Genomic DNA, 56360 nt, shown 5'->3' on the forward strand with positions numbered 1-56360 from the left:
GCCCCGCCGAGCCCTCCCCCGCCCCCGTACCCGATGCCCCCGCCGCCCCGGAGGCGTAGCGCCCAGGCCGATCCAGAGACGGACCTCCGTCCCGCCCAGGACGGAGTGGCCGATCCGGACGTCGCCGCCCGTCGATTCGGCGACCCGGCGGACGATGTCGAGGCCGAGCCCGGTGGAGCCGGGACGCCCCCCGCTGTTGCCCCGGGCCAGCGCCGCCCGAGGATCGGCGATCCCCGGCCCCGCGTCGGAGACGAGCACGATCACCGCGTCCTCCCCGTTGTGGACGTCCACCGAGAACGCCGTGCCTTCCGGCGTGTGCCGGAACACGTTGCCGAGGAGCGCGTCGAGCACTGCCACGAGATCGGGCCGGGCGACCGGGATGCGCACGGGCCGGTCCACCCCGGCGAGCCGCACCTCGCGCCCCTCGTCCTCGGCGAGCGCCGACCAGAATTCCATCCGGTCGAGGATGACCTCGCAGGCGTCGCACCCCGCGCCCGGCCCGGCGGGCTGGGTCTTCGGCTTGGCCTCGCGCGCGGTGCGGATGATCGTGTCGACCTCCCGCTCCAGCTGCTCGACCGCGGCCCGGGTCTGATCGGCCGCGGGCCCGTCCCCGAGGGAGGCCGCGTTCAGGCGGAGTACGGTGAGCGGCGTACGCAGCCGGTGCGAGAGGTCGGCCGCCAACTCCCGCTCGTTGGCGAGGAGTTGGACCACCTGGTCGGCCATCGAGTTGAAGGCGACGGCGGCGGAGCGCAGTTCGGTGGGGCCCTCCTCGGGGACCCGCGCCCCGAGCTTGCCCTCGCCCAGGTCCTGCGCCGCGCCCGCGAGCCGCTGGGCCGGGCGGACCATGCGTACGCCAAGGCGGTCGGCGACGGCCACGGAGCCGATGATCAGGCCGATGCCGACACCCGCGAGGACGAGCCAGGCCGTCGTCACGCCGTTGGTGACCTCGGCCTCCGGCACGAAGACCTCGACGATCGCGATCTGGCCGGAGCTGAGCGCGGTCGGCTGGAGCAGCGTGGAGCCGCCCGAGACGTCCGCGATGGAAGCCTTGATGACCTTCCTCGTTGCCTGGAGGTCCTTGTCCGCCGCCCGCTGCCTGCCGATCTCCACCGGCGCGCTGCCCGCGACGGCCGGGTCCGCCGGGACGTGCACGGCCATCCGGTCCTCGGCGCCGGACTGAGTGGAGGCGACGGCGCGCTCCAGCGCGTCGCGGTCGGTGGTGATGGACAGGGTCGGCCCGATCGCCGAGGCCTGCCGCTCGGCGTTGGAGAACGCCCGGTCGCGGGCCATCTCCTTGATGACCATGCCGAGCGGCACCGCGAAGGCGACCACGACCATCACGGTGACGGCGAGGCAGACCTTGACCAGGGCCCACCTCACTGCGGTGGCTCCAGCTTCACGCCCACGCCCCGCAGCGTGTGCAGATAGCGCGGCCGCGCGGCCGTCTCCCCCAACTTCCTTCGCAACCAGGACAGATGCACATCAATGGTCTGGTCGTCGCCGTACGACTGCTGCCACACCTCGGCGAGCAGCTCCTTGCGGGGCACGACCACGCCGGGCCGCCCGGCGAGGAAGGCGAGCAGGTCGAACTCGCGCCGGGTCAGGTCGAGCTGTACGCCGTCGAGCTCGGCCTGCCGGCGCAGCGGGTCGATGCAGAGCCCGCCGACCTGGAGCACGCGTGACGGCGGTTCGGCCCCGGCCGTGGCGCGCGCCCGGCGCAGCACGGCGGCCATCCGCGCGGAGAGGTGCTCCACGGAGAACGGCTTGGTGAGGTAGTCGTCGGCGCCGTCGTTGAGCAGCCGGACGATCTCCGTCTCGTCGTCCCGCGCGGTGGCGATGATCACCGGTACGTCGGTGATGCCGCGCAGCATCTTCAGCGCCTCGGACCCGTCCAGATCGGGCAGTCCGAGGTCCAGGATGACCACGTCGAACCGGAAATGGGCCACTTCGCGCAGCGCCTCAAGTGCCGTGCCGACGCTCCGTACCGTGTGGGAGGCCTCGGTGAGGTGGCGGATGAGGGCGGAGCGGACAAACTGGTCGTCCTCGACCACGAGCACACTTGCCATGGCCCGCACCGTACGCCATGCGGAGGACCGGAGTCCCCCGTGGGAGTGGAGTCGACGGCGGCGGGACACGGGTGGGGCTCGTGGTGCAGTATGGCCCGGATGCACAGAGGACTCGTACACGGTTTGGCGTGGTCGCTCGCCACTGGAGCGGCGGTCACGCTCTCCTGGTGGGGCGTCCACACGGTGCTCGCCGGCACGGTGTACGACCCGCCCCGCGCCCTGCCGATCAGCGGCGACGCGCACACCGCCCAAGGATCGAAGCCGGACGCCTCGTCCACCCAGCGGCCCAGGGAGACCCCGCCCTCCGCGTCGTCCTCCCCCTCCCAGAAGCCGTCGAAGGACGCCGCGAGCGGCAAGCCGCCGGGCAGCCACGCGCCGACCGGCGCCAAGTCGCCGTCGCCGTCCGGCAGTTCGGGCAACCCGGCCAATTCCGGCGCGGTACAGGGCTACAACGTCTCGGGCGGCCGGGTCGTCTTCGACCTCGGCGACACCTCGGCCCAACTGGTCTCGGCGACACCAGCGTCGGGCTGGCAGATGGAGCGCTGGATCCAGTCGGAGTGGATACGGGTCACCTTCACCCGGGGCAGCGAGACCGTCTCGGTGTTCTGCACCTGGAACGGCCACCCGCCCTCGGTGGAGATCAACAACACCTGAGAGCCCGCGTCTGACCGCTCAGCGGAACGCCCCCGCCGGCGGCGCCGGCGAGGGCTTCGCGCTCGCGTCGCTCACCGCGAGGGCCCCGCCCGTGAAGTCGGCGAGCTCGCGTCCGTGCAGGACGCGGCCGGGGTGCGGGTCGCCCGCGATGCGCCGGGTCAGCTCGGCGACGGGCAGCGGCACGGCCGAGCCGGCGAGCACCACGTTCCCGAACCGCTTGCCGCGCAGCACCGTCGGATCGGCGGCGAGCGCGAGCTCGGGGAAGACTCCGGCGGCCGTCGCGATCTGGCCCCGCAGATGCGCGAGCGGCGGCCCGTCGGCGAGATTCGCGGCGTACGTGCCACCCGGCTTCAGCACCCTGCGTACGTCGGCGAGGAACTCGGTGCTGGTCAGATGGGCGGGGGTGCGGGCCCCGCTGAACACGTCCGCGATGACGAGGTCGGCCCAGCCGTCGGGGAGCTTGCCGAGCCCGGCGCGCGCGTCGCCGCCCCGCACCCGGATCCTGGCCCCCGGGTCGAGCGGCAGCTCACGGCGTACGAGCTGGACGAGCGCGGCGTCGAGCTCGACTATCTGCTGGGTGGAGCGGGGCCGGGTGGCCGCGATGTAGCGGGCCAGGGTGAAGGCGCCGCCGCCGAGGTGCAGGACGTTCAGGGCCTGGCCGGGCGGGGCCGCGAGGTCGATGACGTGGCCGAGGCGGCGCTGGTACTCGAAGGTCAGCCGGTCCGGAGCGGCCAGGTCCACGTGCGACTGGGGCGCCCCGTCGAGCAGCAGCGTCCACCCGCCGGTCCGGTCCCGGTCGGGTATGAGCTCGGCGAGGCCGCCGTCCACCGTCTCGACGACGGGCTCGGGCCCGCGCCGCCTGCTGCTTTTCGCCATCCGGCCATTATCGACCGGCCGAGCGGGTGCCGCCTGCCCGCGCGGTGGCGGCGCTCAGAGCCTGTGCCCGATCCGGCCGGAGTCCAGACAGCAGGCCCTCAACGGCCGTCGGCCTCGCTGATCCCGTCTGCGGCCTCGATCATCCGGGCCGCCTCGCCGAGGGCGGCGCGCAGCAGGCCCGGATCGGTGACCTCGGTGGTGTTCGGGGGGAGCAGCCAGCCCGAGCCGGTGACGGGCGGCTCGACGGGCAGGCCCTCGATGCGAAGGCCGCGCCCGTTGGTCTCCGTACAGGCGCTGCCCGGCACGTCCCAGGCGGCGGCGGTGCCGGACGGCACGAGGAAGCCGAGGGTGTCGCAGGTCCCGTCGTGCAGGACGGGGCCGACGGCGGCCGGGGCGGAGCCGCGCCGGATGATGTCGACGGCCTCCAGACCCTGGCGGGCGGGCACGGTGACCAGGTCGCAGGGTTCCTCGACGGCGCACGCGAGGACCGGCGGGGCGCTCGGCTGCGGTGCATGCGGATGCCGGACGGCCGTCGTCTGCGTACCGGAGCCTGTGAAGTCGATGTCGGTGTCGGTGTTCACGCAGTCCTCCAACAAGGCAAGCCCTCCGCGTCTCTGCGGTGTCTGGCGCTCTCCACATGGTTCAACGCCCTTGCGCGTCAAGGGGAACGGCACCACGCCGCCGCAAAGGATGGCAGTTCATGGCGGATCGTGGGTGAGATATCCGGTTTGTAGCCAAACACTGCGTGAACGACTCGTCACAGCAGGTACGTTCTTGCTCCGCACCACCCCGCCAGAGAGAGCTGTCGAGCCATGGCGCCGTCACCAGATCCCCAGGAAGACCCCCGGGTGAACGAGCGGACTCCGCAGACGCGTCGGCAGACGCGGGAACCCAACGTGGCCTTCCGGCAGTTGAGGGGCGCCCGTTCACCGGGCGAGTTCGCGGCCGCGGTCCGCCGGGCCGCCCGCGAGATCGGCGAACAGGTCGCCTGCGACGCCCGCTACATCGGACGCGTGGAGAACGGCGAGATCCGCTGCCCCAACTACGCGTACGAAAGGGTCTTCCGGCACATGTTCCCGGGTTTGACCCTGGCCGACTTGGGGTTCTCGGCGAGAGAGACGGTACGGGGCCGAGGGGCGCGCCCGCTTTCCGCCGCGCCCCTGCTCCACATCACGCCCCGCCCCGCCCATCCACGCGACGGTTCGTCCGACCAAGGTCCCGGCCAAGGCGCCGGCCAAAGCCCCGGCCAACCGTCGGACCACATCCACATCCATCACAACCAGATCCAGAACCGCAATCACCAGAACCACGAGGAGAGCGACGTGCTGCGTCGCGCATTCATGACGGGCTCCACCGCCACGGTGGCGGCCGTCTCGCTGGGCCTCGGCCCGGCATCCGCACATCCCGTCCAGCACATCGGCGAGGCCGAGGTGACCGCCGTCGAGGAGGCGGTGCGCCGGATCAGACTGCTCGACGACCGGCACGGCGCTGACGGGCTCTACCAGCGGGCCGCCCAGCCGCTGCGCACCGCGTACGCCCTGCTCGACGCGAGCGCGGCGCGGCGCTCGACGCAGGAGCGGCTGCACGCGGGCGCGGGTGAACTGGCCATCTCCGTCGGCTGGTTGGCGCACGACTCGGGCCGCTTCGGCGAGGCCCGCTCGCACTACGCGGAGGCCCTCGCGACGGCCCGGCTCGCGGGCGACGCCGGTCTTGAGGCGCACGCGTTCTGCAACATGTCGTTCCTGGCCAGGGACATGGGCCGGCCGCGCGAGGCGATGCGGGCGGCGCAGGCGGGCGAGCGCGCTGCGCTCACGCTCGGCTCGCCCCGGCTGCTGTCCCTGCTCGCGCTGCGCGAGGCCGGCGGCTGGGCGGGGCTCGGCGACCGCTCGGCGTGCGAGGAGTCCCTGACGCGGGCCCACTCCCACTTCGCGCGGGGCGCCTCGCCGGCCGACCCGGAGTGGATGACCTTCTTCGTCGAGGCCGAGCTGGAGATGCTCCAGGCGCAGTGCTGGTCGGCGCTGGGCGACTGGTCGCGGGCGGCCCGCCACGCGCACCGCGCGGCGACCGTGCAGGACCCCCACTTCGCCCGGAACCTGGCCCTGTACCGGGCCGAGCTCGCGGACGACCTCGCTCGGGCGGGGGCGCCGGCGGAATCCGCGGCGGCGGGTCAGCAGGTCCTGGACCTTCTGAACCAGGTCCAGTCCACCCGGATCCAGGCGATGCTGGCGGACACGTCCCGAATCCTGGCCCCGCATCGGGCTTCGCCGGAGGTGGCAGCGTTCCTGGAGCGCCGGGCAGCGGTGGCCGTGTAGCCGGTTGTCCCCCACCCCGCCCCTTCCCGAGACCCTCCGGGGGTGAAAATGGGCTGAGGCCCGTTTCCCCGGGGCGCCGCCCCCGCCTCCCCCGCTCCTCAAACGCCGGAGGGGCTGATGGTGCGGAGGCCGGCGCGGAGGGCTGTCATCTGCGCACCGTGCGTGGCTGGTCGCGCAGTTCCCCGCGCCCCTAGCGCCATGCGGTACGCGCACCCCGAGCCATCCAGCAGATGACGGACACCGCCCCACCCCTGGGACCGGGCAGGCACAGACACCAGCCCACTCCTGGCCGGGGAGGCATACGCGGACGCCAGCCCGCCCCGGGGCCGGGCGGGCACAAACGCCAGCCCACTCCTGGCCGGGGAGGCATACACGGATGTCATTCCGCTCCTGGCCGGGCGCGCATACACGGACGTCAGCCCACTTCCAGCCCGTCCGGCGCTTGAGGACGAGCGCCTTTCAGGCGCGAACGGAGGTCCGGGGGCGAAGCCCCCGAGAGGGGTTGGGGGGGACGAGGTCCCCGCGGGGGGGGGGCTGGGGCGCAGCCCCTCCGCGAAAGCAGGGCCGGAGACAAAGTCCCCGCGGGGTCGAGGGGCGCAGGCCCCGAAAGGGGTGCAGGGGACGAAGTCCCCGCAGGGGGTCTGGGGCGCAGCCCCAGGGCTCAGCCTTCTCAACCCCCGTCACGGGCAGGCGGGTGGGAAGCCCGCCGGGGTCTGGGGCGCAGCCCCAGGTGCCGGGCCGACCGACCCCGGGGGGCCGAACCCGCCGGGGTCCGGGGCGGAGCCCCAGGGGCCGAGCTCTCCAACCCCTTGCACGGGTGGGTGGGCGGGCAAATCCGCCGGGGTCCGGGGCGCAGCCCCAGGAGCCGGGCCGACCGACCCCCCGGGGTCCGGGGCGCAGCCCCGGGCAACCTCGTCCGCGCCGTACCGGATCAGCTCACCGCTCAAGGTGCCCCGTGTCGTTCCACCGCTCCAGCGCCGGCGCCCCGTACGCCCACCCCAGGACCGACAGCGACGTCGGGTCGAGGCGGATGCGGGCCGCGAAGGAGATGTCCTCGCCCAGCCACCTCGCCGCGATGGACCGCAGAATGTGCCCGTGGGCGAAGACCAGCACGTCCCGCCCGGCAGAGCGCGCCCACGCCACGACCTCGTCCGCCCGCGCGGAGACCTGCGCCAGGGTCTCCCCGTCCGGCACCCCGTCCCGCCAGATGAACCAGCCGGGCCGCAGCGCCTGGATCTCGGGCGGCGCCATGCCCTCGTACGCCCCGTAGTCGTACTCCATGAGCGCGTCCCACGGCTCGGCCCGGTCCCCGAACCCGGCCAGCTCGCACGTCTCGGCCGCCCGCACGAGCGGGCTGGTGCGGACCTCGACGCCGGGCAGCCCGCCCCACGGCTCCCGGTGCAGCCGCTCGCCGAGGAGCTTCGCGCCGCGCCGGCCCTCCTCCAGGAGGGGGATGTCGGTCCGGCCGGTGTGCTTGCCCGCGAGCGACCACTCGGTCTGCCCGTGCCGGGCCAGCAGGATGCGCGGTGCGGCGGCTGCCATGGGTGTTCTCTCCCGATCACGTACGAAATGTTCCGGTAATTCCGGTAACCATCATCGCGCACCCGCCGAAGCAACCCCGAGTCGGATCTTGGCGTCTGACCGGAACGCCGGGGTGCTGCGTGAGAGCGATCACTTACACCGTACGGTTGAACGCACGCCAAAAACCCGGAGGCCCCCGCGGGCAACCCGAGGACCAGTTGGAGGAACCCGCCGGATGCAGCCGCCGCAGCAAGCCACGCGACCGCGCTGGTGGACCGAACTCCCGCTGATCGCGATCGTGTACGCGGCCTACTCCCTGGGACGACTGATCGTACGCGGCGACGAGGCGCGGGCCGTCGAGCACGGCCTGTCCATCCTGCGCATCGAGAAGGCCCTCAGCCTCAACGCCGAACACCCGCTGAACAGGCTGTTCACGCACACCCCGGCGGTCGGCATACCCGCCGACTTCATCTACGCCTCGCTGCACTACCTGGTCACGCCGGCTGTCCTGATCTGGCTGTTCCGCCGCCGCCCCACCCAGTACCGGGCGGCCCGCGGCTGGCTGATGACCTCCACCCTGCTCGGCCTGATCGGCTTCACGTTCCTGCCGACCTGCCCGCCCCGGTTGCTCCCGGCGGTGCAGGGCTTCACCGACACGATGGCCCAGTACGGCTCGTACGGCTGGTGGGGCGGCGAGGCGAGCGCGCCCCGGGGGCTCGGCGGCATGACCAACCAGTTCGCCGCGATGCCGAGCCTGCACGTCGGGTGGGCCCTGTGGTGCGGGGTGATGCTGTGGAAGTTCGGCGGCAGCCGAATAACGAAGATCGCCGCCCTCGCGTATCCGCTGACCATTACGTTCGTGGTGATGGGCACGGCCAACCACTACCTGCTCGACGCGGTCGCGGGCGTCGCCGTGATGGGCCTCGGCCTGTGGCTCTCCAGGCCCGTGCTGCGGCTCGCGGAGCGCGTGCGCGCCCGCTTCGCGCCCGCCTCTTCCGCCACGGACGCCTCGATTGTCGGTGCCGGATGCGAGACTTCCGTGGGTGAGCGAATCCCTGGGCAGCGGAAGTCCTCCGACACCCCCGCAGAGGCCGGCGACAGCACTCCGTCGAAGGCTCGCTGAGCTGCGCGGCCCGGCCCTCCCGGCCCGGCCGCTGGACGCACGGGCGCTCGCGGCCCTCGCCGCGAACCCGGGCTGCCGCAGACGCGCCCTCCTGGACGGCGCCGGGGTGGACAAGGGCGCGCTCGCAGAGGCGATCGGCTCGCCGTCGGCGGCGTTCGGCCAGTCCCAGTTCGCGTTCATGCGGGGCAACGCCTTCGAGGCGAAGGTGAAGGGCGACGGCGGCACCGAACTGCTCCGCCTGCTGCACGAGCGGATGGGCGAGGGCGCCGAGCCGCCCGGCGACGCCATCGCCCCCGATCTCGCGGCGGCCGGTCCCGAGGGCCGCGCGGCCCGCACCGCGCTCGCCCTGCGCGAGGCCACCGCGGCCGGAAGCTGGACGCTGCTCGACCATCCGATGCTGGCCCTGGAAGTGGCGGGCTCCCCCGCCTACCTGGAGCCGGACGCGGTGGTGGTGCACCCCGACGGGCGCTGGACGGTCGTCGAGATCAAGTCCTTCCCCATGATCGACGCGGCCGCCGACCCGTCGAAGGTGGGCGCCGCCGCCCGCCAGTCCGCGGTGTACGTCCTGGCCCTTGAGCGGGTCGCGGCGCGCACCGACGGCGCCTCGGTGGACCACTCGGTCCTGCTGGTCTGCCCCAAGGACTTCTCGAACCTGCCGACCGCGTCCGTCATCGACGTGCGCAAGCAACTCTCCGTCACCCGGCGGCAGTTGACGCGCCTGGCCCGTATCGAGGACATCGCGGACGCCCTGGCGCCGGGCATCACCTTCGACCTCGACGGCCAGTCCGGCGAGTCCCTGGCCGCGGCCGTCGAGGCGGTTCCCGCGGTGTACGCGCCGGAGTGCCTGGCCGCCTGCGAGCTGGCCTTCCACTGCCGGGGCCGGGCCCGCGAGGAGGGCGCGGTGACCGCGCTCGGCCGCTCCCTGCGGGGCGAGCTCGGCGGCCTGACCACGATCGGCGAGGTCCTCGCGGCCGCGCGCGGCGAGTCGGGCGACCCCGCCGATCCGACGGTGGCCGCGGTACGCCGCGCGGCCGCCCTGCGCGCGGAGGCGGGCGCCCCGTGTCGCTGATCTCCACCCTGGCCCGCCTTGAGGCCGTCGAGTCCGGCCGGGCACAGCCGCTGACCACCGTCCGCCACCGCCATCTGTCCGAGCGGCCCCTCGTCTTCGTGCCGCTCACCACGGCGGGCGAGGCGGGCGCTCCGCTCGGCGCGCTGGTCGGCACCGACCGCGCGGCCCCAACTCTGCTCGTCGTCCCCCAGCCCCGCGACCGCGACCTGCGCTTCGGCTTCCTGGCCGACCTCGCCGAGGCCGTACTGCCGCACCTGGACGCGTACGCCGACGACGTCGAGCCGGTCGAGCGCTCCGAGACGGACCCGGAGACCGGCAAGAAGACCAAGGTCGAGGTCGAACTGTGCGCGGACGCGCCGCAGTTGATCGTCCCGGGCCGGGCCGGCCTCGACTTCGTGCGCCTGCTCGGCCGCTCGATGCGGTTCCGCCGCACCGCCGAGCAGGACCCGGACACGCCCCATCCGGCGCCGCCCCGGGTCCCGCTGCTCGGCCGCTGGTTCACGCACTACGCCGAGCGTGCCCGCACCCCCGGGGCCGCGCTGCTGCTCGCCGCGACCGACCTCCTGAACCGGCACTGGGCGACCGGCCAGTCCAGCCTGGAGGACCAGCACCTGGGCGCGCTGCTCGCCTGGATCGACCCGCCCGAGGGCGAGTCGGGGGCTCAGGCGGCGCTGCGGGCCGAGCTGGCGCGGGGCGCGGACGGCCAGCTCCTTTGCCCGCCGGCCGGCCCGGCCACCGACCCGGCGTTCGACAACCGCCTGCTCGCCCCCGCCGTGGAGCGCTACGACCGGGCCCGCAAGGCGTTGCAGGCGGCCGAGGACGGGCTCGTAGCGGACGAGCGGCTCGGTCAACTGACCGTCGCGGAACGGGAGATACGGCGTCTGCTCGCGGCGCAGCTCATGCCCACCTGGGCGGCGGTGTGGCGCGCCCTGGACCTGTTGCGGGAGCTCCCCGAGGGCGAGCGGGCGGCCGCGCGCTGGACGAGCGACCGCTGGTCCTTCACCGGCCACCGGGACCGCATCACCGCGGGTGAGCCGCCGCAGCCGCGCCGCGACGACGCGGTGACCGCCGCCACCAAGCTGCTGCGGCGCGAGCGCGCGCAGGCCGAGCTTGAGGCGGGCGAGGCGCTGGACGACCCGCTCGTGATGGCGGGCCGTCGGCTCGCGGGCGAGGCGTTCACGGGCGAGGCCGTCGAGGTGACCTCGGCATGGACGGAGTCCAAGCGCCCCAGCCCGCGCCCCCTGGTCACCCTGCGCACGGACGACGCCCCGCATCTCGCCGAGGGCGCGAAGGTCTACCGCACCCTGGACGGCAAACCGCAGAAGGCCGAGTTCGTGACGTACGAACCGGAAGGCGCCCTCGTCCTGCGGATCCTGGACAAGATGGGGCGCGCCAAGGACCCGGCGCCCGGCTCCGTCCCCGAGAAGGGCGACCGGATCTGCTGGACGCTGTTCGAGCACGAGCAGCGCGGCGCCCCCAAGCTGCCCGACCCGGAAGCCACCCCGTGGACCCACGGCGGCCCGCCGGGCAGCGGCGCCGAACAGCCCGACCCGCTGACCCCCGAGGACATCCTGTGACCGCCTTCGATCCGGGCGCGGCCGCGGCCTCGGCCACCGACGCGATCCTCGCCGACACCCTGCACGGCGTCTCCCGCGGCGTCGTCGTGGACTCGCCGCCGGGCGCCGGCAAGTCCACGCTGGTGGTGCGCGCGGCCCTCGAACTGGCCGCTGCCGGGCGCCCGTTGATGGTGGTCGCGCAGACCAACTCGCAGGTCGACGACCTGGTGGTACGCCTCGCGGAAAAGGCCCCGGACCTGCCGGTCGGCCGCCTGCACAGCAGCGACAGCGACCCGTACGACAAGGCCCTGGACGAGCTGGAGAACGTACGGAAGTCGTCGAAGGCGGGCGATCTCGCGGGCCTGGACGTGGTGATCTCGACGGCCGCGAAGTGGGCGCACGTCAAGTCCACCGACACGGGAGGGCCCTGGCGGCACGCGATCGTGGACGAGGCGTACCAGATGCGCTCCGACGCGCTGCTCGCGGTCGCCGGGCTCTTCGAGCGGGCGCTGTTCGTGGGCGATCCGGGGCAGCTCGACCCGTTCGCGATCGCCGACGCCGAGCAGTGGGCGGGGCTTTCCTACGACCCGTCGGCGAGCGCGGTCTCGACGCTGCTCGCGCACAACCCGGAGCTGCCGCAGCACCGGCTGCCCGTCTCGTGGCGGCTGCCGGCGTCGGCGGCGCCGCTGGTATCGGACGCGTTCTATCCGTTCACGCCGTTCCGCAGCGGCACCGATCACGGCGACCGGCGGCTCGCCTTCGGCGTCGCCTCGGACGGCTCGGCGCCGGACCGGGCGCTCGACGAGGCGGCCGAGTCGGGCTGGGCCCTGCTCGAACTGCCCGCCCGGCACACCCCGCGCACCGACCCGGAGGCGGTCCGCGCCGTCGCCCAGGTCGTACGCCGCCTCCTGGACCGGGGCGGGGCCGCGACCAGCGAGCGCTCGCCGGAGCCGGTCCCGCTCACGGCGGCCCGGATCGCGGTCGGCACCGCGCACCGCGACCAGGCCGCCGCGGTCCGGGCGGCGCTCGCGGAGCTTGGCGTGAGCGGGGTGGCGGTCGACACCGCGAACCGGCTGCAGGGCAGGGAGTTCGACGTGACGGTCGTCCTGCACCCGCTCTCGGGCCGCCCGGACGCGACGGCCTTCCACCTGGAGACGGGCCGCCTGTGCGTGCTGGCCTCGCGCCACCGGCACGCCTGCGTCGTGGTGTGCCGCGCGGGCGTGACGGACCTCCTGGACGACCACCCGTCGACGGAGCCGGTGCAGCTGGGCGTGACGGTGAAGTTTCCTGACGGGTGGGAGGCGAACCACGCGGTCCTGTCCCACCTGGCGGAACACCGGATCAGCTGGCAGCCGTGAGCCAGGGACGGCCCCACCGCCGGACGGAGTCCGGCACGCCTCCGGAGGCGGCCAATGGACGCAGTGTCTGGCAGCCCTGAGCCGCACCGGCTCACGGCCCCGCGAAGGCCCCCTTGCGTACGCGCGGGAGAATGGACGGTGGCCCGGGGCGCCCGGACCGTGACCGTCGAACTTGCCCCTGGGAGGACAGACATGCCGGAGCACGAGCGGAAAGAGGAGCGGCAGCGGCTCAGGCCCGCGCCGCTGCTCTTCGAGCCTTCCGAGGCCACCGCCGACCCGGAGCACTTCTTCGACCTGGAGTCCATAGAGGACCCCCGGGCGCTCCTTTCGCGCGCGACCGAGCTGGCCCTCGCCTTCCGGGCGGCGGCGGACCGGGCGGTCGAGTTCCAGGCGATCGCGGCGGCCCAGCTCGCCGACCCCCGCCGCTTCGACCGGCTCACCCCTGCCGACGTGGCGGAACGGGCCCAGTGGACCGAGGACTACGCGAAGAAGATGATCGAGTTCGGCCGCGATCTGATGCGCGCGGGAGAACTCCCCTAGAGCATCACGACCGCCCGCACCACCCGCACCACCCCGGCCACGCGCCCCGGGCATATGCCGGGGCGCAAGATACCCCCTCCCAACCCGCCCTGTCCCGGTTTCCGCCAAGTCGCCGAACCGGAACCTGGCCAGCCGGTAGACGTAGAGCATGAGCAGCGACAACGGCAGGGGCAGCGGGGTCCGGGAGACCAGGACGGGCAGCGGCCCGCTCACAGCGGTCGGCGGGCGGGGCGGACCGGCCGGGAGCGAGGACGCGTACGACATCTTCCGGGCACTGCGCGACGAGGACGACCAGCAGGTCGGCGAGGTGACCGCCGCGGGCGCCGCCTGGCTGTCGTCCGCGGCCACCCACGCGCGCAGCACCCTCTCCCTCTGGGAGGCCCGGCCGACCGCCCCCGGCGTGCTGCCCTGCGGCACGGTCTTCGACGTCGTGAACGTGCCGTCGATCTTCGGGCGCCGGATGCTCGACCGGCTGTGGGCCGAGGGGCCGGGCTCCGGGCCGGTCGCGATCCACCGCGGGCGCATGCTGCTGTTCGCCGCGCCCGGCACCGCGCAGCGGCTGCCCTCGCTCCTGGCGTGGGAGGAGTGGCACGGCGCCGAGGTCCCGGTCCCGCCGCTGCTCTGTCACGGCGCGGGCGACGCCGTCACCGTCCCGGCCCTGGTCCGCCCGCAGCGGGAGAACACGGGGGCGGCCCGCTGGCTGGTGGCCCCCGACACCCGCCGCCCCTGGCTGCCGGGGCCCGACGTACTGCTGTGGGCCTGTGTCCGGGCGGCCAAGAACAAGCCCACGGACCTTCCCCGGATATCGATTTTTCCTCGCGCCGATCAGGATGCTAATGTCTACGACGTCAGCAGGCGCCGCTAGCTCAGTTGGTTAGAGCAGCTGACTCTTAATCAGCGGGTCCGGGGTTCGAGTCCCTGGCGGCGCACAGACGGAAGAAGCCCCTCGCGGAAGCGGGGGGCTTCTTCGTGTCCGCGGCGAGGACCGGCCGTGCCCACTGCCGGAACCGCTCAGTGCGAGATCTTGACCGTCCAGGCACCCGATTTCGTCCGGCCCTCGGCCTCGATCTTGATGCCCTCGCCGGGCACCGTGAACGTCTCGCCGAGCGCCACCGGCGCGTCCGCGAGCGCCGGGTACACCGACCTCTCCCAGCACGCGTCCGTGCCCGGATGGGCGTCGAGCACCTCGACCGGGCCGCCGCCGGACGCGGACCCGCTGCGGACCCGGTAGACGAGCAGTCCCTGTTTGCAGCTCGCCCGGTCCAGGCCGCCCGAGTCCCGCACCTCGATGACGATCGCACTGTCCTCGCCGGTACGCGCCACCGCGAGGCGCTTGCCGGCCGCGCCCGCCTTCGCGGGGGACGCGGACAGCGGCTCCAGGGTGAGCCTGCTCGTGCCGTCGCCGGTCACGCAGGCGACCTCCTGCCGGTCCAGCCAGCCGAGCTTCCACTTGTGCCAGCCGAACAGGTCGGGCGCCGTGCCGAACTGACTGCCCATCACATCCCAGTCGCCGACATAGGTGTCCCAGTCGCCACTCTTCCCGTCCTGGGGGCGGTGATAGAGATCCGGCAGGTCGAAGACGTGCCCGGTCTCGTGGGCCAGCACGTTGCGGTCCGGCGGGTGGTGCTCGAAGACGGTCACGACGCGGTTGACGTCCCGCCCGTCCGCGCGCACGGGCCGGTCGAAGTTGACGACTTTCGTGGCGTCAGCGTCGACACCGGGCGCGTCCGGGTCGGCGACCAGATAGACGATGTCGTACTTCGAGAAGTCGGTGGTCGGATCGGCCGCGCGGATCGCGTCCTGCAGATAGCGGGTGCGCTGGTCCGGGTCCCAGTCGCGCGCTATGCGGTACGAGGTCGACGCGGCCGGCATGCGCACCCAGCGCTGCTGCGGCTCGGCGTTCAGCCGGAACTTGCCGTACGAGGCCTGCTCGAAGAAGCGGCTGGTGGCGGGGAAGTAGTCGGCGGCCAGGTCCTTGGGGGTGGTGGCCGGCTTCGAGTCCGGGAAGGACAGGAAGATCATCACCGCGTTCAGGGCGCGGACCGGGCGCGGGTAGGCGGCGTTCCAGGTGTCGAGGCCGAGCGAGTGGTGGGCCTTGGTCCGGGGCAGGGCGCAGGGCACCGCGGCGTTCGCCGCGACGGCGGGACCCGACGCCAGCGAGATGGCGGCGAGCGCCGAGAGGGAGGTGAGCGCCGCCGCCGCACTGCGCAGCCGGACACGCTCCACTCCCCCGGGTGTCTGCTGACGCTGCACGTCGACCTCCGGAAGCGGGATGCGGGACATCCCACCCACTTTGTGCAGGTTTATTAAGATATGCCCTGTTCTGCTGCCCCAGAAAGGTGAGGGGGGCGACACCCCGATGACTTACGGAAAGTCACGACCGATCACCGAGGGCCCGAGCCCGGCCACACCCGCGCAGAAACGATCGGTCAACGATCGACCCGGAACTCCTGGTGCTCTTGATCACGACGACGAAGCTGGATCGCGCCGCGCGCCAGCCTCTATGATCGGCACACTTTCCTGCGTGGAACCGGCTCACAAGGCTGTCGTCCACCCCGGCCGAAGAACCAGAGCAACTCCGTACTACCTCTGCACAACTCGATTGCACTGCGGGAGCCAGCGGTGAGCGGAACCTCCGAAGGACCGGGTCCAGCACCCGCGACCACCCGGTCGCCGATCACAGAGCGTCATATCGACCGGCTCGGAGGCGCCCTGGCCGAGCGCCCTCCGGAACCTGCCGGAAACCCCCCGCCCAAGCATCCGCCGGAACGGACCGGCCCCGCGCCGGACTCCCCTGCGGAGCAGCCGGCGGGCCCGCTCGCCGACCGGGCCGCCGAGCTCCTGGCCGCCCTGCGGGCCGAGCGCGCCGAGCAGGCCACCCAAGCCACCGAGTACGCGATGGGGCGCAGCGCCTCCGAACTGCGCGACTACCGGGCCGCGTTCAACGCCGCCCACCTCGCGATGGCGGTCGTCGACCGCGAGGGCACCGTCGTCGCCGCCAACGACGCGCTCGCCGAACTCCTGGGCACCGACCCGGCCGCGCTGCACGAGCAGGACGCCGCCGACCTCGTCGATCTGGCCGCCGACAACCGCACCTGGCACGCCTACCGCGAGGTGCTGCGCGGCGCCCGCAACCGGTTCCGCTGCACCCGCCGCCTCAAGCACCCCGACGGGCATTCGCTCTGGGCCGAGGTCACCGTCGCGCCCGTGCCCGACAGCTCCAGCGTGCTGCTCTCGATCGCGGACATCAGCGACCGGCGCGAGCTCCAGGCGCGCCTGCGCCACCTCCAGATGCACGACCCGGTGACCCGGCTGCCCAACCGCACCCTCTTCTTCGAGCGCCTCAACTCCGCGCTCGAAGCGTCCACTTACGACGGCGGCACCGGCCGCATCGGGATCTGCTACCTCGACCTCGACGGGTTCAAGGCGGTCAACGACACGCTCGGCCACCGGGTCGGCGACCGGCTGCTCAGCGCGGTCGCGGCCCGCCTCACCGAGTGCGCCGACCAGGCCGGGTACGCGCGCAGCGGCGGGCACCTGGTGGCGCGGCTCGGCGGCGACGAGTTCGCCGTCCTGGTCGAGGACTCCACGGGCACGGAGCAGCTGGCCGAGCTCGCCCGGTCCGTACTGGAAGCCCTCCAGCAGCCGTTCGACCTGGCGGGCCAGCGCCTGTCGGTGTCGGCGTCGATCGGGGTGGTGGAGCGGGCCGGCGCCGGCACCACCGCGACCGGTCTGATGCAGGCCGCCGACACCACGCTGTACTGGGCGAAGGCCGACGGCAAGGCCCGCTGGACGCTGTTCGACCCCGAGCGCAACGCCCACCGCATGACCCGGCAGGCGCTGTCCTCCACGCTCCGGCCGGCCGTCGAGCGCGGGGAGTTCACGCTGGAGTACCAGCCGCTGGTGGGCATGGCCGACGGGGTGGTGCACGGGGTCGAGGCGCTGGTGCGCTGGAACCATCCGCAGTTCGGGATGCTCCCGCCGAATCGGTTCATCGGAATTGCTGAAGAAGACGGCTCGGTCGTCCAGCTCGGCCGCTGGGTGCTGCGCACCGCGTGCCGGCAGGCGCGGCGCTGGCAGATCGAGCACCCGGACGTGCCGCCGGTCTTCGTCAGCGTCAACGTCGCGGTGCGCCAGGTCTGGGACTCCGACCTGGTGGCGGACGTCGCGGAGATCCTCGCGGAGACCGGGCTCCCGCCCGACCTGCTCCAGTTGGAGCTCACCGAGTCCGCGGTGATGGGCTCGGCGGGCCGCCCGCTCCAGGCCCTTCAGGCCCTGTCCGACATGGGCGTGCACATCGCGATCGACGACTTCGGCACCGGCTACTCCAACCTCGCCTACCTGAGCCGACTGCCCGTGTCCGTCCTCAAGCTGGACGGCTCGTTCGTGCGCGGTTTCCAGTACGACGAGGGCGGCGCCCACCCCAACCCGGCCGACGAGACCATCGTCGAGGCGATGGTCCAGCTCGCCCACCGGCTCGGGCTCACCGTTACCGCCGAGTGCGTGGAGACCGTCGAACAGGCCTCCCGGCTCGCCCGGATCGGCTGCGACACCGGCCAGGGCTGGCTCTACTCGCGGGCGGTCGCGCCGGACCGGATCGCCGAGATGGTCGCGCTGAGCCCGCAGAAGGTCTGAGCACCGGTACGCGGACGGCCGCCCCGCTCCGCCGCAGGGCGAGGAGTGGGGCGGCCGCGTGTGCGGGGGCGCTCAGGTCAGCAGGCGCCGAGGTCCTGCCAGACGCCCCACTCGCCGGTGGTGCCGGGCTGCTCGCCCTGCGTCCACCACTTGGCCTTCCAGGTGTGACCGCCGTACGAGACCTGCGTACCGCCGCCGTAGGCCGCCGCCTTGTCCCACGCGGTGGCGGTGCAGCCGCCGGGGGTCGGGGACGGGCTGTTGGTCGCGGTCGGGGTCGGCGACGGGGAGCTAGTGGCCGTCGGTGTCGGGTCCGGGGAGGAGGAGGGGGATGAGCCGACCGCGTCCACGATCTCGCCCAGCAGCGTGGTGTTGTCGTCGAGGCCGAGCAGGCTGTACATCATGGCGCCGGCGAGGCCGCGCTGGTGGGCGTAGTCGGCGCGGGCCTGGATGGACTGCTTGTCGAGGCCCGTGAAGAACTCGCCGTCCTTGTAGAAGTACGAGGCCTTCGCGTCCGCGTCCCAGAAGGTGGTCGCCGGGTTGTCGACGATGCCGCCGAGCTCCTTGTAGAGCGCGGTGCCCGCGACCTGGCTGGTGGGCCGGGCATTGGACGGGCCGGTCGCGGTCTGGGCGAGGCCGTTGTTGGTCGCCGGGACGCCCTTCCAGCCGCGGTAGTAGAACTCGTACCCGAGCGTGATCTTGTTGGCCGGGAAGCCACCCGCGATGCCGTAGGCCGCGTTGCCGTCGATCCAGGAGTCGATCGCATTGGAGATCGAGTACTTCTGGGTGCCGGGCTTGATCACGTCCGTCGGGTCGTTCGCGGGCGAGACCAGCGGGGACTGGTGGTAGGTGGGCCCGGTCGCGTTCCAGGCGCCGTGCATGTCGTACGTCATGATGTTGGCGTAGTCGAGAGACGCGCCGATCTTGTCCGTCTCGATGTTCTTGATCTTGTCCTGGCCGGCCGGGAGGGCCGCCGTCAGGAGGTAGTGCTTGCCGCCGTGCGCGGCTCCGTACGCATCCAGCTGCGAGCGGAACTCGGCCAGCAGGGCGGTGTAGTTGGCCTTGTCCTCGGCGCCGTAGTGGTTGCCGAGGTGGCCGTCGGGCGAGCCCGGGTACTCCCAGTCGATGTCAATGCCGTCGAAGATCCCGGCCGCCGTTCCGGCACCGCCGTACCCGCCGTCGACCGGCAGGTTTCCGGCGATGTACTGGTTGATGCAGGAGGAGACGAACTTCTTGCGGCTGGCGTCGGTGAGGGCCGCGTCGTGGAAGTACTTGGAGTACGTCCAGCCGCCGAGAGAGATGTTGATCTTCAGCTTGGGGTACTTGGCCTTGAGCTGCTTGAACTGGTTGAAGACGCCGACGATCGGCTGGTTCCAGGTGTCGGCGACACCACTGACGCTGTCGGCGGCCGAGAACGACTTCTGGTAGTCGGCGAACGAATCGCCCGCGCCGTCACCGGCGTTGGGGTTGTTGTCGTCGCCCGCCGCCTTGTTCGCCTCGAAACAGGTGAGGTTGGTGGGGTCGATGTTGCCGAACGAGTAGTTGAGGACGTCCAGTTTGCCCGCGATGCCGCGAGTGTCGAGGTGCTTGGGGTAGAAGGCGTTCCCGTACACGCTCCACTGGTCGTAGTACGCGATCTTCACGCCGCCCGTCGAAGGCGCGGCGCTCTGGGCGGCGGCCGCGGCGGATGCGGTGCCCAGACCCGCGAAGGCGGCCAGGGCGCCGGCGGCGAGCACGGCGGTGCTCAGGGCGGCAACAAGAGGTCTGCGGCGGTGCAAGACGGCCTCCGGGGGATGCGGCACAGGGGGTGCGGGTGACGGCGGTTGAGGAAGTGATAGCGATCGAATCCCGGCCGCGTCAATGGTCTGAACCAAATTGAGGACTAGACCAATCGGGAGGTGAATGCGCCTGTCAGGGGCGGAGTTGAGGCGCCTCGGGCCGCCCGCACCCGGCGATGACTGGCCAGGCGCGGCCGCGGGGGCGCCGGGGGACGGGCTGGACCAGTCCTCTCCGGTAACCCAGGTTTTACCGACGTAGCATCGGCGGCATGACCGGCATCCCGACCCTCGTCCTCATCAGCGGCAGCCTGCGCGCCGCCTCCACCAACTCGGCCGTGGTCCGCACGCTCGCGGAACTGGCGGCCGGGCGCGCGAGGGCCGTCACCTACGAAGGCATGGGCGCGCTCCCCCACTTCAACCCGGACGACGACACCGAGCCGCTGCCCGCGGAAGTGGTGCGGCTGCGTGCCCTGATCGCGGACGCGGACGCGATCCTGATCTGCACCCCGGAGTACGCGGGCGACCTGCCGGGCTCCTTCAAGAACCTGCTCGACTGGACGGTGGGCGGCGTCGAGATCACGGACAAGCGGGTGGGCTGGATCAACGCGTCGGTCGCCCCGACTGGTGCGGCGGGGGCGCATGCGGCGCTGCGTACGGTGCTGGGTTACACGGGGGCGTTCGTCGTGGACGCGGCGGCCGCCCATGTCCCGGTCCCGCGGGACGCGATCGACCCCGGCTCGGGCCTGGTCGCCGACGCGGCGGTGCGGAACGCTCTGGCGGGGGTGGTCAGCACCCTGCTGGATGCGGAACCGGCTTGATTTGAGGGCTAGTTGGGTCCACAACCCCCCTTGCCTTTAGGAGCACGGAGGAGGAACCCGCCGCGTTCCAGAGCGAGTTGGTCCCCATGCCGCCAAGGGGCGCGGGGCTGTGACATTGTGCGGCTCCGCCGCGTGGGTGCGACCAGCCACCGGCGGGCCGCACCCGAACGACAACCTGCGGGAGCGCGGGGAACCCGGCCCAGCCCAGGGCCGGCCGGGAACAGCCGCTTCCGCACGCATTCGGTCGACCGCAGGCCGTCGTGGGCTGGTCGCGCAGTTCCCCGCGCTCCTAGGGGGTCACAGCCGAGGCAACCCGTACTCGTCAGCGATCAGCTCGTAGGAGCGCACCCTCACCTCGGGCCCATGCGCGTTGGCCGTGATCATCAGCTCATCCGCACCGGTGCGCTTCTGGAGCTCGTCCAGCCTCACCCGCACCTCCTGCGCCGTCCCGGAGACGACGTTCGCCAGCCAGCTGTCCACGAACTCCCGCTCCAGCGCACTGAACTGGTAGGACTCGGCTTCCTCCGGGGTCGGCACGAGGCCCGGTCGGCCGGTGCGCAGGCGGACCATCGAGAGCGCATTGGTCAGGGTCTGGCGCCGAGCCTCCTTCTCGTCGTCCGCCGCCAGCGCCGAGACTCCGATCAGGGCGTACGGCGCGTCAAGGACCTGCGACGGCCGGAAGGAATCCCGGTACAGGTCCAGCGCCGGGACGGTGTTCGCCGCCGAGAAGTGGTGCGCGAAGGCGAAGGGAAGGCCGAGCGTGCCGGCCAGGCGGGCGCTGAAACCGGACGAGCCGAGCAGCCAGATCGGCGGCCGGGCCGAGGGGCCCTGCACGGGACCCGGCACCGCGTGGATGCGGGCGTACGGGTGCCCGTCGGGGAAGTCGTCGTCGAGGAAGCGGGTCAGCTCGGCGAGCTGCTGCGGGAAGTCCTCGGCGGTCTCGTTGAGCCGGTCGGTGCGGCGCAGCGCGGCGGCCGTCGCGCCGTCCGTGCCGGGCGCCCGCCCGAGCCCGAGGTCGATGCGGCCCGGGGCCATCGCCTCCAGCGTGCCGAACTGCTCGGCGATCACCAACGGGGCGTGGTTGGGCAGCATGACACCGCCCGAACCGAGCCGGATGCGTGAGGTGTGCGCGGCGAGGTGGGCGAGGATCACGGCTGGCGCGGACGAGGCGACGCCCGGCATGGAGTGGTGCTCGGCGACCCAGTGCCGGTGGAAGCCGCGCCGCTCGGCGAGCTGCGAGATCTCCACGCTGGTGCGCAGGGCACGGTTCGCGGTGTAACCGTTGCCGACGGTCACCAGGTCGAGTACGGACAGGGGTACGGGGGCGGTTCCGGCCGCCGTCCCACGAATCGCATCCACGTCCACCGGTCCGCGCCTCCAGCTCGTCAGGTCGTACGCGTTCTGCGTACGCGAAGCCAAACAGGAGGGTGACTCCGTTTTATTCCCGCGCCGCGAATGGCGTGGCCGGGTCACCTTGCGCTCCCGCCGGCCGCCGGTCGCGCGCGGACCGTGCGTGGCTGAGCGCGTAGTTCCCCGCGCTCCTAGCAGAGCTGGGGGCTGGCCCCGCTCGGGGAAGCCGATCCTGCCCAGCCACGTGGCCCGGCACAAACATGGGTACGACACCATTCATGACCGAGCCGAGCGAACTCTTCGACCTGACGGCACGTCAACTCCTGGCCGGCTACCGGGCAGGCACCTTCTCTCCCCTCGATGCGACCCGCTCCGTGCTGGCCCGGATCGAGGCGATCCAGCCCCGCCTCAACGCGTTCGTGCGCATCGACACCGAACCCGCCCTGGCCCAGGCCCGCGCATCCACCGGGCGGTGGCATGCCGGGGAGCCCAAGGGGCTTCTCGACGGGGTGCCGGTGTCCGTGAAGGATCTGCTCCTGCAAGCCGGCGGGCCCACGCTCAGAGGGTCCAACACGACGTCGGAACGAGGGAGTTGGAGCGAGGACGCCCCTGCCGTGGCCCGGCTGCGGGAGCACGGGGCGGTGCTGGTCGGCAAGACGACGACCCCCGAGTTCGGCTGGAAGGGCGTCACCGATTCCCCCCGCACCGGCGTCACCCGCAATCCGCACGACCCGGCGCGCACGGCGGGCGGCTCCAGCGGGGGCAGCGCGGCGGCCGTCGCGGCCGGGGCGGCGCCGCTCTCGCTCGGCACGGACGGCGGGGGCTCGATCCGCATCCCGGCCTCGTTCTGTGGGGTGTTCGGCCTCAAGCCGACGTACGGCCGGGTCCCGCTGTACCCCGCGAGCGCGTTCGGCGCCCTGTCCCACGTGGGCCCCATCGCCCGGGACGCGGCGGACGCGGCGCTGCTCCTCGATGTGATCAGCGGCGCGGACTGGCGCGACCCGACCGCCCTGGAGCCCCCGGCCCACTCGTATGCGGCGGCCCTCGCAGAAGATGCGGCGACCGGCATCAAGGGGCTGCGCATCGCCTACTCGCCCTCCTTCGGCGGGCAGGTGGCGGTGCGGCCCGCGGTAGCGGCAGCCGTGCGGGCCGCGGTGACCCGGCTCGCCGGCCTGGGTGCGCACGTGGAGGAGGCCGACCCCGACTTCGCGGACCCGGTCGACGTCTTCCACACCCTGTGGAGCGCCGGAACGGCTCACCTGGTCGACCAACTGGGCGCACGGCAAAGGGACTTGCTCGATCCGGGGCTGCGGCAGATGGCGGTGCGCGGTGCGCGGCTCTCCGCGTTGGAGCTGCTCGCCGCGCAGACGGCCCGCCTGGAGCTCGGCCGCCGGATGGCCCGCTTCCACCAGCGGTTCGACGTCCTGGTGACGCCGACGCTGCCGATCACCGCCTTCGAAGCGGGTCGGGAGGCGCCGACGGGCTCCGCCCTGCAGCGCTGGACCGGATGGACCCCGTTCACATACCCGTTCAATCTGACCCAGCAGCCGGCGGCAACGGTCCCGGTCGGCATGGACGCGGACGGCCTTCCGATCGGCCTCCAGCTGATCGCGGCGCGCTACCGGGACGGGGTCGTGCTGCGGGCCGCCGCGGCCTTCCCGGAGCGCCCGACGGGGTGAGCCCGACGGGCGGGCCCGGGCGGCGCCCCGAAAAATAGGGGGCATGGGCCGAGTAAAGGGGGGTAGCCGCGCCGCCATGGCCCGAGCTACCTCACGCCCCAGACCCGCCATACCCAGGCGAACCCTGCTCACCGGCACCGCCGCCGTCGCCCTCACCGGCGCCGCCGCCTGCTCCCGCGTCCCCCAGGGCGGCGCGCTGGCCCGCCTCAAGTCGCAGGACGCGGTACGCCTCGGCATCGCCGGTGAAGTCCCGTACGGGTATGTGAACGACCAGGGCGAGTTCACCGGCGAGGCCCCCGAACTCGCCAAGGTGATCTTCAAGCGGCTCGGCATCGGCCACGTACAGCCCGTGGCGACCGACTTCTCCTCGCTGATACCCGGGCTCAACTCCCAGCAGTTCGACGTCGTTTCCGCCGGGATGTACATCAACAAGGACCGCTGCGCGCAGGTCCTGTTCGCGGACCCCGAGTACCAGATGCTGGACGCGTTCATCGTCCGCAAGGGCAACCCCAAGAACCTGCACAGCTACGAGGACGTGGTCCGCGGCAAGGCGCGGTTCGCGACCGGCACCGGCTACGCCGAGATCGGCCACGCCACCGCCGCCGGTTACCCCGAGAGCGACATCGTCATCCTCCAGGACCAGGTCGCGGGCCTGAACGCGGTCGAGTCGGGCCGCGTCGACGTCTTCGCCGGGACCTCGCTCACGGTGCGCGAGGTGGTGAAGAAGAGCTCGAAGGCCGAGGCCACCCAGCCGTTCGCGGCGGTCGTCGACGGCAAGAAGAAGATCGACGGCGGCGGCTTCGCCTTCCGGCCCACCGACGGCCCGCTGCGCGACGCCTTCAACACCGAGATCCACCGCATGAAGCAGAGTGGCGAGCTGTTCCGGATCCTGCGGCCGTTCGGCTTCACGCAGGCCGAGATGACCACCCTGACCGCCAAGGAGCTGTGCCGATGACGGCGGGACTGTGGCAGCACTGGGTGCTGCCGGGAATCTGGATCACGGTCCAACTGACCGTGTACAGCGCCGCGTTGGCGGCAGCTGTCGCGTTCGGCGTCGGCGTCGCCCGCACCCACCGCTCGCGCCTGGTGCGCTTCCTTGCGGCCGCGTACACGGAGATCTTCCGCGGGACCTCGGCCCTCGTCCTGATGTTCTGGCTGTTCTTCGTGCTGCCGCCGCTCGCGGGCTGGCAGCTCGTCCCGATGTGGGCGGCGGTGCTCGCGCTCGGCCTCTCCTACGGTGCGTACGGGGCGGAGATCGTGCGCGGCGCGCTGAATTCGGTGGCGCCCGCCCAGCGAGAGGCCGGCATCGCGCTGAGCTTCACACCCTGGCAGCGGATGCGGCTCGTGCTGCTGCCGCAGGCGGTGCCGGAGATGATCCCGCCGTTCTGCAACCTGCTCGTCGAACTGCTCAAGGGGACCGCCCTGGTCTCGCTGCTCGGGGTGGGCGACGTGTCGTTCGCGGCGTACCTGGTGCGGCTCGCCACGCAGGACAGCGCGCAGATCTACTCCATCACCCTGGTCATCTACTTCGCCCTGGCCTTCGGAATCACCCGTGGAATGAAGGCACTTGAGCGCCGCACCAAGGCGAACCTGGGGGTGGCCAAGTGAATTGGGACTGGTCCGCGGTCTGGGACTTCATGCCGCGCTTCGGGGACGGCGTGCTCACCACGCTGCAGATCCTCGCGCTCGGCTCCCTCATCTCCTTCAGCCTGGGCCTGGTGTGGGCGCTGGCCTTCCGGTCGCCGACCCGCTTCGTGCGCTGGCCGGTCAACCTGATCACGGAGTTCATCCGCACCACCCCGCTACTGGTGCAGCTGTTCTTCCTGTTCTTCGTGCTGCCGGAGTGGGGCGTGAAGTTCTCCGCGCTGACCACCGGCGTCCTCGCCATCGGCCTGCACTACTCGACGTACACCGCGCAGGTCTACCGGGCCGGCATCGACGCCGTGCCCAAGGGCCAGTGGGAGGCGGCGACCGCGCTGAGCCTGCCCGCGCACCGCACCTGGTTCGCGGTGATCCTGCCGCAGGCGGTCCGCCGCATCGCGCCCGCGCTCGGCAACTACGTCATCTCCATGCTGAAGGACACCCCGCTGCTCGCCGGGATCGGCGTCCTGGAGATGCTCCAGCAGTCCCGCCTGGCGGGGGCGAGCACCTTCCAGTACACCGAGCCGCTGACCGTCGTCGGCGTCGCCTTCATCCTCATCGCCTATCCGGCTTCGCTGTTCGTACGAGCCCTGGAGCGCCGCCTTGTCCGCTGACACCCAGATCGACCTGCCCGTGAAGAAGCAGAGCAGCACCGAGCTGATCCGCTTCGAGAACGTCACCAAACGCTTCGGCGACAACACCGTCCTCGACGACCTCTGCTTCACCGCCCGCAAGGGCAAGCACGTCACCCTGATCGGCCCGTCGGGCTCCGGCAAGACCACGATCCTGCGGCTGCTCATGACCCTGGAAACGCCCGACTCGGGCATCATCCAGGTCAACGGGACGCGGCTGCACCCGGCCGGCGAGAAGGAGCGCCGGGAGGCCCGCAAGAAGATCGGGATGGTCTTCCAGCAGTTCAACCTGTTCCCCAACATGAGCGTGCTGCGCAACATCACCGAGGCTCCGGTCCGGGTGCTCGGCCTCTCCCCGGACGAGGCCGAGGCGCGGGCGCGCGAGCTGCTCGACCTGGTGGGCCTGGGCGAGAAGCGCGACGCGAAGCCCGCCCAGCTGTCCGGCGGGCAGCAGCAGCGCGTCGCGATCGCGCGGGCACTGGCCATGCGCCCGCAGGTGCTGCTCCTTGACGAGGTGACCTCCGCGCTCGACCCGGAACTGGTCGCCGGCGTCCTCGACCTGCTGCGCGACATCGCCCGTACGACCGACATCACGATGCTCTGCGTCACGCACGAGATGAGCTTCGCGCGGGACATCTCGGACGAGGTGATGATGTTCGACGCGGGCAAGGTCATCGAGTCGGGTCCGCCCGAGAAGATCTTCGGCGATCCGGAACACGAGCGTACGCGGGAGTTCCTCGGCGCAATCGCCTGAGCACGCGCCGTGCACGACCCTGACCTCACGTTCCGGCCATCCGAGCGCCCCCCGATCGTGACTCTGGCATATGCCACAGTGGTGCGCCCCAGCGTATGGCCCTGGAACGCGCCATCAATCTTGTCAACACCCCCACCGGAAACGGGTCTTGGCGGCTATCGTGGAACAGCAGACCTGCCACCTTCGCAGTTCGACCTGCTAGGGGGAAACCGTGGCGCTGAAGCCAGAGCCGACCGCGCCGTTCCATTCGGTGCAGTACGTCCTCCGAGTCCTGGAGGCGATCTCCAGGCACGGCGGCGGTGTGACCGATGTCCAGATCGCGCGCGAGACGGGCCTCCCCACCGCCCATTTGACCTCGATGCTGCTCATGCTGCGGCGCGAGGGATACGTCGAGCAGGTGGCCGACGGTGCCTATGTGATCGGCGATTCGATGGTGCTGCTCGGCTCGGGCGCCGCCCGCCAGCAGGCCCTGGAGACCAAACTCCAGGACACCCTCATGGCCCTGCGCGACTCGGTGGGCGCGGCCGTCTACATCAGCCGCTACATCGACGGCGAGGTCAAGATCACCCAGTACGCGGACGGGCCGACCGCACCGAAGGTGAACGAGTGGGTCGACTTCAAATCGGCGGCGCACGCGAGCGCGGTCGGCAAGTGCCTGCTGACCCAGCTCGACCAGAACGGCCGCCGCGACCACCTCTCGCGCCACAAGATCGCCCGGCTCACCTCGCGGACGATCACCAACGAGAAGGTGCTCTTCTCCAAGCTCGACAGCCAGCCGGCCACCGTGCCGGTGCTCGACCTCCAGGAGTACGCGGTGGGCACGGTCTGCGCGGCCGTCCCGCTGACCGCGGGTTCGGCCGTGGGCTGCCTGGCTCTTTCGATGCCGATCGAGCACGCCCACCGGCTGCGCGCCGCGGCCGACACCCTCAACCGCAGGGCCGCCCCGGTGGTGCTATCGCTGGCCATCTGACCGTCCCGGCGCAGCCCGGTCCCGAGGTGGTCAGAAGCACCCCGAGGGACCAGGTAGTATTTTCTCTGTCAGCAGGCGCCGCTAGCTCAGTTGGTTAGAGCAGCTGACTCTTAATCAGCGGGTCCGGGGTTCGAGTCCCTGGCGGCGCACAGACGGAGAAAGCCCCTCGCGGAAGCGGGGGGCTTTCTCGTACGTGCGGGCGGGTGCCGTGTGAGGCTGGGAGGCGTTGGATACCGCCGTTTTCCCGGAGGGACCCCGCATGACCCAGACCCCGTACGCGTGGATGGGCGGTCAGGCCGCCCTGGACCGGCTGACCGAGGTGTTCTACCGGCAGGTGCACAAGGATCCCGTCCTGGCCGAGGTCTTCGCGAACGCGGGGCCCGACCACCCCCACCACGTGGCGATCTGGCTCGCCGAAGTGTTCGGCGGCCCCGCCGAGTACAGCGCGCACCACGGCGGGCACGCCCACATGGCGAAGATGCACCTGGGCCGGGGCATCACCGAGGAGCAGCGGCGCCGCTGGATCGCCCTCCTGATGGACGCCGCCGACGAGGCGGAGCTGCCGAAGGATCCCGAGTTCCGCGCGGTCTTCGCCTACTACATCGAGTGGGGCACGCGGATGGCGCTGCTCTACTCGGGCCCGAACCCGCCCACCCCCTCCCCCGACGCCCCCGTACCGAAGTGGGGGTGGAACCAGACCCCGCCGTGGGAGCCGGGGAGCTGACCCACGACAGCCGACCCACGACAGCGCGTCTCGCCGAGCGATCCAGAATTTTATACGGACGTCTTAAACGCTAGTACTAGACGGGCGTTTAAGACGCTCGTACAGTGCTGTCATGACGAACTCGACGAGCACCACAGCGAGCACCACCGGCCTCCGCGCCGGGCGCAGGGAATGGACCGCCTTCGTGGTCCTCCTGCTGCCCCTCCTCCTCGTCTCGATGGACGTCTCCGTCCTCTACTTCGCACTCCCCTCCATCAGCCGCGAGCTCGACCCCTCCGCCACCCAGCAGCTGTGGATCATCGATGTGTACGCCTTCGCGCTCGCCGGGCTGCTGATCACGATGGGCTCGCTCGGCGACCGGATCGGCCGGCGCAAGCTGCTCCTCTTCGGTGCCGCCGCCTTCGGCGTCGCCTCGGTGACCGCCGCGTACGCCACCAGCGCCGAGATGCTCATCGCCGCACGGGCGCTGCTCGGGATCGGCGGGGCCACCCTGATGCCCTCGACGATGGGCCTGGTCCGCAACATGTTCCGCGACGACAAGCAGCGTGGTCAGGCGATCGGCATCTGGTCCGGCGCCATGGCGGGCGGTGTCGCGCTCGGCTCGGTGATGAGCGGGATCATGCTGGAGCACCTGTGGTGGGGCTCGGTCTTCCTGATCAACGTGCCCGCGATGGTGCTGCTCCTGATCCTGGCGCCGCTGCTCGTCCCGGAGTTCAAGGACCCGGCACCCGGCAGGTTCGACCTGCTGAGCGTGCCGCTGTCGATGGGCGCGGTGCTGCCGGTGGTGTACGGCCTCAAGGAGTTCGCGGCCGACGGCTTCTCCGCACTCAGCGCGATCTGCGTCGCGGTGGGCCTCGTCCTCGGGACCGTCTTCGTACGCCGTCAGCTCACCCGGCGCGACGCGATGATCAGCCGTGAACTGTTCCGCCCGGGACGGGGGTTCGGCGCCGCGATCTCGCTCAACACCATCGCCGCGTTCGCCATGATGGGCTCGGCCTACTTCACCACCCAGTACCTCCAGTCCGTGCTCGACATGAGCACCCTGCGGGCCGCGCTGTGGAGCGTCGCCCCTTCGCTCGCCATCGGCGCCGCCGCTCCCACCGCAACTGCCGTGGCGCAGAAGGTGAACCGGGCGTACGTCATCGCGGCGGGCTTCGTGATCGGCGCCGCGGGCTACGCACTCCTGACGCTCACCGGGACCGACTCCCTCTGGACCGTTCTCGCCGGTGCGGCGGTCATCGGCATGGGCATCGTGACGGTGATGGCCCTCGTCTCCGACATGGCGCTGGCCTCGGCCCCCGCCGAGAAGGCGGGCTCGGCGGCCTCGCTGCTCGAAACGGGGCAGGAGTTCGGCGGGGCGCTCGGCATGGCGGTGCTCGGCTCGATCGGCACCGCGGTCTACCGCTCCGAGCTGCCGGCCTCGGCCCCGGCCGCCGCCCGCGAAACCCTGGGCGCGGCGGTCGCCGGCACCGACCGGGCCCTGGCGGGCCTCGCCCAGCAGGCCTTCGTGCACGGCATGCAGTACGCGGCGGCCGGCGGCACGCTGATCCTGGTGATCGCGGCGGTGCTTGCGGCGGGGATGCTGCGGGGTCCGGCCGCGGCGGCGAAGGCTGCGGCTCGGGTGCAGGGCGCGGACGGCGACGGCGGCGAGGTGGCCCCGGCCAGGATCGCGGAACCGGCGATGTGATCCCGGTACGTACGCGTACGCCCCCGTGTCACCGAAGGGCCGGCCATCCATCTCCCGATGGCCGGCCCTTCGGGGCCCTAGCCGAAGACGACGGGGGTCAACTACCCAACTCCGCAAGGACAGTTGCGGCCTGATGGTCGGCGCCGAGGCGGTTGGGGTGGAACGGGACGGCGGGCCCCGGCGGGTTGCTGGACACCGGCGTGAAGCCCTCGACCCAGCGTGTATCGGCGGCCTTGCAGATGTCGTGCCCGAGGCTTCCCCGGTACGTGTCGACGAACCGGGCCCCGCCCTCCGCCGCGGCGGAGGCGAGCATGGCGTTCAGCTCCTTGAGCCGGGCGCCGAACCAGGTCAGGTCCTCGTCGAGGATCGGCACCCGTGGATAGCAGCCGCGGTCGGTGGCGACCCCCGCCAGATAGTCGACGACCAGCACCGTGGCGTGGGGCGAGCGCTCGTGAATGCCCTCCAGTACACCGGTGATCCGCGACTTGGTGGCGGCGATCTGCTGCGACATCAGGTCCCTGTCGCCGGGCCTGGCGAACCTGGTCCGGCACGGGCCGGCGAGCGGGGCGGGCAGCGGGTTGATACAGCCGAGCACCACGCCCTCCAGCCCGGCGTCATTGCCGCCGATGCCGACGGTGACCAGGTCGGTGGTGGGGGTCAGCCGGTCGAACTGGGCCGGGTTCACGCCCTGCGACAGCAGCAGCGCCTGGCCGACGTTCTGCGGCGCGGTCATCTCGGCGGTGGTGGCGCCACCGCAGGTCGCGTCCCGGAACGCCGCCACACCGAGCCGGGCGGCGACCTGCTTGGGGTAGTTCCAGCTGCTCTGGGCACAGCCGACGGGGGCGTAGGTGTGATCGATGCCGAGGAAGGTGACATCGGCGGACCAGGAGTCGCCGAGGGCGACGTACTCGTGGAACCGGGGGGCTTTGTGGGCTGCCCGACCGACAGGCGCGGTACGGGACGCGGCCGTCACGGGGGCCGGGGCAGCGGGGGCGGCCGCGCCGGCGAGCAGGGTGGTGGTGAGGGCGAGGGCGGTGAGGAGGAGGCGGGGGTTCACGCGCCTATCCACCCATTGCGGGGCGGGGTGTCGGGGGACCCTGGCCGATGATTCACCCGGGCGCGGGATCAGGTGCGGCTGGGCCGGTCGGCTCTGCCCGCCCCGACGGGGGGCCGCCCTGGGGCTCCGCCCCAGGACCCCGGATCTGCGGCTCCGCCGCGCGGACTCCGGAGGCGGGGAAGAGGGAAGCCGGCTCCCTGGGGCTCCGCCCCAGACCCCGGTGGCCCCACCCCGCCCCTTCCCGAAACCCGCCGGGGGTGAAAAGGCTTCTGGGGCTCCGCCCCAGACCCCGTTCGCGCCCTAAAGGCGCTCGTCCTCAAACGCCGGACGGGCTGAAGATGCCGATCCGGGCCAGCACCATCCTGCTAGGGGCGCGGGGAACTGCGCGCCCAGCCACGCACGGCCCGCAGCCGAACGACCCGCACGTCCAACCCCTCCGGCGGCTGAGGAGCGGGGGCGAAACCCGAGAGGAGTGCAGGGGACGAGGTCCCCGCAAGGGGTCTGGGGCGCAGCCCCAGGGCTCGGCCCTCTCCACCCCCGTCACGGGCGGGCAGGTGGGCGCAGGACGAAGCCCCCGAAGGGGTGCAGGGGACGAAGTCCCCGCAGGGGGTCTGGGGCGCAGCCCCAGGGCTCAGCCCTCTCCACCCCCGTCACGGGCGGGCAGGTGGGCAAATTCCCCGGGGTCTGGGGCGGAGCCCCAGGGGGCGGGGTTCCCAGCGCTGCGGCACGGGTGGGCGAACCCCCCGGGGCCCGGGGCGACTGCCCGGTGGCGTCCTCCTTCGACAGCCTCCGGTAGGACGCCGCCCCCGGCGGCCGCCACCACACCTCCCCCGCCCCCTCCCAGAACCCCTCCCGCCGCAGCACAGCCCGGTGCACCTTGTTCGTGGCCGTCACCGGAAGCCCCGGCAGCACCCTCACGAACCGCGGCGCCATCTTCGTACCCAAGTCCGGTTGGGTGGAGAGGAATTCGAGGAAGGCCGCCGGGTCGAAGCCCGGGTCGAGCCCGCCCCGCAGGGACAGTGCTGCCATCACCTGGTCGCCCGTGACCGGGTCGGGGACCGCGTACACCGCCACCCCCGTCACCCGCTCCCACCGCGCCAGGATGTTCTCGATCATCGCCGCGGCCAGGTTCTCGCTGTCCACCCGGAGGCGGTCGTCCGCCCGGGCCGCGAAGTACAGGAAGCCTTCCGTGTCGCGGTAGAAGAGGTCGCCCGTCCAGTACCACCCGCCCCGGCGGCGTTCCGCGTCCGCGGAGGCGTTGCGCCAGTAGCCCTCGAAGGGGCTGGGCCCCCTGTTCACCAACTCCCCTATCGCGGCAGCCCCGTTGAGGAGGCGGCCCGAGTCGTCGAAGCGGGCCCGTTCGCACTCACGGCCCGACGCGTCGACCACCGCCAGGTCGCCGCCCGGCGCGGGCCTGCCTATCGCCCCCGGCGGCGTCCCCGGCGTGCGCTGGATCGCGGCCCCGCCCTCGGAGGACCCGTACCCCTCGACGAGCCGCACCCCGAACCGCTGCGCGAACCGGTCCGCGTCCACCGCCCCCGCCTCGGTCCCGAACCCGATCCGCAACGAGTGGTCCCGGTCCTCCGCCCGCTCCGGAGTCGCGAGCAAGTACTGGATCGCCCGTCCCACGTAAGTGAAGTACGTCGCCCCGTACGCCCGCACGTCGGCCACGAACCCCGACGCCGAGAAGCGGTCCCTCAGCGCCACCGTCGCGCCCGCCGTCAGCGCCGGCGCCCAGTTCGCGATCACCGCGTTGCCGTGGAACATCGGCATGCAGATGTAGTGGACGTCGTCCCGGCCCGTCCCGAAGTGGCTCACCAGCGACTCGCCCGCCGCGGCAAGCCGGCCCTGGCTGCAGATCGCGGCCTTGGGGGCGCCGGTCGAGCCCGAGGTGAAGTACAGGAGGAACCGGGTGGCGGGGCCGGCCGGGCCACCCACCGTCGACTCGCCCGGCTTCGCTCCCTCGTACGGCGCGAGGAGCTGCTCGTACGCCTCCGTGTCCGTCACCAGGACGCGTACGCCCGGCAGTTCGAGACCGTCGAGCAGGGGAAGGTGTACGCGCCCGGTGACCAGGACCCGGCATTCGGTGTGCAGGATGTCCCGGGCCAGCTCGGGGCCGCGCCGGGTGGGGTTGATGCCCGCCACGGCGGCTCCGGCCAGGGCCGCCGCGCTGAGCCAGAGCGGGAATTCGGGGGTGTTGTCGAGCAGGACCCCGAGGTGCGGCTCGACACCTCGGGGCAGCAGCTCGGTCAGGAGCGCGGCGCGGGCGGCGGCGCCCGCGGCGATCTGGTGGTGGGTGAGTTCCAGATCGCCGTACCGCAGTCCGGTCCGCCCATCGCCCCACTGGCGCCGCACGTACTCCGACACGGTCGATGCGGTCGACGCACTCTTCTTGATGGCGGTCATGGCGCCGCACCGTAGTTGACGAACCGTCAGAACTGAACGTCCGAGCACGCGTAGAAGGCGTTTCCGGTGTCCGCGATCGTCCACACGGCCAGGATGACGTGATGGCCGGTCCGGCCGGTCGGGATCGTGCCGTCGTGCGAGAGCGTGGCCGGGGGCTGCTTCCCGCCGTACGGAACGATGAGGAACGGCTGGGTGTCGAGCGCGGCCCGGGTGAGTTTCTGGGTCGGGTCCCAGCCCTGCTTGGTGAGGTAGTAGCGGAAGTCGGTCGTGGCGTGGCGGGCGGTGAACTGCCAGCGGAACGTGTAGGTCTGACCGCCCGTCAGTTTGGTGGTGGGCCAGCCCGTGCCGCCGCGCGGATCGTCGAGCTGGGCGAACCTACTGTTGCCGCCCGCGCAGATCGTCTGGTCGGCGGGGCCCGCCGCCGGGAAGCCCTTGGGGCCCTCGACGGACTGCGGCTCCCACTGGATGTCACCGCAGTTGGTGACCGTGCCGTTGGCGCAGAGCTTCTGCCGGCTGATCGGCTGGTCGGTGTAACCGTGGCTGCTCGCGCTGCCGGTCGCGAGCAGGGACGCGCCGACGACGGCGAGCCCCACCACAGCGGCACCGAGCCGCTGCTTCTTTCGCATGCTGACCACTCCTGGAGAACGTGGGGGAGTTCCTTGGATGGAGCTGCACGCGTGCGGTATGTCATGTTCCGGTCTAGACCAACTCCCAGACTATTGACGGGAGTTGAGCGTGTCCAGGCCAAGCGCCGCATGAGATTGCGGCGCTCCCTCTGCGTCCCTGCGTCCCTGTGTCCCTGTGTCCCTGCGTCCCTGCGTCCTCAGCCGCCCTCTCCCGTCCCCCGTCCCGTGTAGAACGCCACCGTCAGGTCCTTCACCAGGGCCTTGCGCTCGTAGTCGTCGAGCTCCACCAGACCCCGCGAGGTCAGCCGGTGCACGGTGTCCTCGACCGCGTCCACCACCGAGGTCAGCACCAGGTCGCGGTGGCGGGCGTCGATCGCCGCGACCCGCTGCCGGCGCATCGCCGCCGCCACCTCGGGCGCGTACTCGATCCGGGTCGGCTGCGCCGAGTACAGCTCGATGCCGACCGCCTCCCCTTCCGACTTCAGCAGGCGGGTCAGCGCGTCGCCGACGGCCTCCGCGTTGCGCAGGGTGGGCGCGTCCTCGTGGAAGGCGTCGGCCGGGAGCTGCGAGAGGACCCGGACCATCGCCGCCTCCACCTGCTCGCGCAGATACCTCTCGTGGTCGGCGACGGCGAGCGCGGCCCGCGCGGTATCCCGGATCCGCCACACCACCAGGACCACCACCCGCAGCGCGGTCCCGTTCGCGTCGACCGCGCCCATCGGCTCGCTGCGCCAGTGCCGCAGCCGCAGGTCGACGCGGCGGCGCAGCAACAGCGGGCTCATCCACACCAGGCCGGTGCGCCGCACGGTCCCCCGGTAGTCGCCGAACAGCGAGAGCACCCAGGCGTACCCGACGCGCCCGCGCCCGAGCCCGCCGAACGCGAGCACCACCACGGTCACCCCGAGCGCGAGCAGCCCCCACTGTTCGAGGCCGATCCCGTGGTACGGGTACGAGGGCAGCCGCAGCAGCACGGTCACCAGTCGGGGCAGGGCCCCGATCCGCCAGATCAGCGCCGCGCAGCCCGCGAGCGCGAGCAGCCCGGCGGCTACGGCCGCACCGCCGGGCAGCACCGGGCCCGGCCGCTCCGCGATGCGCAGGTCGACCGGGGGCGCGGGCCTGGCCGGGGCCTCGACGACCGTGCGCGCGCCCGCCTGTCTTGGGGGCCTCGCGATCGGCCGGGGGACGGCCTGATCCGCTGCGGGGACGACCCGGTTTGGCCCGGTGGCGTCGCGGAACAGCAGGTGGACCGGGATCGCGGCGGTGCTCTCGCTGCTGATCACGGTCACCCGACGCCCGGAGCCCGGCGCCGCGATGGCAGGGATCCGGGGCGGCTCGGCGCCGTCGGGCGGGGTCGGGGTGGGGGTCTGCATGCTCGTCGTTCCTTCCGTGATGCCGTCATGCCGTGATGTCGTGGTGCGGTTGTTCCGTGGTGCGGTCATTCCGTCGTGCCGTCACGGGCGTCATTCCGTGAGGCCGTCATTCCGTCGTGGCGTCCCGCCGTCACGCGAAGAGCCGCCGCCAGGTCTCTGGGCCGGGGTAGCCGTCGGCCTCCGCGCCGGACCAGCCCTGGGCCCGCTGGAACGCCTCGACGTTGCGCCGGTCCTCCTCGCTCCAACGCGGTCCGGGCCCCGCGGTGTAGTACCTGCCGAACCCCTTCTTCACGAGCTGCAGACCGAGCCGGGTGACGTACGGACTGCCCTGGCCGGGCCGGAAGTAGCTGAGTCCCGGGTACGCGGGCCGCACGGCCTGCGAGCCGCCCGGAGCCGAGGCCGGAGTCGGAGCCGTACTCGGAGCCGGAGCCGTAGTCGGAGCCGAGGCCGTGGTCGGAGCCAAGGCTGTAGTCGGTGCCGGGGCCTGGGGCTGGGCCGGGGCCGCGACTTGGGACTGCGCCGGAGCAGGGACCTGCGGCTTGGCCGGGGCTGTAGCTTGGGACTGCGCCGGAGCAGGAGCCTCAGGCTTGGCCGGGGCCGGGGCCGGGACTTGGGACTGCGCCGGAGCAGGGACCTGCGGCTTGGCCGGGGCCGTAGCTTGGGACTGCGCCGGAGCAGGAGCCTCAGGCTTGGCCCGTAGCTTGGGACTGCGCCGGAGCAGGAGCCTCAGGCTTGGCCGGGGCCGGGACTTGGGACTGCGCCGGAGCAGGGACCTGCGGCTTGGCCGGGGCCGGGACCTGCGGCTTGGCCGGCGCCGGGCTCGTCCCGTCGGAGGCGATGTCCTTGCCTCCGCCCTGCACGAGCAGCGCCCAGGTCTGCGGCCCCGGGATCCCGTCGGCGCCGTCGCCGGTCCAGCCCTGCGCCTCCTGGAAGGCGCGGGTCGCGTTCAGGTCGGCCGAGGTCCAGCGCGGCCCCGGCCCCTCGCTGTAGAAGCGGCTTCCGCCGCGCAGCACCAGCATCTGGCCTAGCCGGGTGACATAGCTGTTGTCGGCACCGGGCCCGAACTGCGCGGCGCCCGGGAACGCCAGGCTCTGGACCTCCGTGGGGGTCTCAGTGACGGTCTCCGCGCCGCCACTGCCGGAGGCGAGCGCCTTGTACCGGTAGGGCAAGTACTTGGCCGAGTTCTTCCAGTACGCGTACGGAGTGGCCTGCTTGCGGGTGCCGGGCGGGGTCTGTTCGTAGGCCGTGTAGTAGTTGTGCGTGTGGTCCGTCCAACCGCCGAAGATCACCACGTGCGAGCCCTTGTTGGGGTTGCTCGGGTTGTGGAAGAGCAGGATGTCGCCGGGCTGCAGCTCGTTGCGCGTCGTCCGCACGGCGAACTCGTCCAGGCTCCCCGTCCACTCGTTGGTGCCGAGGTTCCACGCCATCGACACATAGCCGGAACAGTCCTGCCGGTACCCGTCCGCCCAGTACGCCTCCATGTCGTACGGGACCGACGCGGCCACCCAGGTCTTCGCCCGGTTGATGATCTCGGCCCGGGTGATCGGGCGCGGCTTGACGTGCGCGTGCGCGGGCTGGCCGGGTGCGCCGTGCAGCCCGCTGGGGCCGCCCTGCTCGGTGGGCGGCCCGGGGTCGGCGGGGATATTGGCGCCGGTTCCGCCGGGCAGCGGGACGGGGACGGCGGCAGCCGGCCCCGAGCCGCCGAGCACCACCGAGGCCGCGGTGGCCGCCACCAGCGCGCGCCGGGCGCCGCCGCTCGCCGCGGGGTGGCCGCCGTCGCGCGCCGGGAGCAGTCGCAGCCGCCGGCGGTCCGCGCAGCCGGAGCATCCGCACTCCCTCGCGGGCTCGTAGTCCTCGAACACCGGCCCCGGTGCGCTGGCCTTCATCCGCTCCCCCTCCCGTTCGTTCCGTTCGTTCCGCTCTAGGAGACTTCGAAGATCTTTTCCGCACTTCCGCGCGGACAGCCGTGTCGCGATTGTCATAATGAGTGGCAGTTTGACGGAACGAAAGGGATAAAACGAACATCTGACAGCGTGGCGCTGGTCAAAACCACCCTCTGGAGTCCGGTAAAGTTTTCCGGGTCAGCAGGCGCCGCTAGCTCAGTTGGTTAGAGCAGCTGACTCTTAATCAGCGGGTCCGGGGTTCGAGTCCCTGGCGGCGCACGCACCACCGAGGCCCCCTCGCCCAGCGCGAGGGGGCCTCGGTCGTTCCCGGAGTCCGGTACGACCGTCCGCGCCCGTCGCGCCCGTCGCCCCGACGAATCGCTCAGCGAGAATTGCCCGCCAGAGCCAGGGCGTATTCCGGCCACCACGCGCCTGCCTGAGGGCCACCCCGGCACGGGCCGTCCGACTCCCCCGGGCGCTTCACCCAGACGTAGGCGTCGACCGGGCCGCCTCCCGCGTCCGTCGTCGGGCGTTCGCCGAGGGCCCGGCCCGGCGGGTTGCACCAGTTCTCGGCGGGGTCGCCCTGCGTATAGGGACCGTTGCCGTTGCGGCTCGTGTCGATCACGAAGTGCTTGCCGCCGACCTTCGCCGACAGGCGCTCCCCGAACTCCCGGCTCGCCCGCGTGGTCTGGAAGTTGGAGACGTTCACCGCGAATCCGTCGGCGCTCTCGATGCCCGCCCGCCGCAGCGCTCCGTCCAAGCTGCCCGGGGAGCGCCATCCCGCGTTGCCCGCGTCCACGTACACCTTCGTCGTCGGCTGCCGCTTGAGCCGCTCGACGGCGCTCTTCAGGAGCGCGTAGCGCGCCGCGTGAAACGCCTGGGGGGTGCAGCCGTCGACGAGGTGCAGGACGGCGTCCGGTTCGAGGACGACCGTGGTGGGGCGGTCACCGATGCCCCGGGCCACCTGGTCGACCCAGCCGCGATAGGCCTCGTCGTCGGGGGCGCCCCCCTTGGAGAACTGGCCGCAGTCGCGGTGCGGGATGTTGTAGAGGACGAGCAGCGCCGTGCGACCGGCCTTGGCGGCGGCCTCGGTGTAGCCGCGCACGACCGCCTCCGGGTCGCTCCCGGCGATCCACTCGCCCACCGGCTGCTCGGCGATCTTCCTGATGAGCGCGGCCTTCGCACCGTCACCGGCCTTCGTGTACGCGGCCAGCTGACGCGCCGCGCTGGTGTCCGGGTCCACCCAGAACCGGCCCGTGGCGGGCGGAAGCCGGGACGGTTCGGATGGTGTCGGGCTCGGGGCCGGACCCTTGCCGGCGCCGCCGCAGCCCGAAGCGAGGAGCGCCGTCGCGGCGGCCACCGCACAGGACCGCACGCCCGGCCTGGCCCAACTACCCTGAATCCAGGCCGAGTTGTCCTGTTGGGTCACGGCCCGGTCACCCCTGTCGGCTCTCAACTCAGCGTGTCGGCAAAGGGACTTGGCGTTAACTGGACCTAGGCCGGGGGCTCCGATCGGTTCTAGAGTGGGGGCGCCGCCTTTAGCCCCGGTCGCCCCACAAGCCCCCGACCGCCCTGCCGGCCTGTGTTCGGACACGGGCCCCGAACCTCCCGCGGCGGTGCCGGGCTTCTCCCGCAGCCCGTGCGCCGGCGGTCGAGGACCAGCCCGGTCGGCGGCTCCGGGGGGAGCGGGCCGTCGGCCGGGCCAGGTGCCAGGTGGCCGTCCGGGGTCCGGGCCCGGCCTCCCTCGCGGGGCGCTCAGGGCTTCGGCGGCTTCGCAGGGGCCGCGTCCCTCGCGTCGGTCAGATAGGCCGAGACCACCACGTTCGCGGTGTAGGCCTTCGTCCGGTGGTCGTACGTTCCGCCGCAGGTGATCAGGCGCAGCTCGGCGCGCCCGCGCCGCCGGGGGCCGTACACCTTCGCCGCGTCGAAGTGGCTGCGCGGGAAGACCTGGACGTCGTCGATGGTGAACTCGGCGACCGAGCCGTCGGTGCGGGTCACCTTGACGTGCTGGCCGGTGCGGACGGCGCTCAGGCCGTAGAACACGGCCGGCTTGCTCCGGGTGTCCACGTGCCCGACCAGGAGGGCGGCGCCCGCCTCGCCGGGACGGGTCCCGCTGCGGAACCAGCCGACCGTGCCGGGCCGGTCGTACGGCGGCGGGTCGACGGCGCCGTCGGCGTCCAGGCCGCGCGGCACGACCGGCGCGGCGACGCCTACGGAGGGGATCTCCACGCGCTGCGGCGGCGCGCCCTTCAGCGGGTCGTGCGCGGGCGGCAGCGGCACACCGAGCGGGCGGCCCACCGCCGCGATGTCGCCCGCGGTGGGCGCCGACGTAGCGCCGGAGCCACTGGAGGCGTCCCGGCCCCACAGCCACAGGCCGAGCAGCAGCACGGCCCAGGCGAGGCCCGTGATCGGCCGCCCGCTACCCCGCGCCGAGGACATCTCAGTCGCCGCCGCGCCGCCGCCGCACGCTGCGGGACGCCACGGCGACCGCCGCGACGGCCGCGAGCACGAGGCCGATCACCGCGTGCCGGGTGCCGGGGCCCTGCTCCTTGGCCTCGCCCGCGGCAACCGTCGCCGCGCCGCCGCCGCCCGCGTGCACGGGCCTGTACGGGGTGGCGTGGGAGTGCTCGCGGTCGCTGTCGTTGTCACGGCGGCCGTTGCCGTGGACGACGGTGAGGCGGCCGCTCGCCTTGCCGGAGCTGTCCTTGCAGTTGACCCAGATGTCGTAGTCGCGGTCCTGTGCGTCGGAGCGGATCCGCGCCCGGGCGAACAGGGCGCCGCCGGCGGCGGGCGAGAAGCGGGCATCCGACACGAAGGCGTCGGAGGTGCCGATCGCCTCGCGGCCGCTGCACACGCTGACGCGCAGATCCACCTCCCCACCGGGGGCCGTGGCGCTCGGGGCCACCCGCACCGATCCGTGTTGCTCGGACTCGGCCACCGCCGGGGACGCGGGCAGCACGGTCAGGGCGGCGACCGCCGCTGCCGCACAGAGTGTGATGGGACGGATGCGCATGGTGAACCTCCTGCATCCGAGATTCCCGCGCGGGCCCGCATTCCGCACCCCGAGGGCGTGGCGGCTGAGCCGGACGGAGGCGCCATCCGCCCGGACGGGTCAGATCAGTTTCACCAGGTCCGCGATCGAGTCGACGATCTTGGACGGGCGGAACGGGTACGACTCCACGTCCTCCGGCCGGGTCAGCCCGGTCAGGACCAGGAACGTCTGCATGCCCGCCTCAAGACCGGCCAGCACGTCCGTGTCCATCCGGTCGCCGATCATGGCGCTGGTCTCGGAGTGCGCGCCGATCGCGTTGAGGCCGGTGCGCATCATCAGCGGATTGGGCTTGCCCGCGAAGTACGGCTTCCTGCCGGTGGCCTTGGTGATCAGGGCCGCGACGGCGCCGGTGGCGGGCAGCGGGCCCTCCTGGCTCGGGCCGGTCTCGTCCGGGTTGGTGCAGATGAACCGGGCTCCGGCGTTGATCAGCCGGATCGCCTTGGTGAGCGCCTCGAAGCTGTACGTACGGGTCTCGCCCAGGACCACGTAGTCCGGCTCGTGGTCGGTCAGGACGTACCCGATGTCGTGCAGCGCGGTGGTCAGGCCCGCCTCGCCGATGACGTACGCGGTGCCGCCGGGCCGCTGGTCGTCCAGGAACTTCGCGGTGGCGAGGGCCGAGGTCCAGATGTTCTCGACCGGCACGTCCAGGCCCATGCGCAGCAGCCGGGCGTGCAGGTCGCGCGGGGTGTAGATCGAGTTGTTGGTGAGGACGAGGAAGGGGCGGCCCGACTCCTTGAGCGTCTTGAGGAAGGCGTCCGCACCGGGGATGGGGGTGCCCTCGTGGATGAGGACACCGTCCATGTCGGTGAGCCAGGATTCGATCGGCTTGCGCTCTGCCATGGGTGCGGACTCCTGCGTTCTGCGCGGTCTTCGCGCGCTGCTGAGCGATGAGCTGGGGACGCCGGCGCACCGCGCTGTGCGTTGCCGACGCCCCCAGCCTAGTCAGGATCCGCCGATCCCGACCTGGTCGATCACCGTCCGGACCGTTCAGCTTCCGGTGGCGGACTTCCAAGCGTCCACGTACGCCGGCAGGTTCTTGGAGATGTCCAGCCAGTCGGGCTGGAAGACGTCGACGCCCTGCATCAGCTTGCCGAGCGCGACCGCGTTGGCGTCGGTGGCCTTGATGTCGGTGCGGGCCGCGAAGCCGCCGCCGATCTCGCTGACCTCCTTCTGGGCCTCCTCGCTGAGCAGGTAGTCGAGGAGCTTCTTGCCGTTGGCGCTGTGCGGGGCCTTGCTGACCAGGCCGGCCGCGTACGGCAGGCCGAAGGAGGACGGCTTGGTGCCGCTCTTGGTGCCGGGGAACCAGATGCCGAGGTTCGGCATGGTCTTGGCCTGGGCGTAGTTCATCTGCACGTCGCCGTTGGCGGCGAGCAGCTCGCCCTTGTCGACCTTGGGCGCGAGCTTGCCGGTGGAGGCGGACGGGCCGACGTTGTTGGCCTGGAGCTTGCGCAGGTACTCCATCGCGGCTTCCTTGCCGCCGAAGTCGTGCATGGCCTTGATGACGAGGGCGGTGCCGTCGCCGGCGACGCCCGGCGTGGAGTACTGGATCTTGTTCTTGTACTTGACGTCGAGGAGGTCCTCCCAGTTCTTGGGGGCCTCCGTCAGCTCCTTCTTGTTGTAGACGAACCCGAAGTAGTTGTTGACGACCGAAGTCCACATGCCGTCGGGCGACTTGGCGCCGCCGTCCACCTTGTCCGCGCCGGCCGGTACGTACTTCTGCAGCAGCCCCTTGTCCTGGGCCTGCTGGATGAACGGCGGCAGGGTGATGAGCAGGTCGGCCTGGGTGTTGGACTTCTCGCGGACGGCGCGCTGCACCATCTCGCCGGAGCCGCCCTCGACGTACTTGACCTTGATGCCGGTCTTCGCCTCGAAGTCCTTGAAGACCTTGTCGTACCAGCCGTCGCCCTTCTCGCCCTTGAGGCCGTCGGCGCTGTAGACGGTGACGGTCTTCGCGTTCGAGTCGGCCGAGGAGTCGCCGCCGCAGGCGGACAGGGTGGCGGCGAGGACGAGGCTGCCGGTGACGGCGGCGATCGGCTTGACTGCGGTGAAGGTGTTTCTGTGCATGACGTTCGGGACTCCTGAGATTCTCGGGTCAGCGGAAGGAGGCTTTGGTACGGATGCGGGAAACAGCGAGCAGGACGAGCAGCGTCGTCCCCATGAGCACCACGGCGACGGCCGCGCCGGTGAAGAGGGAGCCGCGGTCGGTGGCCGCGAAGATCTGCACCGGCAGCGGGGTCCAGTCCGGCGGGTAGAGCATCATGGTGGCGCTCAACTCGCCCATGGACAGGGCGAAGCAGAGGCCTGCGGCCGCGGTCAGGGACGGCAGGAGCAGCGGCAGCTTCACCCGCCACAGCACCAGCTGCGGCCGGGCGCCCAGACTGGCGGCGGCCTGTTCGTACATCGGGTCGAGGCGCAGGATGGCAGCCGAAACCGACTGGTAGGCAAACGCCATGACAAGAACGGTGTGCGCGAGGATCACGATCCAGCGCGTCCCGTTGAGCAGTACCGGTGGCTTGGAGAACGCGACGAGGATCGCGAGGCCGACGACCACCGACGGCACGGCGACCGGCAGCACGAACAGGGCGTCCATGAAGCGCCGTCCGCCCTTCTTCAGGGCCGCCGCGGCCAGCGCCGCCCACGAACCCACGGTCAGCGCGAGGACGCTCGCCGCGAGGGCGGTGACCAGGCTGGTGGTGAGCGCCTGGAGGGAATCTCCGGTGGTCGCCGCGCCGTAGTTGGCGGTGGTGAACCCGGACGGGAAGGCGCTCGACCAGCTGGTGGCGAACGACGCGGCCACGATGACGAGCAGCGGCAGCGCGAAGACCGGCAGGAACAGGACGAAGAAGACGGTCCAGGTGGCCCAGCGGCCGCCCCGGCTATGCACCAACACGACGGCTCACCACCCGGTAGAGGCCGTAGAGGCCCACGGAAATCGCGATGTTGACGACGGCGACGACACAGGCGGCCGGATAGTCCGACTCCAGGATCGCCTTGCTGTAGACGAGCATGGGGAGCGTGGTGACCCCTTTGGCGCCGGTGAACAGCACGATGCCGAATTCGTTCAGACACATCACCAGGACCAGTGAGCCGCCCGCCGCGAGCGCGGGCAGCGCCTCGGGCAGGATCACCCGCCGTACGATCCTGGCCGGCCGCGCGCCCAGCGAGGACGCCACTTCCAGCTGGGCGGTGTCCAGTTGGGAGAACGCGGCGAGCAGCGGGCGCATCACGAAGGGCGTGAAGTACGTGATCTCCGCGAGCAGCACTCCCCAGGGCGTGGTCAGGAACTGGAAGGGCCCGCTGTGCGCGCCGGTGGCATCCGTCCACAGCCCGTTGGCCATGCCGACGGTGCCGTAGATGAACAGCAGCGCGAGCGTGATCAGGAAGGACGGGAAGGAGAGGAACACGTCGATGAACTTCGCGACGGCCTTCCCACCGGGAAACGGCACGAACGCGATGACGAGCGCGAGCACGAACCCGAGCACGAGGCACCCGACGGTCGCGCCGACCGCGAGCCAGACGGTGGTGCCGAGCGCGTCCCGGAAGGCGGCGGAGGCGAACACGTCGGCGTAGGGCTGGAGGGAGGTGCCGCCGGAGTCGGGGGATGTGGACTGCCGCACCACCAGCGTGAGCGGGTAGAGGAAGACGGCGGCCAGTACGGCGACCGGGGGCAACGTCCATAGCAGGCTTGGCAGTTGACGCCGCCCCGAGCGCCCTGCCGGCGAGCCCAGCTGTCCGGTTCCCCGGCGCCGGGGGCTTTGCCCACCCTCCCCCAAGGTCTCGGCTCCGCTCGACCAGGGGGGACCCCCATCGCCCTGCGGGACGTCTGCCCGAAGCCGGGGAGAGGGGCTAGCCACCCGACACCCCCGCACCCAGCAGCACCGCATCCTGGGGCGCGAAGTGCAGGGTCACCTCGTCACCCAGCGCCGGCGTGACCCGCAGCTCGCGGACGTCCGCCTTGATGCGCTCACCGGCTACGTCGACGTACAACCGATGGGTGGAACCCCGCCACTGCACCTCGGCGATCCTGCCGCGCAAGGCATTGGGCCCGGGCCCGAGCCCGACCAGGTGCGGCCGCACGCACAGCGTGGCCGTCGCTCCCCAGGCGGCGTCCTCGGTCGCGACGGACAGCTCGGTGTCCCCGAACAGCACCGACCCGGCCCCCACCCGCACCGGAAGCAGGTTCGCGTTGCCCACGAACGACGCCGTGAATTCCGTACGCGGCCGCCGGTACAGGTCCTGCGGGCTCCCGCAGTCCTGGAGGCGGGCCTTGTCCATGACGGCGATGCGGTCGGCCAGGGTGAGCGCCTCGACCTGGTCGTGGGTGACGTACAGGATGGAGACGTCCGGCAACTCCCGGTGCAGCCGGGCGAGTTCGGTCAGCATGCCGGAGCGCAGCTGCGCGTCCAGCGCGGAGAGCGGCTCGTCCAGGAGCAGGACGTCGGGCCGGATGGCGAGCGCGCGGGCGATGGCGACGCGCTGCTGCTGCCCGCCGGAGAGCTCGCGCGGGTAGCGCTTGGCGTAGGCGTCCATGCCGGTCATGGCGAGGGATTCGGCGACCCGCCCGGGGATCTGCCCCTTGGGCACCTTCTGGGCCTTCAGGCCGAACGCCACGTTGCCCTCGACCCGCATGTGGGGGAAGAGCGCGTACTGCTGGACGACCATGCCGATGCCGCGCTGGTGGGGCGGCAGGTGGGTCACGTCGCGTTCGCCGATGAACACCCGGCCCCGCACGGGCTGGACGAACCCGGCGACGGCGCGCAGCGCGGTGGTCTTGCCGGAGCCCGAGGGTCCGAGCAGGGCCATGACCTCGCCGGGTTCGATCGTGAGGTCGAGCGAGTCGAGGACGACGTTTCCGTGGTAGGCGACGGTGACGCCGTCGAAGCGGATGCCGCTGCGCACGGCACCCGGCCGGGCGGCGCCGCTCACCTTCCGGCCTCCAACTCGCTTATCAGGTCGGGGAGTTCAGCGACAGATCCGAGAACATGGGAGGCACCCGCCCCGGCGAGGGCCTCCTTGCCGTGGGCGCCGGTCAGTACGCCCGCGACGATGCCCGCCCCGGACCGTACGCCGCTGAGCATGTCGTACGAGGTGTCGCCGGCCACCGCGATGTCACGCACCGAGTCGACCGCGCCGGTGCGCAGGAAGGCGCTGAGCACCATGTCGGGGTAGGGGCGGCCGCGGCCCCCCGCGTCGGCCGGGCACAGGGTGAGCGGGACGAGGTCCTGCCAGCCGAGGGCTTTGAGGATCGCGTCCTGGGTGACACGGGCGAAGCCGGTGGAGAGGACCACGGTCCGGCCCTGGGCCGTGAGCTGCTCGATGGCCTCCCGGGCGCCCGGGACCGGCGCGATGAGCCCGCCGTCGACGAGCGTTCCGTACGCCTCCTCGAAGGCGGTGTTCGCGGTCCGCGCCTTGGCCTCGTCGCCGAAGAGGTGACGGAAGACCGAGATCTTGGACTCGCCCATGGTGGCGCGGACGTAGTCGAGCATGGTGGCGTGCTCGGCCGAGCCGGCCTCGACGCCGAGCGCCCCGGCGGCGCTCGCGAAGGCCCGCTCGACGAGGCCGCCGTCGGCGACGGTGGTGCCCGCCATGTCGAGCACGACCAGGTCGTACGCGTTCGTTGTGGTCAACTTCACGGTGGTCAACTCCCTTACCAGCCCAGCTCGTTCGCGGTCTTCTCGGCGATGGCCGGGGAGCACGTCATGCCGCGTCCGCCGGGCCCGGTCACCAGCCACACCCCGTCCCGCACCTGCTGGCGGTGCACGACGCGCGAGGTGTCGGTGCACTGGGCGTAGACCCCGGCCCAGCGACGCTGGATCTTGGGCAGCGGCCGGCCGAGGAAGGACTCGACGACCCGGACGAGGTGCTCGTACGGCTCCTCCTGGACGTCGAAGGCGAAGGGGTGCTCGTACTCGTGGGTGTCGCCGATGGTCAGCCCGCCGTCGCTGCGCTGCACCATGAGGAGCTGCATCTTGTGCGCGGCGGCGGTCGGGTCCTGCGCCTGCCCGGCGTTGAGCGCGTCGAGGGCCTCGCTCGCGTAGGCCGGGTAGTAGCGGAAGCTGTCGGCGTCGGCGACGGAGGTGGTGAGCGGCTCGCCGAGCGGCGCGGTCTGCATCATCTGGAGCCGCACGCGCCGCACGGGCAGCTCGGGCACGAGCTCCCGCACGAGCCCGCCGAGCCAGGCCCCCGTGCAGAGGACGACGAAGTCGCCGCGGTGCACATCGCCGTGATCGTCCCGGACGGCGTTACCGCCGAGGACCTCACGGACTTCCCGGCCACCGAGGTAGGTGTACCTGCCGGACGTCAACAACTCGTCTTTCAGGGCGAGTTGAGCGGTGCGGGGCTCGACGGCGGCATCCCGCTCGCACCACAGGGCGGCGGCGAATTGGCCGCGCAGGGCGGGGTTGAGGGCGCGGGCCTCGTCGGCGGTGAGGAGCTTGTAGCCGCGGGCGGCGGCGTCCTCTCGGCTCAACGCGGCCTCGGCGACGGCGAGTTCGAGGTCGGTGCGCAGCGGGGTCAGCGAGCCGTTGGGGCGGAAGCCCAGCCCGGGGACGCGTTCGCCGATCCCCTCCCACAGTTCGCGGGCGCGGAGCGCGGTGTCCAGCTCCTCACCGCCCGCGCGGCCGCTGACCCATATCTGGCCGAAATTGCGGAGCGAGGCCCCGCGCGCCTCGCTCTCGCGCTCGATGTGTACGACCTCGTGGCCGCGTTCCACTGCGTGCCAGGCGTGCATGGTTCCCACCACGCCGGCTCCAACGACGATGACTCTCACGGCGGCAACGCTCCTCGGGGCGGGTGTCCCGCACCGGTCCGTACGGCAACGGGACGGTGAACGCCCTCCCAAGCTTGGCCTAGACCCGTTATGTTTCCGTTACCGAATGTTCTGCGGCACCGAACCTCCTGGGGCTCCGCCCCAGACCCCGTTCGCGCCTCAGGGGCGCTCGTCCTCAAACGCCGGACGGGCTGAAGATGCTCGGTGCTGCCCAGAACCGACCCTGCTAGGGGCGCGGGGAACTGCGCAAAAGCCCCTGACGGCCCGCAGTCGAAACCCCCGCACCCCCAGCGGAGCGCTACCGCCCCAGGTGCGTGGTGAAGGAAAACCGGTCCCCCCGGTACAGCGTGCGAACCCTCTCCAGGGGGCCGCCACCCGCATCCCGCGAAACCCGATGGATGAGCAGCATCGGCAGCGCGGGCGGGGTGCCGATGAGCAAGGCCTCCCGGGGCGTGGCGAGCACCGTCTCGATGCGTTCGTCGACGTCCCCGAGCGTGACCCCGAGCCGGTCGCGCAGGTAGGCGTAGAAGGAGGAGTCCGGCGTGAACTCCTTGTCCAGGTCGGGCATCCGCGCCACCGCCGCGTACGTGCTCTCCAGGCCCATGCGCTCGTCGTCGGCGAGCAGAACGCGCTCCATGTGCCAGACGGGCTCGCCCCGCTCAAGCCCGGTCTCGGCGGCGAGCGCGGGCGGGCAGGGGAAACGTTCGAGGGTGATGAGGTGGCGTCCGGGCGTACGGCCCTGGCGGCGCACGCCCTCGGTGTAGCTGGCCAGCGAGAGGGGCTGTTCCAGTTTGGCGCCGGCCACCACCGTGCCCCGGCCCTGGCGGCGCAGCCTCCCTTCAAGGAGCAGCTCGCGCAGCGCCTGGCGGACGGTCTCCCGGGCGACCTCGTAGCGCAGCGCCAGGTCACGCTCGGTCGGCAGCAGGTCGCCCTCCCCCAACTCGTCGATGAGCAGGGCGACTTGGGCCTTGACGGCGTAGTACTTGGGGATGCGCCCGTGCTCCGGGATGCCGGAGCGGATGGGGGCTCCGGGGGCCTGATTCTCGGGGTAGCCGGTCAGGGAGTCGTACGGGGTGTCGCTCAGCGAGCTCAAGGAGTCGTTCAGGGCGTCGTTCGGGGTTTCCACAGGGGCGATGCTCGCATGAGCACGTGAACAGCCGGGGTCGACGCCCTGCTCAGCGGCGGCGCCGGACACGGAACCGCCGCGGCGCGGTCACCAGGGCGCCGCCCACGAGGAGCAGTACGGCGGCGGCGAGGCCGAGGCGGGCGAGCGCGCTGCCCCGGCCGGTCTCGGCGAGCTCGGTGTCGATCTGGTGCAGGAGGTCGCCCTCGGCGACGATGTCGAAGCGGTAGTCGGCGGACTCCCCCACCCACTGGCCGTTGCTGCCGCGGCGCTGCACGATCGCGGCGTTCGCGGTGATCTGGTCGGGCACTGCGTCGGCGGTGAACCCGAGCCTTACCGGCACGGTGAGGGTCTTGCCCGCGCCGATGACGAAGCCGGGGAAGCCGTCGTCGAAGACGCCGATGTGCTCGTCCTCGTCGGTCTTGAGGAACGTCACGGGGTGCCTGCGGCCGGTGGCCGGGTCGTCGAACTCCATCCGGAGCTGGTCGTTCTTGAGCGTGCGGTCCCGGTCGACCAGGACGAGAACGGGGTGGACGCTGTCGCAGGTCTCGTGCGAGGTGTTGGTGAGGTCGAGCGACCAGGACCGGCTGCCGCCGCCTGGGTGGTACTCGGCGGGCCCGCCGTGGATCTTCGTGTCCAGCGGGAACGCGGAGCCGGTCCGGGCGGCGCAGTAGGGCACCTTCGAGTCGAGCGGCGGGTCGACGGGCACCGCGGTGACGACCGGCTTGAGCGGCGCGACGTTGTGCCGGCCGGACGGGAACCCGCCGTCGTCGGCCGCGGCCGGCCCCGCGAGCGGGGCGATGGCGGCGGCGGCCACTGCGGTGACGAGGGCAGTGCGCAGTCGCATGAGGGGCCTTTGCTGCTCGCGGCGTTCGGGGCTCGGCGGCCGCTGCCCGTCCGGCGTCGGCGCCTCCCGGTCGGACCCGGTCGTGGGCCGCGAGCCTGCCACGCGTCGGCGGCCCGCCTCGCGCGCCCCGCCCGGTTACGCCCGGACACGCCGGTGAAGACCGCCCTATCAGCCCAATATCAGGCCGTCTTACGTGTGCGGTCGGGTGCGCCCCGGGCGGGGTGCGCCGGCCCTACGGCTGTGGATGCGCCGGCTGTGGATATGCCACATTCGCCCGCCCGAAGACGGGGACCAGGACCAGTTGGGCCGCGCCCTCCGCCACGGCGTGCGGGCCGCCCGCGGCCGGGCGGACCGGGACCTCGGGGGCGCCGCCGCGCCGGGCGCGTTCCTCGACGACCGCGGCCACTCCCCGTACGAACGTCTCCTGGTCGGCGGTGACGGTGCGGCCGCCCAGCAGGATCTCGTCGATGTCGAGCAGCCCGACGAGGTTGGCCGCCCCCACGCCGAGGAAGCGGGCCGCGGCCGCGATGTCCCCGCGGGCGACCGCCGCCAGGCACAGCGCCTCGATGCAGCCGCGCCCGCCACAGCCGCACACCGGCCCGCCGAGCAGGATCGTCTGGTGCCCGAATTCGCCCGCTCCCGTACGGGCGCCGCGGTGCAGCGCCCCGCCGAGCACGAGCCCCGCGCCGAGTCCCGTACCGAGGTGGAGGTATGCGAAGGAGCCCGCCCGGGTGCCGGCGCGCAGGGCGAGGCCGAGGGCGGCGGCGTTGGTGTCCTTGTCCAGGAAGACCTTCCGGCCGAGCCGTTCGGCGAGTGCGTCGCGCAGCGGGAAGCCGTTCCAGTGCGGGAAGCCGGTGACGCGGTGCAGCACCCCGCTGTCGTGGTCGAGCGGGCCCGGCATGGCGACGCCGACGCCGAGCACCCGCCGCCCGCCGGTCAGCGCCTCCGCCTCGGCGGCCGCCGCCTCCACCACGCACGAGGGTTCCGCGCCGAGGTCCAGCGGCACGGTCCTGGCACCGACCAGGGTGCCCGCGAGGTCGACGAGGACTGCGGTCAGCTCGTCGCGGTCCAGGTGGAGGCCGATGGCGTGCGCGGCGGACGGCACCAGCTTGAGCACGGTGCGCGGCTTGCCCCCGGTGGAGGCGCGGCGGCCCGCCTCGGTGGCCGTGCCCTCGTCCCGCAGCCGCGCGGTGATCTTGCTGACGGCCTGCGGGGTGAGCCCGGTGCGCTCGGCGAGCTCCAGCCTGCTGATGCCGGCCTCGCCCGCGGCCCGCAGCAGGTCGAGGACCAGCGCGGCGTTGTGGCTGCGCAGGGCCGGCAGGTTCGCACCCGTATTGCTCCTGTTCACCGACCCATTGTCCCTCTTGCTTGCACTTTGGCAACAGCGTTGCTTAAGTGGATGGCATGAAGGATCCCATGAACGCTCCCCAGACCGACGGCCTCCGCGTGGGACTCGTGGGCTACGGCCTGGCGGGCTCCGTCTTCCACGCCCCGCTGATCGCCGCGACCGGCGGCCTCGTCCTCGACACGGTCGTCACCTCGAACCCCGAGCGCCAGGCGCAGGCCCGCGCCGAGCACGGCGATTCGCTGCGCGTCGCGGCCTCGCCCGAGGAGCTGTACGACGCGGGCCTCGACCTGATCGTGATCGCCTCGCCGAACAAGACGCATGTGCCGATCGCGACCGACGCGCTCAAGGCGGGCCTGCCGGTCGTCGTGGACAAGCCGCTGGCCGGCACCGCCGCCGAGGCGCGCGACCTGGCGGCCCTCGCCGAGGAGCGCGGCCTGCTGCTCTCCGTCTTCCAGAACCGCCGCTGGGACAACGACTTCCTGACTCTCCAGGCGCTGCTCGCGGACGGCGAGCTCGGCGAGGTCCAGCGGTTCGAGTCGCGCTTCGAGCGGTGGCGGCCACAGCCCAAGGGCGGCTGGCGCGAGTCGGGCGACCCGAGCGAGATCGGCGGGCTCCTTTACGACCTGGGCAGCCATGTCGTCGACCAGGCGCTCGTCCTGTTCGGCCCGGCCCTGCGCGTCTACGCGGAGGCCGACGTGCGCCGCCCCGGCGCCCAGGCCGACGACGACACCTTCATCGCGATCACGCACGCGAGCGGCGTCCGCTCGCACCTCTACGTCAGCGCGACGACGGCCCAACTCGGCCCGCGCTTCCGGGTGTTGGGCTCATCAGCAGGGTATGTGAAGTACGGCCTCGACCCCCAGGAGGCGGCCCTGCGCGAGGGCAAGCGCCCTTCGACGGAGGAGCCCTGGGGCGTGGAGCCGGAGTCGATGTGGGGCCGGGTGGGCTCGGGCGAGTCCCCCCAGACCGGCGGCGGCCGCCCGCTCCACACGGTCCCGGGCGACTACCCGGCGTACTACGCGGCGATCGCGAAGGCCCTGCGCGAGGGCGGCGAACCCCCGGTCACCGCGCACGAGGCGGCGGCCGCGCTGGACGTCCTGGAAGCGGCCCGACGCTCGGCCCGCGAAGGCGTGACCGTGGAGCTGGCACTGTGAGGGCCCGGGACACGGCGGCACACCGGGAGGCGGGGGAGGGTGCCCCGGCGGCGGACAGTGTGGCCGCCCTGGAATCGGAACAACAACGCCTGGTACTGCGGCACTTCACGTACGAGGACGCCTGGGAGCTGGGCGTGCTGCTGCGCACCCTGGCCGTGGAGCGCGAAGCCCCGATCGCGATCGATGTACGGCACGGGGCACGACAGGTGTTCCGCTGCGCGCTGCCCGGCTCCAGCGCCGACAACGACGCCTGGATCGACCGCAAGCGCCGGGTCGCCGAACGCTATGCGGCCCCGTCGTTCCTGGTCGGCGCCCGCTTCCGCGCGAAGGGCACGACGTTCGAGGAGTCATCTCGCCTGGATGCCAACTCCTTTGCCGCGCACGGGGGTTCGTACCCGGTGACGGTGGAGGGCGTCGGAGTCGTGGGCACGGTCACGGTGTCGGGGCTGCCCCAGGCGGAGGATCACGCGCTGGTGGTGGAGGCGCTGGGAAGGCTCAAGCAGGGCTGAGGCCGGTGCGGGGCCGCGGGGCCGCACCGGCCTACTGAGCCGTCAGGCGAGCTCGGAGGTGTCGAGGTCGAAGCCGGACGGCTCGGGCAGGGCGAGCTTCGTACCGAAGGCGGCCTTGGCCACGTGCAGGTAGCGGCCGCCCTCGGGCTCCCAGTGCACGGCAGCCTCGCCCCGGTGGCGGTCGACGAGCAGATAGACCGGCAGCCCGGCCTGGGCATACGCGTCGCGCTTGTCGACCCGGTCGACTTCGGCGTCCTGCTCGCGCCCGGATGTCACCTCCAGAACGAGGAGGACGCCCGAGGGATCTGCCCAGGAGGGCTGCCCCTTGAAATACCCGTCACGCGCAACCGCGCCGTCGGCCCTGATGCGCCCCGCCCGGTAGGCGGGAACGGCCAAGCCCCGCTCCTCGTACAGCCAGAGGCCGGGGCGCTCGGCAATGATCTGGCGCGCGATGACCCGCGCAGCCTCCGAGTGGTCGCCATCCGGAGCCGGAGTTACCAACAGCCTCCCGTTGATCAGCTCAACGTGGTAGCCCTCCGGCGCCGCGGCATCGAACGCTTCGAACTCCTCAAGCGTCATTTCGGACTGCGCAACGGTCATCGTGCCCTCCTTAAGGGTTCCAGCCTAAGCGCCCTTCAGGGCCTGGCGCTGGCGTCCCAACCCCTCGACCTCCAGTTCTACAACATCCCCTGCCCGCAGATACGGCTTCGGCTCGGGCTGCCCCATGGCCACCCCCGCAGGGGTCCCCGTGTTGATGACGTCCCCCGGGTACAGCGTCATGAACTGGCTGACGTAGCGGACGACCTCCGCGACGGGGAAGATCTGCTGCGCCGTGGACCCGTCCTGCTTGAGCTCCCCGTTGACCCAGAGCCTGAGCGAGAGGGCCTGCGGGTCCGGGACCTCGTCCCGGGTGACCAGCCACGGCCCGAGCGGGTTGAACGTCTCGCAGTTCTTGCCCTTGTCCCACGTGCCGCCGCGCTCGATCTGGAACTCCCGCTCGGACACGTCGTGCGAGACCGCGTACCCGGCGACGTACGCCAGCGGGTCCTCGTCGTCGCCGATGTACCGCGCGGTGCGCCCGATGACGATGGCGAGCTCGACCTCCCAGTCGGTCTTGACCGACTTGCGCGGTACGAGCACCGTGTCGTTCGGGCCGACCACCGTGTCCGCCGCCTTGAAGAAGATGACCGGCTCGGCCGGAATCGCGGCCCCGGTCTCCTCGGCGTGGTCGTGGTAGTTCAGCCCGATGCACACGACCTTGCCGATCCGCGCGACCGGCGGCCCGATGCGCGCCCCGGCGTCCTCGAACGCGGGCAGCACACCGGTGTCGGCGGCGGCCCGTATCCGGTCCAGGGCGAACTCGTCGGCGAGCAGCTCGCCGTCGATGTCCGACACCAGGCCGGACAGGTCCCGCAGGGTCCCGTCGGCGTCGAGCAGCGCCGGACGCTCTTCGCCGGCGTTGCCTGCACGCAGCAGCTTCATGGTCAGTCTCCCTTGGTCGAGCCGGGCCCGGCCGATGGGTAGCGGCCATCGGAGGATCGTCCGATCCTCCAAGGAAGGCGTCCACTCCGCAAGACCCCGTTCACAAACTGGACCGTAACCAGCGTCCGGGGTGCTAAGCGCTCCTGCCTGCGGAGCCCTCAGGCGGCGGTCGCCAGCGCGGCCGGCGCGGGCAGCATGTCCTTGTAGAGGAAGGCCCGCTCGACGGCGGTCCAGGTGGTGCTGGTCACGACGTACAGCGCGGCCGCGAGCGGCACCACCCCGACCGTGAACAGCGTCGCGAACGACAGCAGCGGCATGAACTTGGTCATCGCCGCCATCCCGGGCACCGCCTCCTGCCCGCCCGGCGCGACGACGGGCACCGGCGCGGCCGCCATCTGCCGCTTCATCCGCCGGTAGTTGAAGGTGGCCACGGCCGCGACGATCGCGAACAGTACGAGGTAGACCAGGCCCCGCGTCCCGAAGATCCCGCCGTCGGCGAGCGCCTGCGTCCAGTTCCCGCCGAGCGGCGCGGCGAAGAGCGTGTGGTCGAGCAGGGCGTTCGCCTTTCCGCCGATCTGCTTGCTGGAGAACAGGTGGTAGAGCAGGAAGAACGCGGGCATCTGGAGCAGGCTGGGCAGGCAGCCCGACAGCGGCGACACCTTCTCGGCGGCATGCAGCTCCATGACCGCTTTCTGGAGCGCCTTGCTGTCCTTGCCGTGCTTCTCGCGCAGCGCCGCCATCTGCGGCCGCAACTTGGCCTGCGCCTTCTGACCACGCGCCGCCTGCCGCGACAGTGGGTGCACGGCGAGACGTACGAGAGCGGTGAAAAGCACGATCGCGGCAGCCGTCGAAGCACCGTGGAAGAGCGGTTCGAGCAGGCTCGCGAGGTGCTCGGCGAGGCTCGCGAAAGCGCTGAAAAGGGACGTGAGCATGGGGAGGCCCTCCGGGGCGTCTCGTCAGGAATGACATGTGAGCGCACGTGAGTGACGTGCATGTCGGCGTGACGAGCCGGGAGGGGCAGAGCGTTACGAGGTGCCCCTACGCGGCCGTCGGGACGAGAGCCCCGGGCGCTCGGGGCCGGGGCCGCCCGGAGGCGTCGGGGTCGCGCTGCGGCAGGAAGGCGGTACGCCGTTCCCGGTCGCGGATCGCGGTACGCACCTTGGTGCGGGCCACCTGCGGCACCGCGCGCGAGGCGAGCGTCGCGCACACGGCGAGCGCGGAGCCCGCGGCGGCGGTCGCGGCGAGCGCGACGGCGGCCGAGATCATGCCGCCCTCGACCAGGACGGCCTGGGCGAGCAGGAAGAGGAAGAGACCGAGCACCGGTCGGGCAACCCGTACGGAACGCGCGATGACGCCGTCCATGCCGCCCTCCCTCCCTCACTCGCTCAACTCAGTCGCAGTCACTCATGTGCAACCACTCACGTGCGGTCACTCATGCGCGGTCACTCATACGGAGTCGCTCATGCGCTGCGGATTTCCCTCCAGCCGTTATACACGACGCTTCGGCAGGGGTCTCCACCAGAGCGGATCAGGTCACAGCGGCTGAATTTCGAGGGGCTGCAACAGTCGCCGGGGCGCCCGCAGCGCGCGGCTCACCGGGTCCTCGGCCGGGCCGAGCCCCGCGCCGGGCCGCATCTCGACGTCCTCGGGGTCGACCGCCCGCCCGCATGCCCGGCACTCCCCGTACGACCCGAGCTCGGTCCCGCACTCGGCGTGGTGGAAGGTCCGCATCGGCCGCGCGTCCGGATTGAAGGCCCGCCCCCAGAGCCCGAGCGCCCGCAGCGCCGGCCACAGCGCGCGCCCCAGTTCCGTAGGCACGTACTCGTCACGCGGCGGCGACTCCTGATAGCGGCGCTTCTCCAGGACCCCGGCCTCGGTGAGCGACTGGAGGCGGGCGGCCAACACGGCCCGAGGGATCTTGAGGTGGACCAGGAAGTCGTTGTAGCGGCGCACTCCGTAGAGCGCGTCCCGCACGACGAGCAGCGTCCAGCGCTCGCCGACGATCTCCAGCGCGCGGGCGATGGAGCACTCCTGCGCGGCGTAGTCGTAGTCCTTGCCGAGAGCCATGCGTCCGAGTCTACCCGGGTGGGTTCACTGAACGAACCTTCAGTGCTAGGGTCGGAGAAAATGAAGGTTCATTCACTGAACCAGCATGTGATCGGGCCGCAGACCTGACGCCCAATGCCCACCCCCATGCCCCGTGCCCCGTGCCCCGTGAGGGAACCCATGACGCAGGCAGTACGCACCACCACCACGACGCAGCCGCCCGCCCAGGCCCCCGGGACCGGCGGCCGGCCCGGCGCCACGCTCGCCGTGACCAGCGCCGCCACCGCCGTCGCGCTGATGAACTACACCGCCCCGATGCTGACGCTGCCCGGCATGACCGCGTCCTTCCACACCGCGCTTTCCGCCCAGGCCTGGCTCCTCAACGGCGCCCCGCTCGGTCTCGCCGCGCTGCTCCTGATCGCGGGCAGCCTCGCCGACGACCACGGCCGCCGCCGCGTCTTCCTCGCCGGCACCCTCGCCCTCGGCCTCACCATGGCGCTCGGCGCCCTCGCCCCGACCACTCTGACCTTCACCCTCGCCCGCGTCGCCCAGGGCATGGCGTCCGCGGCCATCCTCGCGAGCAGCCTCGGCCTCCTGGTCGCGGCCTTCCCCGCAGGCGCCGCCCGCATCCGCGCCACCGGTGTGTGGGGCGCGTTCGTCAGCGGCGGCATAGCCCTCGGCCCGCTCCTCGCGGGCAGCCTGGCCACCCTCAACTGGCGGCTGGTGTACGGGATTCTGGCCGTCCCGGCGCTGGTCACGGCCGGGTTCGCGGTGCGCGCGCTGACCGAGTCGCGGGCCCCGCGCGGCGGCCGCCCTGACGTCCCGGCCGCGGTCACGCTGGGCCTCGCGTTCACCTCCCTGATCGGCGCGCTGACCCTGGGCCGCGACGGCTGGCTGCGCCCGGCAGTGCTCGCCCTGGTAGTGGCGGCCGCCGTCCTGACGACCGCC

General features: G+C 72.2%; 51 protein-coding genes, 3 tRNA genes and 2 pseudogenes (1 of these 56 running past the window's edge). 24 read left to right on the forward strand and 32 right to left on the reverse strand.

All coding sequences use genetic code 11. The features are described from left to right. On the reverse strand, positions 1-1380 hold a 1380-nt coding region (locus ADK54_RS37225), incomplete at its 3' end, for a sensor histidine kinase (RefSeq protein WP_053730251.1). Further along, positions 1377-2066: a response regulator transcription factor gene (locus ADK54_RS37230; protein WP_053730252.1), complete on the reverse strand. Its 690-nt coding sequence runs from the start codon at positions 2064-2066 to the stop codon at positions 1377-1379. The genes ADK54_RS37230 and ADK54_RS37225, both read right to left, overlap by 4 nt. Positions 2067-2165: 99 nt before the next feature. Here ADK54_RS37230 and ADK54_RS37235 point away from each other — a divergent pair, with 99 nt between their 5' ends. Beyond that, on the forward strand, positions 2166-2720 hold the full coding sequence (locus ADK54_RS37235; RefSeq protein ID WP_053730299.1) for a hypothetical protein: 555 nt from the start codon (positions 2166-2168) through the stop codon (positions 2718-2720). Positions 2721-2738: 18 nt separating this feature from the next. Here ADK54_RS37235 and ADK54_RS37240 read toward each other — a convergent pair whose 3' ends face one another. Beyond that, a complete protein-coding gene (locus ADK54_RS37240; RefSeq protein WP_053730253.1) occupies positions 2739-3596 on the reverse strand; it encodes a spermidine synthase in 858 nt (285 codons plus the stop codon). A 98-nt stretch (positions 3597-3694) separates the two neighbouring features. Then, positions 3695-4177 carry a hypothetical protein gene (locus ADK54_RS37245; protein WP_398872156.1) on the reverse strand — a complete coding sequence of 161 codons (483 nt, stop codon included), beginning with the start codon at positions 4175-4177 and terminating at the stop codon, positions 3695-3697. A 231-nt stretch (positions 4178-4408) separates the two neighbouring features. On the opposite strand from ADK54_RS37245, the gene ADK54_RS37250 reads away from it, so the two are divergent. Continuing rightward, entirely contained in the window at positions 4409-5908 is a 1500-nt protein-coding gene (locus tag ADK54_RS37250; RefSeq protein ID WP_420717468.1) for a tetratricopeptide repeat protein, read from the forward strand. A gap of 936 nt (positions 5909-6844) precedes the next feature. Here the strand turns inward: ADK54_RS37250 and ADK54_RS37255 are convergent. Further along, entirely contained in the window at positions 6845-7450 is a 606-nt protein-coding gene (locus ADK54_RS37255; protein WP_053730255.1) for a histidine phosphatase family protein, read from the reverse strand. 214 nt (positions 7451-7664) lie between these two features. On the opposite strand from ADK54_RS37255, the gene ADK54_RS37260 reads away from it, so the two are divergent. The 7 genes from ADK54_RS37260 (at position 7665) to ADK54_RS37285 (ending at position 14004) form a co-directional block, all read left to right on the forward strand. Further along, positions 7665-8552, forward strand: a complete 888-nt coding sequence (locus ADK54_RS37260) for a phosphatase PAP2 family protein (protein WP_053730256.1) — start codon at positions 7665-7667, stop codon at positions 8550-8552. Then, positions 8473-9621, forward strand: a complete 1149-nt coding sequence (locus ADK54_RS37265) for a hypothetical protein (protein ID WP_078966929.1) — start codon at positions 8473-8475, stop codon at positions 9619-9621. The genes ADK54_RS37260 and ADK54_RS37265 overlap by 80 nt, the downstream gene beginning before the upstream one ends. Then, entirely contained in the window at positions 9612-11198 is a 1587-nt protein-coding gene (locus ADK54_RS37270) for a hypothetical protein (protein ID WP_053730258.1), read from the forward strand. Before ADK54_RS37265 ends, ADK54_RS37270 begins: the two co-directional genes overlap by 10 nt. Beyond that, positions 11195-12535: an AAA domain-containing protein gene (locus tag ADK54_RS37275; RefSeq protein WP_053730259.1), complete on the forward strand. Its 1341-nt coding sequence runs from the start codon at positions 11195-11197 to the stop codon at positions 12533-12535. Before ADK54_RS37270 ends, ADK54_RS37275 begins: the two co-directional genes overlap by 4 nt. 192 nt (positions 12536-12727) lie before the next feature. Then, entirely contained in the window at positions 12728-13075 is a 348-nt protein-coding gene (locus ADK54_RS37280) for a hypothetical protein (RefSeq protein WP_053730260.1), read from the forward strand. 148 nt (positions 13076-13223) lie between these two features. After that, positions 13224-13940, forward strand: coding sequence for a bifunctional DNA primase/polymerase (locus tag ADK54_RS42730; protein ID WP_078966930.1), 717 nt, complete (start codon positions 13224-13226; stop codon positions 13938-13940). Then, positions 13931-14004 (forward strand) — tRNA-Lys (locus ADK54_RS37285). Before ADK54_RS42730 ends, ADK54_RS37285 begins: the two co-directional genes overlap by 10 nt. 82 nt (positions 14005-14086) lie before the next feature. Here ADK54_RS37285 and ADK54_RS37290 read toward each other — a convergent pair. Next, complete coding sequence (locus ADK54_RS37290) at positions 14087-15358, reverse strand: M6 family metalloprotease domain-containing protein (RefSeq protein WP_107090710.1); 1272 nt, start codon at positions 15356-15358, stop codon at positions 14087-14089. Between the two features lie 615 nt (positions 15359-15973). Between ADK54_RS37290 and ADK54_RS37295 the strand changes: the two genes are divergently transcribed. Beyond that, positions 15974-17710, forward strand: a complete 1737-nt coding sequence (locus tag ADK54_RS37295; RefSeq protein WP_053730302.1) for a putative bifunctional diguanylate cyclase/phosphodiesterase — start codon at positions 15974-15976, stop codon at positions 17708-17710. A 77-nt stretch (positions 17711-17787) separates the two neighbouring features. On the opposite strand, the gene ADK54_RS37300 is transcribed toward ADK54_RS37295, so the two are convergent. After that, entirely contained in the window at positions 17788-19485 is a 1698-nt protein-coding gene (locus ADK54_RS37300; RefSeq protein WP_053730261.1) for a glycosyl hydrolase family 18 protein, read from the reverse strand. A 269-nt stretch (positions 19486-19754) separates the two neighbouring features. On the opposite strand from ADK54_RS37300, the gene ADK54_RS37305 reads away from it, so the two are divergent. Next, positions 19755-20303, forward strand: coding sequence for an NADPH-dependent FMN reductase (locus ADK54_RS37305; RefSeq protein ID WP_053730262.1), 549 nt, complete (start codon positions 19755-19757; stop codon positions 20301-20303). Positions 20304-20600: 297 nt separating this feature from the next. On the opposite strand, the gene ADK54_RS37310 is transcribed toward ADK54_RS37305, so the two are convergent. Next, the gene (locus ADK54_RS37310) at positions 20601-21692 is read right to left on the reverse strand and encodes an LLM class flavin-dependent oxidoreductase (protein WP_053730303.1); all 1092 of its coding nucleotides are present in this window, start codon (positions 21690-21692) and stop codon (positions 20601-20603) included. A gap of 221 nt (positions 21693-21913) precedes the next feature. On the opposite strand from ADK54_RS37310, the gene ADK54_RS37315 reads away from it, so the two are divergent. From ADK54_RS37315 to ADK54_RS37355, 9 genes are all read left to right on the forward strand, one after another. Next, positions 21914-23332 (forward strand): amidase, encoded by a 1419-nt coding sequence (locus ADK54_RS37315; protein WP_420717469.1) that lies wholly within the window; start codon positions 21914-21916, stop codon positions 23330-23332. A gap of 76 nt (positions 23333-23408) precedes the next feature. Then, a complete protein-coding gene (ehuB, locus tag ADK54_RS37320) occupies positions 23409-24287 on the forward strand; it encodes an ectoine/hydroxyectoine ABC transporter substrate-binding protein EhuB (protein ID WP_053730264.1) in 879 nt (292 codons plus the stop codon). After that, on the forward strand, positions 24284-24940 hold the full coding sequence (ehuC, locus tag ADK54_RS37325; protein WP_053730265.1) for an ectoine/hydroxyectoine ABC transporter permease subunit EhuC: 657 nt from the start codon (positions 24284-24286) through the stop codon (positions 24938-24940). The genes ehuB and ehuC overlap by 4 nt, the downstream gene beginning before the upstream one ends. Beyond that, positions 24937-25587: an ectoine/hydroxyectoine ABC transporter permease subunit EhuD gene (gene ehuD / locus ADK54_RS37330; protein WP_053730266.1), complete on the forward strand. Its 651-nt coding sequence runs from the start codon at positions 24937-24939 to the stop codon at positions 25585-25587. The genes ehuC and ehuD overlap by 4 nt, the downstream gene beginning before the upstream one ends. Continuing rightward, positions 25577-26359, forward strand: a complete 783-nt coding sequence (locus ADK54_RS37335) for an amino acid ABC transporter ATP-binding protein (RefSeq protein ID WP_078966931.1) — start codon at positions 25577-25579, stop codon at positions 26357-26359. Before ehuD ends, ADK54_RS37335 begins: the two co-directional genes overlap by 11 nt. Positions 26360-26570: 211 nt before the next feature. Further along, positions 26571-27329 carry an IclR family transcriptional regulator gene (locus tag ADK54_RS37340; protein WP_053730267.1) on the forward strand — a complete coding sequence of 253 codons (759 nt, stop codon included), beginning with the start codon at positions 26571-26573 and terminating at the stop codon, positions 27327-27329. A 75-nt stretch (positions 27330-27404) separates the two neighbouring features. After that, positions 27405-27478 (forward strand) — tRNA-Lys (locus tag ADK54_RS37345). A gap of 110 nt (positions 27479-27588) precedes the next feature. Continuing rightward, positions 27589-28053 carry a group II truncated hemoglobin gene (locus ADK54_RS37350; RefSeq protein WP_053730268.1) on the forward strand — a complete coding sequence of 155 codons (465 nt, stop codon included), beginning with the start codon at positions 27589-27591 and terminating at the stop codon, positions 28051-28053. Positions 28054-28165: 112 nt separating this feature from the next. Further along, on the forward strand, positions 28166-29740 hold the full coding sequence (locus ADK54_RS37355) for an MFS transporter (RefSeq protein ID WP_053730269.1): 1575 nt from the start codon (positions 28166-28168) through the stop codon (positions 29738-29740). A gap of 97 nt (positions 29741-29837) precedes the next feature. On the opposite strand, the gene ADK54_RS37360 is transcribed toward ADK54_RS37355, so the two are convergent. The 6 genes and pseudogenes from ADK54_RS37360 to ADK54_RS37385 form a co-directional block, all read right to left on the reverse strand. Beyond that, complete coding sequence (locus ADK54_RS37360; RefSeq protein ID WP_053730270.1) at positions 29838-30797, reverse strand: SGNH/GDSL hydrolase family protein; 960 nt, start codon at positions 30795-30797, stop codon at positions 29838-29840. A 540-nt stretch (positions 30798-31337) separates the two neighbouring features. Next, positions 31338-33203 carry an AMP-binding protein gene (locus tag ADK54_RS37365; RefSeq protein ID WP_078966933.1) on the reverse strand — a complete coding sequence of 622 codons (1866 nt, stop codon included), beginning with the start codon at positions 33201-33203 and terminating at the stop codon, positions 31338-31340. A 26-nt stretch (positions 33204-33229) separates the two neighbouring features. Beyond that, positions 33230-33829 carry a lytic polysaccharide monooxygenase auxiliary activity family 9 protein gene (locus ADK54_RS37370; protein ID WP_053730305.1) on the reverse strand — a complete coding sequence of 200 codons (600 nt, stop codon included), beginning with the start codon at positions 33827-33829 and terminating at the stop codon, positions 33230-33232. A gap of 197 nt (positions 33830-34026) precedes the next feature. Then, positions 34027-35196: pseudogene (locus ADK54_RS37375) on the reverse strand (SPFH domain-containing protein); the annotation flags it as partial. A gap of 133 nt (positions 35197-35329) precedes the next feature. Continuing rightward, a pseudogene (locus ADK54_RS47990) lies at positions 35330-35566 on the reverse strand (peptidoglycan-binding protein); the annotation flags it as partial. A gap of 316 nt (positions 35567-35882) precedes the next feature. Further along, the gene (locus ADK54_RS37385; RefSeq protein ID WP_053730272.1) at positions 35883-37085 is read right to left on the reverse strand and encodes a peptidoglycan-binding protein; all 1203 of its coding nucleotides are present in this window, start codon (positions 37083-37085) and stop codon (positions 35883-35885) included. A 202-nt stretch (positions 37086-37287) separates the two neighbouring features. On the opposite strand from ADK54_RS37385, the gene ADK54_RS37390 reads away from it, so the two are divergent. Beyond that, positions 37288-37361 (forward strand) — tRNA-Lys (locus ADK54_RS37390). A gap of 103 nt (positions 37362-37464) precedes the next feature. Here ADK54_RS37390 and ADK54_RS37395 read toward each other — a convergent pair. The 13 genes from ADK54_RS37395 to ADK54_RS37455 all read right to left on the reverse strand — a co-directional run bounded on the left by ADK54_RS37395 (position 37465) and on the right by ADK54_RS37455 (position 50221). After that, complete coding sequence (locus ADK54_RS37395; RefSeq protein WP_053730306.1) at positions 37465-38484, reverse strand: glycoside hydrolase family 6 protein; 1020 nt, start codon at positions 38482-38484, stop codon at positions 37465-37467. Between the two features lie 353 nt (positions 38485-38837). Next, entirely contained in the window at positions 38838-39521 is a 684-nt protein-coding gene (locus tag ADK54_RS37400) for a class F sortase (protein ID WP_053730273.1), read from the reverse strand. Position 39522: 1 nt separating this feature from the next. Continuing rightward, the gene (locus tag ADK54_RS37405; RefSeq protein WP_053730274.1) at positions 39523-40095 is read right to left on the reverse strand and encodes a hypothetical protein; all 573 of its coding nucleotides are present in this window, start codon (positions 40093-40095) and stop codon (positions 39523-39525) included. 99 nt (positions 40096-40194) lie between these two features. Further along, positions 40195-40974 carry an HAD-IIA family hydrolase gene (locus ADK54_RS37410; RefSeq protein WP_053730275.1) on the reverse strand — a complete coding sequence of 260 codons (780 nt, stop codon included), beginning with the start codon at positions 40972-40974 and terminating at the stop codon, positions 40195-40197. A gap of 147 nt (positions 40975-41121) precedes the next feature. Then, the gene (locus ADK54_RS37415) at positions 41122-42198 is read right to left on the reverse strand and encodes a 2-aminoethylphosphonate ABC transporter substrate-binding protein (protein WP_053730276.1); all 1077 of its coding nucleotides are present in this window, start codon (positions 42196-42198) and stop codon (positions 41122-41124) included. A gap of 28 nt (positions 42199-42226) precedes the next feature. Further along, complete coding sequence (locus ADK54_RS37420; RefSeq protein WP_053730277.1) at positions 42227-43024, reverse strand: ABC transporter permease; 798 nt, start codon at positions 43022-43024, stop codon at positions 42227-42229. Then, on the reverse strand, positions 43011-44018 hold the full coding sequence (locus ADK54_RS37425) for a 2-aminoethylphosphonate ABC transporter permease subunit (protein ID WP_420717470.1): 1008 nt from the start codon (positions 44016-44018) through the stop codon (positions 43011-43013). The genes ADK54_RS37420 and ADK54_RS37425 overlap by 14 nt, the downstream gene beginning before the upstream one ends. Further along, positions 43981-45060 carry an ABC transporter ATP-binding protein gene (locus tag ADK54_RS37430; RefSeq protein WP_053730278.1) on the reverse strand — a complete coding sequence of 360 codons (1080 nt, stop codon included), beginning with the start codon at positions 45058-45060 and terminating at the stop codon, positions 43981-43983. The genes ADK54_RS37425 and ADK54_RS37430 overlap by 38 nt, the downstream gene beginning before the upstream one ends. Next, the gene (locus ADK54_RS37435) at positions 45057-45767 is read right to left on the reverse strand and encodes an HAD family hydrolase (RefSeq protein ID WP_053730308.1); all 711 of its coding nucleotides are present in this window, start codon (positions 45765-45767) and stop codon (positions 45057-45059) included. The genes ADK54_RS37430 and ADK54_RS37435 overlap by 4 nt, the downstream gene beginning before the upstream one ends. 14 nt (positions 45768-45781) lie before the next feature. Then, on the reverse strand, positions 45782-46903 hold the full coding sequence (locus ADK54_RS37440; RefSeq protein ID WP_053730279.1) for a TIGR03364 family FAD-dependent oxidoreductase: 1122 nt from the start codon (positions 46901-46903) through the stop codon (positions 45782-45784). 298 nt (positions 46904-47201) lie between these two features. Then, positions 47202-47963 (reverse strand): GntR family transcriptional regulator, encoded by a 762-nt coding sequence (locus tag ADK54_RS37445; protein WP_053730309.1) that lies wholly within the window; start codon positions 47961-47963, stop codon positions 47202-47204. Positions 47964-48078: 115 nt separating this feature from the next. Further along, on the reverse strand, positions 48079-48873 hold the full coding sequence (locus tag ADK54_RS37450) for a hypothetical protein (protein ID WP_053730280.1): 795 nt from the start codon (positions 48871-48873) through the stop codon (positions 48079-48081). A 232-nt stretch (positions 48874-49105) separates the two neighbouring features. Beyond that, positions 49106-50221 (reverse strand): ROK family transcriptional regulator, encoded by a 1116-nt coding sequence (locus ADK54_RS37455; protein WP_053730281.1) that lies wholly within the window; start codon positions 50219-50221, stop codon positions 49106-49108. A 68-nt stretch (positions 50222-50289) separates the two neighbouring features. Here ADK54_RS37455 and ADK54_RS45370 point away from each other — a divergent pair, with 68 nt between their 5' ends. Both ADK54_RS45370 and ADK54_RS45375 read left to right on the forward strand, forming a co-directional pair. After that, the gene (locus ADK54_RS45370; RefSeq protein WP_053730282.1) at positions 50290-51375 is read left to right on the forward strand and encodes a Gfo/Idh/MocA family oxidoreductase; all 1086 of its coding nucleotides are present in this window, start codon (positions 50290-50292) and stop codon (positions 51373-51375) included. Positions 51376-51434: 59 nt separating this feature from the next. Next, a complete protein-coding gene (locus ADK54_RS45375) occupies positions 51435-51884 on the forward strand; it encodes a heme-degrading domain-containing protein (protein WP_053730310.1) in 450 nt (149 codons plus the stop codon). Between the two features lie 42 nt (positions 51885-51926). Here ADK54_RS45375 and ADK54_RS37470 read toward each other — a convergent pair whose 3' ends face one another. The 5 genes from ADK54_RS37470 to ADK54_RS37490 form a co-directional block, all read right to left on the reverse strand. Continuing rightward, positions 51927-52484, reverse strand: a complete 558-nt coding sequence (locus ADK54_RS37470; protein WP_053730283.1) for a Uma2 family endonuclease — start codon at positions 52482-52484, stop codon at positions 51927-51929. A 24-nt stretch (positions 52485-52508) separates the two neighbouring features. Beyond that, complete coding sequence (locus ADK54_RS37475) at positions 52509-53366, reverse strand: fumarylacetoacetate hydrolase family protein (RefSeq protein WP_053730284.1); 858 nt, start codon at positions 53364-53366, stop codon at positions 52509-52511. 158 nt (positions 53367-53524) lie between these two features. After that, entirely contained in the window at positions 53525-54298 is a 774-nt protein-coding gene (locus ADK54_RS37480) for a YidC/Oxa1 family membrane protein insertase (RefSeq protein WP_053730285.1), read from the reverse strand. Positions 54299-54404: 106 nt separating this feature from the next. Further along, positions 54405-54728, reverse strand: a complete 324-nt coding sequence (locus ADK54_RS37485) for a DUF6412 domain-containing protein (RefSeq protein ID WP_053730286.1) — start codon at positions 54726-54728, stop codon at positions 54405-54407. 171 nt (positions 54729-54899) lie between these two features. Continuing rightward, the gene (locus ADK54_RS37490) at positions 54900-55433 is read right to left on the reverse strand and encodes a winged helix-turn-helix transcriptional regulator (RefSeq protein ID WP_053730287.1); all 534 of its coding nucleotides are present in this window, start codon (positions 55431-55433) and stop codon (positions 54900-54902) included. A 159-nt stretch (positions 55434-55592) separates the two neighbouring features. Between ADK54_RS37490 and ADK54_RS37495 the strand changes: the two genes are divergently transcribed. Then, a protein-coding gene (locus ADK54_RS37495; RefSeq protein ID WP_053730288.1) for an MFS transporter crosses the window boundary here: on the forward strand, positions 55593-56360 show its 5' portion. Its footprint extends 609 nt past the window's final position; only the first 768 of its 1377 coding nucleotides appear in the window; it begins with the start codon at positions 55593-55595; its stop codon lies off the right edge, out of view.

This window comes from Streptomyces sp. WM6378 (assembly GCF_001279695.1).
Classification (GTDB): Bacteria; Actinomycetota; Actinomycetes; order Streptomycetales; family Streptomycetaceae; genus Streptomyces.

Excerpts from the sequence above, each read along its gene's own strand:
- ADK54_RS37230 (WP_053730252.1), bottom strand. The coding sequence starts at position 2,066 with ATGGCAAGTGTGCTCGTGGTCGAGGACGACCAGTTTGTCCGCTCCGCC.
- ADK54_RS37235 (WP_053730299.1), top strand. The coding sequence starts at position 2,166 with ATGCACAGAGGACTCGTACACGGTTTGGCGTGGTCGCTCGCCACTGGA.
- ADK54_RS37240 (WP_053730253.1), bottom strand. The coding sequence starts at position 3,596 with ATGGCGAAAAGCAGCAGGCGGCGCGGGCCCGAGCCCGTCGTCGAGACG.
- ADK54_RS37250 (WP_420717468.1), top strand. The coding sequence starts at position 4,409 with ATGGCGCCGTCACCAGATCCCCAGGAAGACCCCCGGGTGAACGAGCGG.
- ADK54_RS37255 (WP_053730255.1), bottom strand. The coding sequence starts at position 7,450 with ATGGCAGCCGCCGCACCGCGCATCCTGCTGGCCCGGCACGGGCAGACC.
- ADK54_RS37260 (WP_053730256.1), top strand. The coding sequence starts at position 7,665 with ATGCAGCCGCCGCAGCAAGCCACGCGACCGCGCTGGTGGACCGAACTC.
- ADK54_RS37280 (WP_053730260.1), top strand. The coding sequence starts at position 12,728 with ATGCCGGAGCACGAGCGGAAAGAGGAGCGGCAGCGGCTCAGGCCCGCG.
- ADK54_RS42730 (WP_078966930.1), top strand. The coding sequence starts at position 13,224 with ATGAGCAGCGACAACGGCAGGGGCAGCGGGGTCCGGGAGACCAGGACG.
- ADK54_RS37290 (WP_107090710.1), bottom strand. The coding sequence starts at position 15,358 with ATGTCCCGCATCCCGCTTCCGGAGGTCGACGTGCAGCGTCAGCAGACA.
- ADK54_RS37295 (WP_053730302.1), top strand. The coding sequence starts at position 15,974 with ATGGGGCGCAGCGCCTCCGAACTGCGCGACTACCGGGCCGCGTTCAAC.
- ADK54_RS37305 (WP_053730262.1), top strand. The coding sequence starts at position 19,755 with ATGACCGGCATCCCGACCCTCGTCCTCATCAGCGGCAGCCTGCGCGCC.
- ADK54_RS37315 (WP_420717469.1), top strand. The coding sequence starts at position 21,914 with ATGGGTACGACACCATTCATGACCGAGCCGAGCGAACTCTTCGACCTG.
- ehuB (WP_053730264.1), top strand. The coding sequence starts at position 23,409 with ATGGCCCGAGCTACCTCACGCCCCAGACCCGCCATACCCAGGCGAACC.
- ehuC (WP_053730265.1), top strand. The coding sequence starts at position 24,284 with ATGACGGCGGGACTGTGGCAGCACTGGGTGCTGCCGGGAATCTGGATC.
- ADK54_RS37350 (WP_053730268.1), top strand. The coding sequence starts at position 27,589 with ATGACCCAGACCCCGTACGCGTGGATGGGCGGTCAGGCCGCCCTGGAC.
- ADK54_RS37355 (WP_053730269.1), top strand. The coding sequence starts at position 28,166 with ATGACGAACTCGACGAGCACCACAGCGAGCACCACCGGCCTCCGCGCC.
- ADK54_RS37365 (WP_078966933.1), bottom strand. The coding sequence starts at position 33,203 with ATGACCGCCATCAAGAAGAGTGCGTCGACCGCATCGACCGTGTCGGAG.
- ADK54_RS37370 (WP_053730305.1), bottom strand. The coding sequence starts at position 33,829 with ATGCGAAAGAAGCAGCGGCTCGGTGCCGCTGTGGTGGGGCTCGCCGTC.
- ADK54_RS37385 (WP_053730272.1), bottom strand. The coding sequence starts at position 37,085 with ATGAAGGCCAGCGCACCGGGGCCGGTGTTCGAGGACTACGAGCCCGCG.
- ADK54_RS37400 (WP_053730273.1), bottom strand. The coding sequence starts at position 39,521 with ATGTCCTCGGCGCGGGGTAGCGGGCGGCCGATCACGGGCCTCGCCTGG.
- ADK54_RS37405 (WP_053730274.1), bottom strand. The coding sequence starts at position 40,095 with ATGCGCATCCGTCCCATCACACTCTGTGCGGCAGCGGCGGTCGCCGCC.
- ADK54_RS37410 (WP_053730275.1), bottom strand. The coding sequence starts at position 40,974 with ATGGCAGAGCGCAAGCCGATCGAATCCTGGCTCACCGACATGGACGGT.
- ADK54_RS37415 (WP_053730276.1), bottom strand. The coding sequence starts at position 42,198 with ATGCACAGAAACACCTTCACCGCAGTCAAGCCGATCGCCGCCGTCACC.
- ADK54_RS37425 (WP_420717470.1), bottom strand. The coding sequence starts at position 44,018 with ATGCGGTGCTGCTGGGTGCGGGGGTGTCGGGTGGCTAGCCCCTCTCCC.
- ADK54_RS37450 (WP_053730280.1), bottom strand. The coding sequence starts at position 48,873 with ATGCGACTGCGCACTGCCCTCGTCACCGCAGTGGCCGCCGCCGCCATC.
- ADK54_RS45370 (WP_053730282.1), top strand. The coding sequence starts at position 50,290 with ATGAACGCTCCCCAGACCGACGGCCTCCGCGTGGGACTCGTGGGCTAC.
- ADK54_RS37470 (WP_053730283.1), bottom strand. The coding sequence starts at position 52,484 with ATGACCGTTGCGCAGTCCGAAATGACGCTTGAGGAGTTCGAAGCGTTC.
- ADK54_RS37475 (WP_053730284.1), bottom strand. The coding sequence starts at position 53,366 with ATGAAGCTGCTGCGTGCAGGCAACGCCGGCGAAGAGCGTCCGGCGCTG.
- ADK54_RS37480 (WP_053730285.1), bottom strand. The coding sequence starts at position 54,298 with ATGCTCACGTCCCTTTTCAGCGCTTTCGCGAGCCTCGCCGAGCACCTC.
- ADK54_RS37485 (WP_053730286.1), bottom strand. The coding sequence starts at position 54,728 with ATGGACGGCGTCATCGCGCGTTCCGTACGGGTTGCCCGACCGGTGCTC.
- ADK54_RS37490 (WP_053730287.1), bottom strand. The coding sequence starts at position 55,433 with ATGGCTCTCGGCAAGGACTACGACTACGCCGCGCAGGAGTGCTCCATC.